We start from the raw sequence: 40,721 nt of genomic DNA on the forward strand, positions 1-40,721 counted from the left end.
GGTGTAGCCGCCCTGCGAGCCGGTACCGGTCGACATCGTGTTGCGAACTTGCTGCAGTTCCTCGGTCGACAGGGCCGACGGGCCGAAGCGCACCAGCTTGGCGAACATCTCGCGGCCCTTAGCTTCGGCCTTGTTTTCCGGCGGGCGGCGGAACTGCTCCACGTCGCTGTGGTCGTTCTCGACTTCCATGGCCATCACGCGCTCGACTGCCGCGATCTCGTTGTCGATCGCTTCGATTTCGTCGGAGCGTTTGTCGAAGATGGCCTGGTCTTCCTTTGTCCAGGTGCGGTCGCCCTTCTGGGCCAGCTGGTTGCGTGCTTCACGGGCGAGGTTCTGCTTCTGCTCGCGCAATGCTTGAATCGATTTCATCCGTTTTNGTCCAGGTGCGGTCGCCCTTCTGGGCCAGCTGGTTGCGTGCTTCACGGGCGAGGTTCTGCTTCTGCTCGCGCAATGCTTGAATCGATTTCATCCGTTTTCCTTGTGTGACAGACGTAAAAAAAGCCGCTCGAGGCGGCGGTGACTGGATTGCGCGAGCGCGCTATCCGAGTTCGTGAATGCGCAGGCGGTTCATGTTCCGCTGGCGCAGTGCTTCCCATGCCGAGTCGTCGTCGGCAGGCGGCGGCGGCTTCGGTGCATTGTTGTAGGCCGACAGATCCCACGAGTTTTTCGCGGCGGCAACCTCGGCCACCGATCCGGCGAAGCCATGCTCGACAGCCTGGTCGGCGTTGAACCAGGTCTCCGCGTCCATCCAGGCGGCGAGCTGCTCGCGCGGCTGGCCGGTGAGGCGCTCGTAGTCGTCGAGAATCGTGCCGTCGATCGTTTCGAGCAGCTCGGCGGTCTGGCGCAAGTCGGACTTGTTCCGGCAAGACAATGCAACGCCGCCATGGGGGCTTTGGCAGGCGGTCGCTAGGAANAGCTGCTCGCGCGGCTGGCCGGTGAGGCGCTCGTAGTCGTCGAGAATCGTGCCGTCGATCGTTTCGAGCAGCTCGGCGGTCTGGCGCAAGTCGGACTTGTTCCCGTAGGCCATCGTCCAGGCGTTGTGGATCATGTACAGCGCACCCTTGGCGATCGTGATCGAGGCGCACGCCGCAGTGACGAACGTGGCTGCGCTGGCGGCGACGCCCTCGATGACCGCGTGCACGTCGCCGTGCTGTGCGATCGCCGCGGCCATGGCCCGACCGTCGAACACGTCGCCACCAGGGCAGTTCACGCGCAGGGTGACCTTCTTGCCGGCCATGCCAGCGAGTGCCTTGTTGAAGTCGCTCGCACCGATGCCCCAGTACGGGTCGATGACGTCGTACAGGAACAGCGTGTCCGGCTCGTTCTCGGCGGCGATGCGCGCCGGCTCCCGCCGAGCGTTATTGCGGATCAGTTGTACCAGTTGTTTCATCTTCTTCCTTCGGTTCGGGTTTCGGTTTGGCGGCCGCTGCCGGGGTGTACAGGACGTCGCCACCTGCGATCGGCGGCAAGTTGAGGCCAGCACGCACTTCGTTGATGGTCATGTAGCCCGGGCCCTGCGATCCGCCGATTGCCTGGCGGTTGCGCTCTCCCTCTGCTTTTGTATCGCCCGCGAGCAACGCGTCCATCTTGTGTTCAACGAAAGGCGAGGCGCGACGGAACAGCTTGCGGTTCAGCTCTTGCCGGATGCGGTTGATGTGCGGCTGCAGCGCCCAGCGGATGAAGCCGATCGAGAGCTGCTCAATGCCGGTGCCCCAGGAGCTGGTGGTCTCTTGCGCGCCGATCATGTGCGGCGGCACTCCGAAGGCGCGGGCGATGTCGATCACCTGGAACTTGCGAGACTCGAGAAGCTGGGCGTCGCCAGCCGTCATGCTCATTTCCCGGATGTTCAAACCTTCGGTCAGCACCAGAGGCAGGCCGCCGTTCCCGACGCCAGCATTCTTGGCCTTGTACTCGTTGCGGAGCATCATGACCTGTTCTTCGTCCATCTCCTTTTCGGTCGTGATGACGTGCTTCGGCGCCGCGCCATTCGCGTAGAAGCTTCCCGACAACGCGTCAGTGGCCAGCGCGATGCCGATCGATTGGAAAGCCGCGTGCGCGATCACGGACATGCTGCGGGTGCCGTTGAAGCCGAAGCCCGGGAAGTGCAGCATGTCGTCCTGGTGAAGCGTGCGCACGCCGCCGGTCTCGTCGGTGACTGTGTAGATCAGCGTGTCTTCGATGCGGCGCACGCTAACTAGGTCGGGGTGGTGTGGCCGCAGGTTCTTCACGTCGGCGCCACGGCGGACGATCTCGACAAAACCGTCGCCACGCAGGCAGATGGACTTCATCACCCATTCCCACATCGCAGCCGCCGTCCAGTTGCCGATCGGCTGTTCATTCAGCAGCCACCACAATTCCGGATTGATGCTCTGGCGCCCTGCTGGATCGTCTCGAAAGATCGACACAGGAATGGAGGCGATGGCGCCGCCCAGCAGCTGCACGGCAGCAAACACCGCCGACACGCGCATAGCGGTGTCCGGCGTGACCGCAAAGCCGCTGGTAGCCGAGACGCCGCCGAGGTGAGCGATGATTTGCGGGTCACTACTGCGGATCAGCTTCGTGGCGTTCTCAACCTGCGCCGGCTCCTTCCGCCAGTGGGCTGTGGCGCCAACCGCGTCGAATAATTCCAGTTCCATATCTTCCTTATCAGAGCGTCACGAAGCCCTTCTTAACTTTCTTCGGCGGCTCCGGTGCCCGTTTCTTGTCGGGCGCGGTGTTCATGTTCGGATCCGTGCGCGCGACCAGGTTGGATGCGCACCAGTTCAGGACCGGGTCGCTGCCGTGCGCGAGGTTGCCCTCAACGTACGCCAGCTCGAGCGCCTGCATTGCGGGGTGGTAGCTCTTGCCGCCCTGGATGAATTCCTGCAGCGGCACGTCCTCGGCCTGGAGCTTTTGCACCAGCTGCTTCGCGTTCCAAGAGTCGAAGCCGATCATCTGGATGTTGAAGCGCTCCTTCGCGGCCAGGATGCAGGCGTGCACGGCGTCGTAGTCGGTGACCTCGGCGCCGGCCTCGATGAGGAAGCCGCCCTGCACCCACGCCTGGTACGGGACCAGGCCGCGCTCGGTGCGCCCGGCCACCGCGGCCGCCGGCACGAACCGCCAGCCGTGCGTGTACAGCACGCCGTTGACGTTCCAGACCAGCCGGAACGACGTCAGGTCGCGCGTGCTGGCCAGGTCGAGTCCGCCCCAGCAGGGGAACTGCCGCAGCCATTCCAGGTCGACGGTGCCCTTGCAGGCCTTCCACTTCACCAGGTTGACCCAGCCGCCAGCCGCAGCGGATGGTCGGTTCAGGCGCTTGATCTTGAATTCGGCGTGGCGCCCGGGCATGGCCTTCGCCTCGACCGCCTCCTTCCGGATCTCCTTCATCAGGAGCGGGTTCACCTCCATCAGGGGGTTCGCCTTGATCCACTTCGTTTCGTCGAAGTCGCCGTCGGCCTCGATGCCGGCGGTCTTGTCCTCGTCGTCCAGCGCGAAGTAGACGGCCAGGAAGTGGTCGGCCTCGACAACGCCCTGCAGCACCTGCTTGGCGAAGTGCCGAATCTCGCCCCACGGGCCCGGGTTGGTGTAGCCCTCGGTCGTGGTGTAGACGAACAGCACGTTCTTGCGCGCGCCGGCCGCTGACTTCAGGACGTTCAGCAGGTCGTGATTCTTGTGGGCGTGGATCTCGTCGATCCCGCAGTGCGACGGGTTCAGGCCGTCCTGCGTGCTGGCCTTGGCGTTGATCGGCTTAAAGGTGCCGCCCACCTCGTAGCGCGCGATCGCGTTGGCGAACGGCTCCAGGGTGAACGCCTCGCGCAGGTCCGACACCAGCTCGACCATCCGCTTCGCGACGTTGAACACGATGCGCGCCTGCGAGCCGGTGGTTGCCGCGCTGATTACCTGCGGGCCATTGCCGGCCTCGCAGCAGAAGCAGTACAGCAGCACCGCCGAGCAAAGGAACGACTTGGCGTTCTTCCTGGCCACGGCGAACAGCGCGGTGCTGAAGCGGCGCGTGCCGTCGTGGTTGCGGAACCCGAACAGGTTCACGACGAAGAAGATGTGCGACTCGTGCATGACGACGGTCGGCGTGTCCCACTCGCCCTCGACGTGCGGCAGCTTCTCGATGAAGTCGCACGGATCCCAGGCGTGCCAGGCGTCGAACATGAAGGGCGCGTTCTTCGGCGTCGCCTTCGATGTGCCCTTGGCGTGGTCGTACCGCGCGCGCTTCAGGTCGTTTAGGAACCGCTCGGCGGCCAGGCGCACCCAGCGCCCGAAGCGCTTGCCCTTCTTGTCGGCTACTGCGTCCTTCGCATAGTCGATGGCGACCTGGATGTAATCACGCTGCTCCGGCGCGCTTGCCGTTGTTGCCGAACTTGTTTCCTTTCTTTTCCTCGCCGCCATTCATCTTCACCTTCCCCTGTGCTACCGGCGTCAGGCCGAAGTCGTTGATCATGCTCTGCAGCGTGCTGGCCATGCTGGCGGTCGGGGCCTCGCCGGCGGCGTACAGTTGGACGATCTTCCCGTGCATCGCGCACAGGTGGGCGAGCGCCGACAGGCCTCCCTCAGTCAGCAGTTTGTTTGCGGTCAGGATCGGTGCCAGGCGGTTCCATTCTTTGACGGCGTGCGCGTTCGGCAGCCAGTCCGGCGCCGACGGCACCTTGTCGAGCACCGGCAGTTCAACTGCTGGCGCCGGCGCCGCACGGCATGGCTGCGTCGTGCCGGAGATCGACTTCAGCGTCGCCGCTTTCTTCGGTGGGCCTGGCATGTGTGTTCCTTCAAAAACCGTGAACTCGGACGGTACTTAGCGATGAGGGCTGTGGACTTTTTACCCGCCCTCCCCCTCCTCGATTGGAAAGCCGTCGATGCCGATGCGCACCGGCTTGTGCTTCGCCTTTCCCTGCTCTTCCTGGGTCTTCACGTCGTGGCATGGCCGGCAGATCGCCTGCAAGTTGCTCGGGTGGTCGACCTGCTCCGACGTCCACCTGAGGCGCGCCGCGTTGGCCTTGCTGACGATGTGGTCGACAGCGTATGCAACGGTCACGCGCCCGTCCTTCTTGCACACCTGGCACAGGCCGCAGTCGCGCTCCATGATCCTGGTGCGCAGCTTGACCCAGGCTGTGCCGTAGCCCCGCTCGTGTCGGCTCTTCGTTCCCCAGACCATCAGCGCACCGCAACAGCACCCTTGCGTGCGTTTGCGTCCGGCAGCAGCCGCGCCAGCTCGACCAAGCTTGTCCAGGGCTGCCCGTAGCCTTTGTTTCGCATGATCCGCTTTGCATCCTCAGCGTCGGCTAAACGCTCGCACACCCGGCCGAGCGCGTCACTGTCGACCTCCTTAAACAGGAGCGCAGGCCGCTGCCCGAATACTGTACGGATAATGTGATCCCTGTAGACCGTCACCTGCATGTGGCGGACTGAGTCAGTCTTTGCCGCTTTTGGCGCCTCGCCCGCTCCGTGCATGCGCACGATGAACGGAATCTCGCCGATACGCTCAACGAGCAGCTCGCCTTCTTCGATGATCGGCGCCATACAGGAGATGGTCGCGCGGCCGGTATGGTCATACTCAAGCACGCGCAGCTCGGCGCGGCGCTGAACCACGATGCCGTCGATCTCGACCCTAACCGTGATAGGGTCACAGCCTTCTGCGTCAGCTTCGGTCATCACGCACCTCGGAATAAAAAAACCGCCTGTGCATAGTTGCAGCAGGCGGCAAACCAGATGACTATCTGGACGGAGACATTCTTGCCGGTTACAGCGTCCGGCGGCGTAGCGCGCCTGGGGTGCGGTCGCCTGTGCCAGCCACCGCTGGCGCACAGATGCTATATTTGTAATTTTCTAGAAAGGAATGGAAATGGTAGACATCGTTACAGCTGCAACTATTCACGGGAGCCAGAATTTCGATACCAACGGGAATACGAAGTGGACTATCACGTTCACTAACAATGAAAGCCGCAAAGGCCAGGTCGTTTCATTGGGCAATGGAACGTTCATGCTCAACGGCGATCAACGCGTCTACTACTTCTCGGCCGAGCAAGTCGTGTATATGACGATCTCGGATGTTCAAGCCTAAGCACCACCTACGGCGTGGCTGACTCCCAAAGCAAAAAGCCCGCTGAGTAGCGGGCTTTCTTTTCTCTGGACGTGCGAAATCGCCCAGTGCCGCTACTCTACAAAAAATACAGCCGTGTTGCAATGTGTTTCCGCAGCTTTTCTTCGAGCTCGGCCCGCGCCTCCTGGAGAGCGGTGGCGTAGTCAGCATTCGGAAACCGCCAGCCGCGCGAAATGCCCTGGCTCTTGCAGATCGCCCAGCGGTGCAGCTGCGAGAGGCCATCGATCATGACGCCTACGGCCTCGCCGGTCTTGAGGTCGGCAGCGCGCTGCGCTGCGTGGACATCGATTTCCTGCCCGGCGTCGGTGGCCAACTTCATGCCGCCGGCGCTGAGGTCGCGGTCGTTGGTACGCATGTGATCGACCCAGCACGCCATCAGCAGCGCATACGGATCAGGCTTATTGAAAGCAGGTTTCGCCACCTCCTCGCGACGGACACGACGCAAGGTAGGTGCGGTAAAGATGCCGAGCGTCGCGGTAAGGGACATTACTTTCTCCTGTTGAGTGAGCCCCCATGTTAACGAATGCCATCCAGAAATTTCCGCGTGTCATTGAACTATTTCTGCATTGTCGGTGTTATTGTCGCGCGCGCGACGCTGGATCGCCACGTATTGCCGGCGCGCCGCTAGGTTTGGCCAGTCGAGCCGGTACGACACGCACGTTCCGCTATCCCAGTCGACGTGAACCAGCGGCTTGCCCTGCTCACCCTTTTGGCACAAGCCTTTGCCCTGCGCCGCATGCTTGGGATCAGCCGCCCTGACCGAATATTCGTCGCAGAGCGCGCAGATGTCGTCTGGACCGCGGCCGCGAATCACAGTGACTCCGTTGTAACGCGGCTGTATTTGTAATCGATCGTGCCTGGGGTCTCGCCGTAGACCCAGTCGATCGTAATTCCGCGCCGGGCCACTTCGCGGTGCAGTCGGTTGCTTTCCTCCGTCAGCTGTCGCGCGTCGGCGACCAGCTCCGCGTCGGTTTTTTCCTTGATGCTCACTCACGCTCTCCTGTGTTGACGGCGCCGGTCGATGCCGGCCGCCTGCTAAATTACCGATGACTGTAGATAATCCGGAGTGCCTTTATCTAAAGGCTTTCTGCGGTCTCGCGCGCCACTTTCGCGCCACCGAACCCGGCTTTTTCGGCGATCACGTTCTGTGCGTGGGCTGCCCGGCCGAGGTTCTTCTCCAGGTAGCCCATGGTGGTGACGTGGTTCTTGTGGCGCATGACCTGCTGGATGGTCTGGATCGGCACGCCGGCCTCGGACAGCAGCGTCGCGAAGGTACCCCTCAGGCGGTGCGGCGTGATGCCCTTGACCGAGCAGGCCGTGTTCGCCCGGCGCATGGCCTGGCGCGCGAACCCGGGTGCGAAGGCCTGGCCGTTCGGCTTGGTGACGATGAGCCCTTCCACCTGGCGCCCGGGCTGCAGGTGCGCGCGCAGCCAGTCCGGCAGCGGTACCGGTTCGGCCTCCCTGCCCTTCGTGATCCCTGGCGTGTACGTCGAGCGCTCCCAGTCGATCCATTCCCAGCGCGCCGACGCCGACTCGCCCTCCCGCAGCCCCAGGCCGAACATCAGGCGCACCGCCGTGCCGACGCCGGGCGACCGCTTCGTCACCTCGTCGACGGCGGCGAACCAGGTGCGCGCCACGTCGATCGGCAGAAACGAGCGCGGCCGCTTTTGCACCTTCAGCATCTGCACGCGCCACGGCGACTTCGCCAGGGTGCCGCGCTTGACCGCCCACATCGTCAGCAGCTTCAGGATGCGCAGCCAGTGGTTCGCGCTGGCCGGCTTGTGCGTTTTCAGGTGCTCGATGCGCGCCAGCTCGACGGCCTCGGTCGTGATGTCGCCGATCGGCGTGTTGCCCAGGGTGTACATGTGCAGGCGGCGGAACGTTTCGACGCTGCGGATGTGCGCTGCGCTGACCACCGGCCTGTGCACCACCACCCAGGCGCCAGCCAGCTCGTCGAGCGTCGGCACCGGCTCGCCGCCGTTGGCTCGGATCACCGCGGCGTCATGTTCGCGCTTGGCCAGCTGCTCGGCCGCCACCTTGTTGGCCATACCGGTGCTGCGCTGCACGCGTGTTCCGGCGACCTGGAAGCGGAAGTGGTAGATCCGGCCTTTCTTGAAAACGGTCGCGCTCATAGGTGGGCCGCCAGTCCGCGGTTACCGCGGCGTTCTGGCGCCTTCGACGGCACCCAGCCGCGCGCCAGGCTTTCGAAGCGGGTCTGCTCGCCGATGTAGGCCAGCGCAGCGCGGCCCGGCGCGCCCTGTCGGCAAAGCGCCACGTCGACCTCGCACACGCCCTTTTCCGGACTGTCCGGGTTGTAGACCTCGTCGCGGTACAGGAAGACCACAGCGTCGGCGTCCTGCTCGATGGCGCCGGAGTCGCGAAGGTCGGCCGGCATCGGCCGCTTGTTCGGGCGCTCTTCCAGCTTTCGGTTCAGCTGGGACAGCAGCACGATCCCGATGTCCAGTTCCTTGGCCAGCGACTTCAGGCCGCGCGTGATGCCCTCGATCTGGGCGTTGCGGTTGTCGCCGTCGCCCTCCATCAGCTGCAGGTAGTCGACGATGAGCAGATCGAGCCCGTGCTTGCGCTTCACCCCCTTCGCCTTCATGCGCACGTCGAGCAGGCGCAGGCCGCCCTGATCGTCCTGATGCAGCCGCATGGCAGAGATCTTCTGCGCCGCATGCGTGAGCCCCGCCCAGTCCGTGTCGGTCATCATCCATGGCTTGAGCAGGTGCTCGAGCGGGATACGGCCCTGGACGGCCAGGTTACGGTCGTGCAGCTGCGATTTGGGCATTTCCATCGACAGCACCAGCACCGAGTGATCCACCGCTGCGTTGCTGGCGATGTTCAGGGCAAATGCGGTCTTGCCCATCTTCGGGCGCGCGGCCAGGACGACCAGTTCGCCGCGGCGGATTCCGCCGTTCAGCTTGTCGTCGACGGCCTCGTAGCCGGTCGAGATCGCTTTGACGGTGCCGGCCATGCGGCGCTCGATCTCCTCGACGTGGGCGGTCAGCTCGTCGGCGGCCAGGGCCGGCTCGACCCGCGTGCGCGCCAGGGCCAGCTTTTCCAGCGCCGACGAGGCCTGGTCGAGCAGCGTGGTTGCGTCCGAGGCCGAGTTGGTCGCGGCCTCCACCACGTCGCGGCCGAACTGGATCAGCCCGCGCTTGATCGCCTTGTCCCGCACGATCCCCGCATACCGGCCGATGTTGGCGGCCGACGGAGTGCTTTGCGCCATCGCGTTCAGGTACTGCATGCCGCTGGCGACCTTGGCGCCGAGCGCGTCACCCAGTGAGATGACGTCGCAGCTACGGCCGGCGGCCAGGTTGCGCATCAGCTCACGGAAGATCGTGGCGTGGTCGCCCAGGAAGAAGTGCTCGGCGCGCAGGTCGCCCATGCGGTCGACCGCGTCGTTGTCGCGCAGCAGGGCGCCGATGACGCTCTGCTCAGCTTCAATGCTGTGGGGTGGTGGTTTGATGTCGGTGCTCATGCCGCTTCTTTCGATTCGTGGATTTTTTGGGCCTGCTTGCCCAGCGTGGTCAGGAAGTAGGCGCCGTTGCCGTCGATCGCCCAGAGCTTCAGGTAGTTGCCCTCGACGTACTTGCGGAAGGCCTGGCGCCAGTCCTTGTAGCGCTTCGCGTCACCGGTGCCTCCAGGGCGGAACCGGCGGCAGAACTCGACCCAGGCCAGGGCGACGAAGTCCTGCGACAGGCCCGCGCCCTCGGCGTAGCGCCACAGCGGCTCGTAGTCCCGTAGCGGCCGTTCGCCAGCTGCCGCGCATGCGTCGAGGAAGGTCTGCAATGCGACCGCTCCCGGTTTCGTCCTGGCCGGCACAAGGCCCCCGTCAGGGGGTTTGGGGGATGTTTTTAATTCTCCCTGTCCCTCTCCCTCTCCCTTAAGAGGCTTTTCCGCCGGAATTCCGCAGGCTAATTTGAATGTTCCAGCGGAAGTGGTGCTGGTTTCCATCGGAATTGCTGCGGTTTCCTGCGGAATGGCGTCGGAAAGGAGGTTAGGTTCCAGTGGAAGCAGGAGCGGCGTACGCCCTTCGGCTTCACGCTGTTTGTTTGCCTTGCGGATGCGGTCGCACTCCTTCTTCCATGCGTGGTGCAGCTTCGCGCGCCAACTTTCCAGCGCTTTCTCCGCGACTACGGGGTGGTAGAGACGGCCGTCGGCGCACTTCACCCAGCCATGCAGCGCGCCTTCGCGCACGTTCATCCACTCCTTGACCACGCGGCCATAGCCTGCAGCCTTGGCGAGGAAGCGGTCGTCGTCTGGAAGCGAGGCGGCCGGCACCTGGTGCCAGGCTGCGCTCCACAGGAGCACTGCGGCCCAGCACGATTCGGGCGATTGATAGGCGGCCATGTCGCTGTCGCGCAGGCGCGCCACGTCGAGTGGCATGAAAGCGAAGTCCTGGAGGTTGCAGTCGGCAGGAGTAAGCGGGGCCGGCAGAATGGTCATATCGATAGGTTTCATACAGCCACCTGACGCGCAGGGGCTGGGCCGAACAGCGCGGCTACGAGTGGGTCTCGGCGGTTAATGGCTGGGAAGGTGCGCACGGTGGACTGGAAAGGGATCATCGCCTGCTCTTCGCGGTTTGGCGCGCCCTGGGCCACCAACGTCTCGCCCAGCTTGAGTTCAGCGGTGTCGGCCGGGCCGGCGTACCAGAGGTAGGCCACCCCACACCAGCCTTTGATCGCGATCTGGCGACGGTGGGCGCGCTGCTCCAGCTCGAGCTGCTCCAGCCTTGCGCGCACTGCGCCAACCGAATAGCCCAGTTCACGTGCGACTTCGATGATGCCGCGCGGACGAGCTGCGATGACGTCCTCTACTGCACAGAGCAGCTGGGCCAGCGGCACTTTCCGGTCGTTGGCCCTCATCATTGCGTTGCTCCGCTGCGGCGCGCGATCTCGCACTGGAGATCACGCTTCGCCGACGCTGCCGAGTCCTGAGCTTCCTGGAGCTCGCGGCACGCATGCTGCAACTGGTCGACGGTCGCGTCCGGCCCGATGCTCAGCAGGGAGGTCGTGGCCTCAGCCGATTCTTTCACCAGGGCACGCAGGTGCGGTGTCACGTCCAGGGTTGGCCGCGGCTCAGCTTCGACCACGCGCAACTCAACGCCTTTGCGTGCCAGACGCATGTTCTCGAACTTCAGATAGATGTCGATCGGCATGGCCTCCTCGATCGATGGTTCGAAGTTCACCGGCAGCAGGTTCTTGTCCTTCGAGACGTCGTCCAGCCAGCGGAAGATCCGCTCGGCATTCACTTTTTGGCGCTCGTAGGTATCGGTGGTCGGCGGCTCGAAGCGGATTCCGGTCGCAGCCGGGCCGCCGATGCGCTGGTGGGCCTCGACGATCATCTGGCAGACGGTCTCGCGACTCCAGCCCTCGCGCTTGCGCCACTCGTCGAGGCACTCGCGGTACATGGCGATGCGGGTTTTGCTTGGATTGTGTGGATTGCTCCGCATGCTATTTCCTTAACACACTGTTACTCTGGCAACACTGAAATCGTGAAGCCGAGAAAATGGAGACTGAAGTCGTCGCCGATCAAGTTCCTACAGGCAACTTTTCCGGCGAAGAAAAAGCTTCGAGATCATTGACCCTGAGGCTCTGCCTGTTTCGATCCGTGTGGCTGCGGTAGAGGGAACACGTCCGGATTGTCGAGTCGGACGCGAGGGGGGATTCCTCGCTCCTTCCAGTTCTGGACGCGTTGCACGCTGCACCCGAGCCGAGCGGCCAATTTCGCTGGGCCACCCAGGCTCTCGATCAGGTCTTTATCTGCTGACATTGAGGTCATCCATTGATTTACGATGCCTCAATTAAACACCATGTTTAATATCAAGTCAACACAGCGTGTAACACATCTTGTTTAGTTACCGGGATAATTGCCAGATGCACATACAAATGGAACGGCTGTACCACGCGGCCAAGGAGCTCAAGGGCATTAAGACCCAAGCTGAGCTCGCGCGAGCGCTCAACCAGTCGTCTCAAACGGTCAAGAACTGGGAGAGCCGCGGCATGTCGAAAGCTGGCCTAGTCAAGGCCCAAGCTGACATCGGCTGCTCGGCAACGTGGTTGGAAACTGGCGAGGGGGAAATGACGATGGTTCGGTCGACGCCTGCTGCGGCAGTTTCAATAGCGTATGAGTCTCCATTCGTCGAAGCATCTGGCAACGTAGCCGGCGCGCAGCAGGTGCGCGCTGGGGACGACGCAGAAGCAGTGTCTATCCCGCGGGTCAAATTACGTCTGCGCGCCGGTGTTGCGAACTTCGACACCGAGCCGGACATGAATGGGGACGGACACGAGCAGATCCCCACTGCTGTCCTGTCCTCCCTACAGCTGAATCCGAAGAACCTGCTCGCCCTGCGCGTTCGCGGGACGAGCATGGAGCCCATGATGTTCGAGGACGACGTGGTGATTATTGACACGTCTGACACGAAGCCGATCAGCCGCGAGTTATATGCAATCAACTTCGATGGCGAGGCCTGCATTAAGCAGCTGCTGCTTCGAGGCGGCCAGTGGTATCTGTATTCGATCAACCCGGATCACGAACCTGTAAACGTGCGAAGCGGGCAATGCAGTATCGTTGGCCGGGTCGTATATCAGCCTGGGCGCGTCGTAACTGGACGTCTGTAATCTGGCGCGCCGGCACGCCCTGATGCCGAATAAGGATGAGAAATGGCATTGATAAAATGCGCGGAATGCAGTCGTGTGATTAGCTCGGAAGCGTCAGCGTGTCCAGGGTGCGGGGCAAAACCTAAGCCGCGGATTGGGCGGCTCGGCGCCATTTCGATCATAATCCTGGGCGGCTTTGTGCTCAGTACCATCGCAAATACGATAAGCCCGCCTCCGCCTGCTCCTCCTTCAGCGCCGCAGCCGACCGAGGCACAGATGGCGGAGAAAGCTGCAATTAAGGCTGCCGCACAAAAGCGATTCACCGCCACCGTTGGCGTCCTCACATCGATCAAGTCAGCAATGCGCGATCCGGATTCGCTTAAATGGCAGGACATTCGTGCGAACGATGACGGAAGTGTAGTTTGCGTGGTCTATCGTGCACGGAATGGGTTTGGTGGGATGAATCTTGAGCACGCATCGTTTGCGGGCAAATCAATCAGTACTTCAGACGCTTCGTGGAACAAGCACTGCGCGAACAAGTCGCTATACGAAATGGGCCACGCCAAATTCGCCAGCAGCTTGACCTAGGCGACGCGCCCTACCCATATTTAGCGCCCCGCGAGTCGGGGCTTTTTTTCGCCCCTGTAGTCGAGCTGTTAAACGCCAGCGCCGCCAAGCTAACTTAAATTAAACAAGGTGTTGACTCACTCTATAAACATGGTGTTTAATATCTCCAACGAAACGAGCTCAGCATTCGCCGAGCGACGACTTGGAGAATTGAATGAAACCCTTCCTCATCACCGCGCGCACCGCCACTGTTTGCGTCACCTTCAGCGCCTTGGCGCGCACGAGCAGTGAAGCCGCCCTTCTGACCGCCGAGCTGCTGGGCGACCAGCCGTGCGGCATCACCGTCGTCGCCGGCGCGCGCTGAAATGGTGCACGCCGAACCTGACCGCATCTCGCTCGAGATCGCCCACCGCATGCTGTGCGTAACGGCCTCGATCGACGAAATGCTCAAGAACCCTACCCTGCGCGTAGTTCTGCGCGCCGTCGCCCGCAAGCACATGCAGCGCCGTGACCAGGTCGACGTGAAGAAGCTCCAGGCCAACGACATCCAGGAGGCGCCATGATCCGCCGTGCCGGCGCCGCGCTCCTCTTCGTGCTGGCCTTCCTCATCCTCGTCGGCGAGATCCAGCGTTACGAAGCCCGCGCCGATACCGATCTGGCCGAGTCCTGGGCGCTCGAATACCGAATCACAAACCACCACCAAGGAAGCGAGAAATGAACGACAACTTGCAGCCAGCCCGTCCGACGATGGTCGACGTGATGATCGACACCGAGACGCTCGGCACCACGCCTGGCTCGGCCATCCTGAGCATCGGCGCCGTGATGTTCGGGCCCTCCGGCCTGGGCGAAACCTTCTATGCACCTGTGCTGCTGTCTTCGTGCATCGACGTCGGGCTCGTCATCGATCCGGGTACGGTCAGCTGGTGGATCAAACAGAGCGAGGAGGCGCGCACTGCCGCGTTCCGCGCTGACGCCGCGCCGCTGCGTGTCGTGCTGCAGAAATTCGCCTACTGGTTCGAGATGCAGGGTGCGAAGAAGCCCTGGTGCCATGGCGCGACCTTCGACGTCCCTCTGCTCGACGCAGCCTACCGTGCCTGTCGCATAGCGCAGCCCTGGGAGTTCTGGAACGTGCGTGACACCCGCACGCTGTACGACCTGGCCGGCCTGCAGGTCGACCGCAGCGCCGGCACGCACCACAACGCGCTCGACGACGCGATCGCGCAGGCGAAGACGGCGGCGCAGGCGCTGCGCGCCCTCACCCGCGAAGAGGTGTGCGCATGAGCGCGATGGAGTGGACTGAGGCCGACACTGTGCTGCCCGACGACGACACCCTGGTATTGCTCGCACTGAACGACGACGACGTGTGGCCAGGCTACCGCGACGGCGACGTGTGGCGGTATGTAGATGCGATGCCTATCACGACGGAGCGCGTCACGCACTGGATGCCCATGCCGGCCGCGCCGACCCACGGTGAACCTGCGTGAGCGCAGCGGAACCAGTTCAGCCGGCCACGACCTTCGAACAGACGCGTGCGCTGTACGGAAGCGACGAGCAGATGGCCCGCGCCCTGTTCGAGCAGCTGACGATCACGCGCCTCGACCTCGAGCTGCAGAGCGCGCTGCGCCGCCGCGCCGAGGACAAGCTGCAGGCCCCGTGGCATTTAAATAGAAGACAGACAGGAGAAAAGAAGCGATGACCCAACGGAACGAAAGTAGCGGCGCCGCCGCGGCCCCAGCCATCCGCACCTGGCGCGAGCGCATCGGCGCAGGCCCAGACTTCCCACTACACGCACCGAACGACGTCGAGCGCGCCATGGAAGCGGAGATCGCCGACCTTCGCGCGCACGCCGCGCGCCATCACCTGCTGCCGCTGAACGAGGACACGCAGTTCATCCTGGGCCGCCCGAACTTCGCTTGTGCAGGTATCGCGAACCGGTTGCGCCAGCTGGGCCACGACATCCAAAGGCGGGCCGAGAGCGAGCAGGCGGCTGTGATCCATTTTCTGCTGAACCTCTATCAACAGCATGGCGCCGCCTGGCGCGAGAGGGCAAGCGACTACCTGAGCCGTTCGGCTGATGGCAAGGGCAACGACGTGACTACCGTTACTGAGGAGCGCTCGAAGCTGCTGTCGGAAGGCGACGCCGTGAACGTAGAGCCGGATCAGAAGTCGCTGCTGGGCGAGGCGGCCTGATCATGAAGCGCGACCTCATGACAATGGCGCTCGACCTCGGCAGCGAGCTTATCATTGACAACTTTGCCGGCGGCGGCGGCACCAGTACAGGCCTTGAGCGCGCGTTCGGCCGTCCGGTCGACATCGCGATTAACCACGACCCTGAAGCGCTGGCCATGCACGCCATCAACCACCCGCACACGAAGCATCTGTGCGAGAGCGTGTGGGACGTAGATCCGATTGAGGTAACCGGCAACCAGCCGGTCGGCCTGGTCTGGCTCTCGCCCGACTGCAAGCACTTCAGCAAGGCCAAGGGCGGCAAGCCGGTCGAGAAGAAGATTCGTGGCCTGGCGTGGATCGCTTTGCGCTGGGTCGCACTGACCAAGACCCGCGTCCTTATGCTGGAGAACGTCGAGGAGTTCAAGACGTGGGGGCCGTTGATCCAAGACGAACACGGCAACTGGAAGCCTGACCCGGCTCGCCGCGGCAAGACCTTCGACAGCTTCGTGCGCCAGCTAAGGGGCCACGGCTACAAAGTCGATTACCGCGAGCTGCGCGCGAGCGACCACGCCACGCCGACCATCCGGAAGCGGTTCTTCCTAGTGGCGCGCCGCGACGGCATCCCGATCGAATGGCCAGAGGCATCCCACGGCGCACCTGATCTGCCTGCTGTCCTTGCTGGAAAGATGCGCCCGTACCGCACCGCGGCCGAATGCATCGACTGGTCGCTGCCGTGCCCGTCGATCTTCAGCCGAAAGCGCCCGCTCGCCGAGAACACCCTGCGCCGCGTGGCGAAGGGCATCATCCGCTATGTAGTCGAGGCCGAGAAGCCGTTCGTTGTGCCGCACGGCCCAATGCTGGTGTCGCCATTCCTAAACGAGCATGCCAACGCCAGCACGCAGCGCGTGATGCCGGCGGACGAGCCGCTGCGCACCATCTGCGCACAAGTGAAGGGTGGACACTTTGGGCTGGTCCAGGCCTTTCTGGCCAAGCACTACACCGGCGTGGTGGGTTCCGATCTGAACGACCCAATCGGTACTGTGACCGCGACCGACCACCACAGCCTGGTGACCGCTCACCTGACGAAGTTTCGCACTGGCTCGACCGGCAGCGACTTGGCCGACCCAATGCCGACCATCACGGCCGGCCCGAAGGAAAACCCCGCTGGCGCGCCACACGCGCTCGGGCTGGTGACCAGCAACCTTGTGAAACTTCGCGGCACCAGCTGCGCCGCCAGCATGGACGAGCCGTTGCACACGATCAGCGCCCAGGGCCAGCACCATGCGGAGGTTCGCGCATTTCTGATCAAGTACTACGGCGCAGATCAGGATCCACGCCTGGAGGAGCCGCTGCACACGATCACGACGAAGCACCGGTTCGGACTGGTGACGATCCACGGCGAGGATTACGAAATCGTCGACATCGGTTTGCGCATGCTGGAGCCTCACGAGCTGTACCGCGCGCAGGGCTTTCCGGAGCACTACGTCATCGACGAGATTCCCGATCCAGCGCTGCTGTTCCGCGACGGCGCCCAGGTCGCGTCCAATCCGCTATCGCTGCCGCGCGTGCGCCTGACGAAGTCGGCCCAGGTGCGCATGTGCGGCAACAGCGTTTGCCCGCCGCTGTCGGAGGCGCTGATTCGCGCCAACTTTGTACACGAACGCGAGATCGCGAGGGTTGCAGCATGAGCCAGATCGGAATCATGGATGCAGGTACGCAAAAGCGACAGTGCCCATCAGCTTTGCTCTGCGGCGTGTGCTTGGTTATACCTTGGCACGGCAAACTCGAAGTTGTGTTTTATCTGGAAATTGGTCAGCTCGGCCATGACACGCTGGATCTCGGCCAAGCTTTCGTTCAATTCGTATGTAATCGTCCGCGACAGCAGCTCCATTACATCCCATTCAATGGGCTCGGTTGCTGCACTGTAGTTTCTATACTCGAGTCGCAAGGATCTTACACGTGTGCCGATCCACGCCAGCCTTGCTGCGAGCTGGTTGGGCAGATATACGAGAGGTACCAGTTCGTCTGCTGTCCACAGGTCATCATCGCTAAAACGCTGAGAGATGTCGCCGAACATTACCCTCGGGTCGTCGGGCTGGTTGAGCGGCGTCGCCAAGGCGTTACGCGCCTGGGCCAGTACACGAACTACATTTCGGAGCCTTACTTTGAAATGAGCTGCTGTTACAAGAGCAAGGTTGAGTTGCTCATTGCGTTTGGTGCGAGATGCATCGGTCGCCAACCAAATAGTCATGGCCAGCGTCGCAACCGTTCCGATAGATCCGACCCAAGTTCCCCAGTCAGATTTGCTCAGTTCGTAGGCTTGACCCAACAGGATGAGGTCTGTGACGCAGCCAAGCGCGAGCAAGGTGACGAGTACAACCGGGTTATTCAGCAATTTGACCGTAATTTTCATTGGGAAATCTTAGCACGGCCACAACGATGCCAGGAGCTGCCGCATGAATGAACGAAAGGGAGACCGCCGCTGGCGAACGCGCACGCCAGAGCAGCTGTTGCCTGAGCGCCGCGACGGCCTCGATCGGCGCGCCATGCGTAGCCAGCCGGTACCGCCGTCGGCAATACGAATTGGGTATGGGGAGACGCCACCGCGCATCGAGCGCCGGCGCTTCCCGGAATCAGGAACGGAATAGGAGGACGAAGAGATGAGCGAAAACGAACTGATTCAGCAGATGGCGGCCGCGGTCGCCCAGCACCTGCAGCCGGCAATCCCGGTGCAGATCGACATGTGGGACGTGGCGACGATTGCGCGCGTGCTCAAACGGAGCGAGACCCAGGTGCGCAATCGGATGATCTGTCTGCCGGACTTCCCGAAAGCGATCCGCTTGCCGGTCGTCGGCGGCGGCCGGGGGCAGCCGTTATTCCGCGCGAGCGAGGTGTTAGAATGGGCCGGCAAGTATCAGGATCGGCATTGAAGGACGGAAGGTGGGGGCGGCGCCAGTACGCTGTTCCCCTCCCTGTTCAGCATTGCGACCTCTGCAAAAATACTTTCCTACTCCGCAGAATTTACGCGCACACCCTCCAACCCTTTGAATTTCCTACAGTTTGGGCTCCGGCTCGGGGCACCAACGATTTTCTTGCGCAGCGCCTCGCCGAGGCCGGCGCACAGCCCCCCGCGCCTGTCCTGCATATCCCACTTTAGTATCCGCCGTAAATGCGTTCGAATTCGGCGATCGGCACCGGGCGTCCGAGCAGGTAGCCCTGAAGCGTCCCGCAGCCGCCATCGACGAGGAAGCTGCGCTGCGCTTCGTGCTCCACGCCCTCGGCAACGATCTCGAGCCTGAGCTTGCGCGCCAGCGCGATGATTGCCTCGACGATCGGCGCGGCATCCGGGTCGAGGTGCACGTCGTGCACGAAGGAGCGGTCGATCTTGAGTGCCGTCAGCGGAAAGCGGCGCAGGTAGGCGAGCGAGGAGTAGCCGGTGCCGAAATCGTCGAGCGAGAACTGGACGCCAAGGCCGCGCAGTGCATGCATCCGCTCGACGGTCTCGGCGACGTTCTCGGCAAACACACTTTCGGTCAGCTCCAGGCACAGGCGGTCGGCGGGAGCGCCTGTGCGCCGCAGGACATCGGCAACCCTGTCGGGGAAATCCGCGCCACGCATCTGGTGCACGCTGACATTCACCGCGAGCTTGAGGCTGCCGAGCGTGCGCTGGCCGCGCCAGCGCGCCAGCGCCTGGCAAGCTTCGTCGAGCACGTACTGGCCCAGCGGCACGATCAGTCCCGAGGTTTCGGCCAGGCCGATAAAGGTGTCCGGCCCGAGCAGGACGCCGTCGCCCCGATCCCAGCGCACCAGCACCTCGGCGCCCACCAGCCGGCCATCGCGGCTGAACTGCGGCTGGCAGAACAGGACGAACTGGTGCATCTCCAGGCCCCGCCGCAGGCCGCTTTCGAGCGCCGCCTGGCGATCCGCCGAGGCCTGCATCCCGGCGTCGAAGAAGCGGGCGGTATTGCGACCATCCGCCTTGGCGCGGTACATGGCGAGATCGGCCTGCTTGAGCAGGGTCTCGATGCCCGCCGACGTGCCGTCGAACAGCACCACGCCGATGCTCGGCGTGCTCGAGAACGCACGTCCGGCGAGATCGTAGGGCTGGCCCAGCGCATCTTGGAGCTTGGCGATGACGTGGTTCGTTTCCTGTACCGCCGTCTCCGCCGAGCAGCCGAGGTCTTCGAGGACGATCACGAATTCGTCGCCGCCCAGGCGGGCCAGCGCGTCGCTGTGGCGCAGGGCGCGGCGCAGGCGCCCGGCGACCTGGCGCAGCAGCATGTCGCCAAGGTCGTGGCCCATCGTGTCGTTGAGCAGCTTGAAGTTGTCCAGGTCGAGGAACAGCAGCGCGCCGAACCGGCCCGAGCGGTGACTGCGGGCCAGGGCCTTGTCCAGTTCTTCGATGAGAAAGCGGCGGTTCGGCAAGCCCGTCAGGTGATCGAAATAGGCCAGTTCGTAGATGCGCCGCTCCGTGCGCTTGCGCTCGGTAAGATCGGTGTTGGTACCGGAGATGCGCAGTGCCTTGCCGTGCGCCCCACGCAGCACGAAACCGCGCGACAGCACCGGAACGTGATGACCGTCCCGATGGCGCAGGCGCAATTCGATGCTGTAGTTCTCGTGCTGGCCGTCCAACAACTGACGCATGAAGTCACCGACGCGGGCCTTGTCGTCCGGATGGGTCAGGCGCAGCCAGAGCCCGGCGTCGCCCGGCAGCGCGCCGGGCTCGTAGCCGAGCATGTTCCACCAGCGGTCGGAATAATAGACTTCCCCGGTGTCCACCTCGTAATCCCAGGGCGCGTCGGTAGAGCCGCGCAAGACCAGGCGCAGCCGCTCTTCCGACTTCTGCAGACGCTGCTTGGCGCGTTTCAGCGCCGTGCAGTCGGTGAAGCAGACGACCACCTGGTTCAGGCGGCCATCGGGATCGTGTTCGGGATAGGCATTGCAGATCAGCCAGCGCACGGGTTCGGTTCCGGTGGCGAGCACGCCCACGATGAGGTGCGCAAGCTTTTCGCCGGTACGCAAGACGACGTTGACGGGATAGTCCTCCGGCGCCATCGCCTGGTAATTCGGGTGGACGAAATCCCAAGCCGCCGCGCTCGATTCCGTGCCTTTGAGCTGTTCCGCGCTCTGCCCCAGCAATTCGCAAGCGAGACAGTTTGCCGCAACGATGCGTCCGTCGGCGCCGTGCACCACGACGCCGGCGGGCAGGTGGTCGAGCAGGTCATCGAGCCGGCGCTGGACAGCCGCTGCCGCGTCGAGATTCATGATCATCGCTGCGATTCTGAGGGTTCGCCATGCAGGAAATAGTAGCACGGGCACCACGCGATGCGGCACGCATTGCCGCATCGACGCGGACATCTTCCTCGGCCACTTCAGCAGGAGCGGACTGATCCGGCCAGGCGCCGCCGGCGCTTCGGTTCACCGGATTACATTATATTGAATGATTAAACGTCGTGCGATATAATATTCGCAGATAGAATGTACCGCAAGGAGAGGCGAACGATGCGCAAGAACCCGAAGTTGAACCTGGAGGCCATGCAGAATGCGGCGGCACAGGCCTGTGCCCTGCTGAAAGTGCTGAGCAATCCCGACCGGCTGATTCTTCTGTGCCAGCTGACCCAGGGCGAGTTCTGCGTCAGCGAGCTCGAGACCATGCTGGGGATCTCACAGCCGACCCTGTCCCAGCAGCTGGGCGTGCTGCGCGAGGAAGGCCTCGTCAGCACCCGGCGCGAGGGCAAGCAGATCTACTACAAGATCGAGAGCGCCGAGGCCACTACGCTCATGGGCGTGTTGTACGAACTGTATTGCCTGCCCGCACAGGAAGCGCGCAAATGACGATCGACTGGCTGCACTTCACGCCCTGGACGGCGCTGGCCGGCGGCCTGCTGATCGGCCTGGCCGCGGCGCTGCTCGTCCTCTTCAACGGCAGGATCGCCGGCATCAGCGGCATTCTTGGCGGCCTGCTGCGTGCCGCGCGCAGCGACGTCGGGTGGCGCCTCGCTTTCCTGGCCGGCCTGCTGACGGCGCCCCTCCTGTACGCAATGATGGCGGCGCTTCCCGAAGTCACGGTGGAGGCTGGATCCGGCACCCTGGTCGCCGCCGGGCTGCTGGTCGGCGTCGGCACGCGCTACGGATCGGGCTGCACCAGCGGCCATGGCGTCTGCGGCATTTCGCGTGGGTCGCCGCGTTCGCTGGCCGCCACCGCGGCCTTCATGTTCGCCGGCTTCGTCACCGTTTTCATCGTGCGGCACGCACTCACCTGAAGGAACCGGCATGCACATCGTAATGGCACTACTGGCCGGACTCGTCTTCGGCATCGGACTGATCGTATCGGGCATGACCGACCCGGCCAAGGTCATCGGCTTCCTCGACCTGGCCGGCGCCTGGAACCCCTCGCTCGGCTTCGTCATGGGCGGGGCGATCCTGGTCGGCGTCGTCGCCTTCGCCCTCGCCCGCAGGCGCGACCGCTCCTGGCTGGGTGCTCCCATGCGCCTGCCGACGGCGACCGCCATCGACCGCCGCCTGGTACTCGGCGCGCTCGCCTTCGGCGCCGGCTGGGGCCTGGCCGGCTACTGCCCGGGGCCGGCACTGGCATCGCTGGCCACTGGCGGCGCCAAGCCGCTGATCTTCGTGCTCGCGATGCTGGCCGGCATGGCCTTGTTCGAGGTGTTCGAGCGCATCGCAGCGGTGCGCGCACTGGCAAAGGCCTGAACATGCTCGCCGGTCTCGGACTCGGGCTGGTGGTTGGACTGATCCTGGCGCTGACCGGCGCCGGCGGCGGCATCCTGGCGGTGCCCTTGCTGGTATTCGGGGTCGGCGCGACCGTCGCCGAAGCAGGCCCGGTCGGGCTAATGGCTGTCGGCATGGCCGCAGCCCTGGGCGCGGTGCTCGGTTTGAAGGAAGACACCGTGCGCTACCGCGCCGCCGTTCTAATCGCCGCCGCCGGCATGCTGCTGTCGCCGGCCGGACTGTGGGCGGCCAGGCAAGTCGACAGCCGCTGGCTGGCCGTCGTGTTTGCGCTGGTGCTGCTGTATGTCGCCGTTCGAACCTTCAGGCAGGCCTCCGGAACGAACGGCGCGCTGGCCAAGGCAGGCGCCGTGTGCGTCCGCGACGGCATGAGCGGCCGATTCGTCTGGACCCGGCCCTGCGCGCTGGCCATGGCCGTGTCGGGCGGCGTCGCCGGCCTGCTTTCCGGCCTGCTCGGCGTCGGCGGCGGCTTCGTGCTGGTGCCGGCTTTGCAGCGCACTACGGATCTGCCGATGAAATCGGCCGTGGCCACCTCGCTGGCGGTCATCGCCCTGATTTCGCTGATGGGGGTGGCAGCGACCGCCGCCAGCGGCGCCATGGACTGGGCACTCGCCCTGCCCTTCTCTGCGGGCGCGCTGGCAGGAATGCTCGGCGGCCGATCCCTCGCCGCCCGCCTGTCCGGCCCGCACCTGCAAAAAGGCTTTGCATTCGTTTCCGCGCTCGTCGCCATCGCGATGATCGTCAAGGCGCTGCCGTAAGGCAGTCCCGCCACCACGTTGAAGGAGAAAGCACCATGCAACTGAATCCGATCCAGCTGTTCGACACCGAATCGTCCACTTTCACGTATATCCTGAACGCGCCGGGCTCGAAGCAGGCCGTCATTATCGATCCCGTCGACCGACACTGGGAACGCGACCTGCGCCACCTCGAACGCCTGGGACTGGAGCTGGCCTATGTGCTGGAGACGCACGCCCATGCCGATCACGTGACTTCGGCCGGCAAGCTGCGCGAGCTCACCGGCGCCCAGGCCGCCGTGCCCAGCGGCTGCGGCATCGCGCCGGCCGAGCTGCAGTTGAACGACGGCGACATCATCCGCTTCGGCACGGGCGAGGAAATCCTGGTGCTGCACACCCCTGGCCACACGGCCGGCAGCATGAGCTATGTCTGGCGCGGCAATGTCTTCACCGGCGACACGCTCTTGATTGATGGCTGCGGGCGCACCGACTTCCAGAGCGGCAGCAGCGACGCGCTCTACGACAGCGTCACGGGCAAGCTGTTCACGCTGCCCGACGACACGCGGATGTGGCCGGGGCACGATTACAAGGGCCAGTCGGTGTCGACGATCGGCTGGGAGAAACAGCACAACGTGCGGCTGGCGAAACGCAGCCGCGAGGATTTCGTCAAGCTGATGGCTGAACTCAATTTGCCGAAACCGAAACTGATCGATGTGGCGGTGCCGGCGAACCAGAACCTGGGCCTGTAGTACTGCGTTGGACATCTGCGCCGCGCGGCCCGGCTGCGCCCCCTCGTGGACGCTTGTCCGGTTCGGCAGAAGGAAGGCCGTGCCGGTTCCGCGCATGCAAGGAAGCACGGTACAAGTCGGGAATTTTTCCCACGCCTGAGCACACGCATTTCCCGTACTCTTCCATTGACAATAACAGGCCGTCAAGGGAGGCAAGGACAATGCCACTTCCACTTTATCCTCGCTTCGTCTCCCTGCTGGGAGCGGCCTGCGGCGCCATCGCGGCGCCAGTGCTCGCGCAAACCGATCCAGCCATGCCCGTGGTCGAAGTCGTCGGCACCACGCCGCTGCCGGGCATCGGCGTCGACCGGGCGCTGCTTCCTTACCCCGTACAGACCGCCGGCAAGGCCGAGCGCGAACGGTCGGGTGCGGCCAACCTGAGCGAATACATGGCCCAGAACCTCACCGGCGTCAACGTCAACGAGGTGCAGGGCAGCCCTTTCCAGAACGACCTGACCTTCCGCGGCTATCGCGCTTCGCCGCTGCTGGGCGCGCCCCAGGGCATCTCCGTCTTTCTCGACGGGATACGCATCAACGAAGCCTTTGGCGACGTCGTCAACTGGGACATGCTGCCCGAAGCGGCGATATCGAGCGTGATGCTGGTGCCGGGCGCTAATCCGACCTATGGCCTGAATGCGCTGGGCGGGGCGCTGGCCTTCAGAACCCGATCCGGCCGTACCGACCCGGGCTTCGAGGCAGGCCTGTCGCTGGGCAGTTTTGGCCGCAAGCGCATCGACCTCGCCTACGGCGGGCAATTCGACGGCGGCTGGCATGCCTTCGTCGCCGGCACCCGCTTCGCCGAAAACGGCTGGCGCGACCACTCGGACGGTCGGCTCGGCAACGTCTTCGCGAAACTCGGCCGCAGCATCGGGGGCGACAGCTGGAGCCTGGCGCTGCTGCAGGGATCGAGCACCCTGGTGGGCAACGGCCTGCTGCCGGACGACCTGTACGAGAACCGGCGCAGGACGGTCTATACCCATCCCGACCGGAGCAGGAACCGGGTGCAGCAGCTTGCCTTCAATGCCGAACACTGGCTCGACAAGGACACCGTGGTCTCCACCCTCGTCTTCGGCCGCAAGAGCCGGCGCGCCACCGTCAACGGCGACATCCATCCCGCCTACGAAGCCTATGCCGACGCCTGCGCGGACGGATTCGACGCCGCCGGCGCGCCTCGCGACGACGATTGCGTCGATAACGCGGGCAACCCGCTCACGCGCGACGCCGCACTCGGTCTCGCTCCGGGCGTGCTGAATCAGACCCGCAGCCGCCAGAGCGCGTACGGATTCGGCTTGAACCTGTCGCGCGACAGCGGCATCCACAAGCTCAGCGTCGGCTTCGCGGCCGAGCGCAACCGGGTGCGCTACGCGCAGACCACCGAAGATGCGGGCTTCGACGCCAGCCGCGGCGCCGTCCCCTTCCCTGGCGCGGCGCCTGCGCTCGACGCGGCCGTGCGCGGCCACGCCTGGAACGCCGGGGTGTACGCCGCCGACACCCTGGCGCTGTCCGGTTCCACCCACCTGACGGCTTCGGCCCGTTACAACGTCGCCAAGGTCACGAACACGCTGACGGACGAGGACGGGGTGCAGCCCACCGAATCCTTCCGCTACACCAAACTGAACCCCGCGCTCGGGATTACCCACCGGCTCGCGGGCGGCTGGACGCTGTTCGCCAACCTGGCCCGGAACACGCGTGTGCCGACCGTGATCGAACTCGGATGCGCCGACCCCGAGCAGCCTTGCGCCCTTCCCACCGGCCTGCAGGCCGATCCTTTTCTGGAGCAGGTGAGCTCGCGCACGATCGAGGCGGGTGCGCGCTTCGGCGACCGCAAGGGCGCGCTCTCGGTCTCGGCCTACCAGAGCAGCAACCGCGACGACATCCTGTTCCTGCGCGCCGGCGCGACCCAACTGGGCTACTTCGACAACTTCGAACGCACCCGCCACCGCGGCATCGACCTGTCGGCGCAGCGCGGATTCGGACGCTTCGCCGCCCGCCTCGGCTACAGCTACCTGGAGGCGACCTATGACGCGCACGGCAGCCTGTTCGCGGGCGAACGCACCGTGCAGGTCGGCCCCGGCACCCGCATCGCCGGCCTGCCGCGCCATACGGTGAAACTGGGGCTGGACTGGCGCCCGTCCGCGCAGTGGACTATCGGCGCCGACCTCGTCGCCGTCTCCAGCCTGGTCACGCAGGGCAATGAAGACGGCCTGCTCGAGGATCCCGAGGACGACGAGCCCCTCGCCCTCGGCGACGCCGGCATTGCCGGCCACGCCCTGCTGGCCCTGCGCGCCAGCTACAAGCCCTCGCGCCAGCTGGAGTTTTATGCGCGCGTCAACAACGTGCTGGATCGGCGGTACGAAACCTATGGCGTGCTGGCCGAGAACCTGTTCCCCGGAGGAGTGCTGGCGCAACCGGCGCTTGCTACCGAGGGCGCGCAGGACGCCCGCTTCGTTGCACCCGGCGCGCCGCGCTCGATCAACGTCGGCATGAACTTTCGGTTCTGACGCGAAGCCGCCTGCAGGAAGCCTCCGGGGAGCAGCTAGCCCGGCGCGATGATCCCACGGCGCAGAGCCAGATGCACGAGCGCCGCCGACGTCGATACGTTCAGTTTCGCCTTGACCCGCGTCTGGATGTTGGCGGCGGTCTTCTGGCTGATGTTCAGCAGCTGCGCGCAGTCGGCTGCGGAGCGGCCTTGCGCCAGAAGGCGGAACACTTCGAACTCGCGCTGGCTGAGGGAGTCGAGACAGCGGCTCTCGTCGTCGGCGCCCGCATGCAGCAGGTGGCGCGACAGGTTCGCGCTCAGGAAGCGCCGGCCGGCATGGGCCGCGCGCACGGCGGCGACCATGTCCTCGGGCGCGGCCTGCTTGCTGACGAAACCGCAGGCCCCGGCGTCGAAGGTGCGCCGCACCAGGTGGGCCGAATCGTACATGCTGAAGACCAGCACCCGGGCCTTGTCGTCGCGCGCCCTGATCCTGTGCAGCAGTTCGAGTCCGCCCGTGCCGGGCAGGGACAAGTCCGTCACGCACACGTCGGCCGGCTGGCGCACGAAGGCGGCATAGGCCTGCTCGGCACTGCCGGCTTCGTCGATGGCCATGTCGCCGCCCTGCTCCAGCAGGCGCCGGTAGCCGGCGCGCACGACCGGATGATCGTCCACCAGCAGCACCCGTATGAGATCCCGGTTCATGTTGCGGCCGCCGCAAGCGGCAGCACCGCTTCGATGCGCACGCCCTGGCCCGGCCCGGCGCCGACCTGCATGCTGCCTTGCAGGCTGGCCACGCGCTCGCGCATGCCGGTCAGGCCGAAGCCTCCCTGGAGTTCGCCCTCTGCGCCGAGGCCACGGCCGTCGTCCTCGATCGCCAGGCGCAGCTTCCGCCCGCAGTCGCTGCGGCGCAGTTCGACCCTGACCTGGCGCGCGTGCGCATGGCGCGCCACATTGGTCAGGCTCTCCTGCACCAGCCGGAACAGGGTGATGCCGAGCAGGTCGTCGAGCTCTTCGGGCACGGCGACCGGGAAGAATGCGCAGCCGATACCGGTCTGCTCTTCCCACTGTTCGCAGAGTTCCTGCAAGGCAGGCACCAGCCCGAGGCTGTCGAGCGTCATCGGGCGCAGCCGGCGCAGCATGGCCTTGACCAGCCCGTACAGCGCCTCCGAGGTAGCGGCGATGCGCTGCGCACTGGCGGCGATGCCGGCGCCGTCTCCTGGCGGCGCGTGCAGGATATAGGTGGCATCAGCCCGGATCGCGGTGCAGTTCTGGCCAAGCTCGTCGTGCAGTTCGCGCGCCAGCGTGCGCCGTTCGTTCTCCTGCACCAGGATCAGCTGGCGCGCCAGGTCGCGGTTACTGAGCAGCAGCGTCACCACCTGCCTTTGCGCCGCCAGCCGTTCCCGCACTTCGCGCTGCGCCTGCCGGGTGCGGCGCCAGGAAAACCACAACAAGCCGGCGAACAGCACCACCAGCGTTCCAGGCAGTTCGTCCACCTGCCAAGCCTCGTGGCGCAGCTCCCAGGCGGTGATCCGCTCGGACAGCTCGAAGCGGATCGAGAAAAGAAACGCCGTCGCAGTCAGGGCGACGACGACGCCCAGGTCGATGGCGACGCTGTGGCGGCCGGCGTCGGTGCTGGCGCGCGGGGACGCGTGGACAGGATCCTGGGCCATCGATAGTCGCGCATTCAAGGATTGGCAAACGGGCCGCGATCGCCCGGTGGAGGCGCGGTGCGGCGTGTGCAGGGCAATTCGAGCATAGTGTTTTCTTGTGTCGTTGTCCATGCAGGTGGAATAGCGGAGGCAGCGCCTCCCTCGGCTACGCGTGTGGAAAAAAACAACGAAACCGCTACCGTCTTTCCTGCCGATCCCCGTTCAGGCGTAGAGTGATCGATGCGTAGTGCAGCATGGCGGGGGACGCATGAACGGTAGCGACAAGGCGGCAACCGGTGCCACCGGCGGGCCGCGCCAGATCATCCTGTGCTGCGACGGCACCAACAACACGCTGACCGGCGGCAGCCACGACACCAATGTCCTGAAGCTGGTCGGCCTGCTGGCGCCCGAGCGCCATAACCAGCTCGTGTATTACGACCCCGGCGTCGGCGCGCCCGACCAGCTGCCGGCGCTCGGCGCCTGGAACGAACTGGTGCGGCGCAAGGAACGCATCGCCGGCCTGGCGCAGGGCAAGGGCGTGTACGAGAACATCGCCGAAGCCTATTCCTTCCTGGTCGAGCACTACGCGCCGGGCGACCAGATCTACATCTTCGGCTTTTCGCGCGGCGCCTTCACGGCGCGCTGCGTGGCCGGCATGGTGAACCTGTTCGGCATCGTCCGCTCCGACAGCAAGACCCTGATCCTGACCCTGATCCGCGTGTATTTTTCCACGCCCAGCGACGCCACCCGGCGCGGCCGGGTGTCCTGGGGCGCCATGCGCGCGCGCCAGGCCGAGGAAGGCCGGCGCGAGAACGCGGCGCTGGCCGAGGAAACCGGCATGGTGTCGGGGAACGCGAGCGAAGACGCGATCGACGCCTATTTCGCGCGCAAGAAGAAGCGCAAGAGCACCCAGCGCGAGGTGGCCGAGCAGGTGCGCGCCGACTTCGCATCAAGCCACGGCAAGACGGCGCAGATCCACTTCATCGGCGTCTGGGACACCGTGGAATCGGTCGGCATTCCCCTGCTCTCGCGGCGCACGATCACGCGCAACGGCGGCACGCGCGACAAGCCCGGATTCCGCCACATCCGCCATGCGCTGTCGCTCGATGAAGTGCGATCGAGCTTCGCGCCGCGCCTGTACTGGGACGAGGACTACGCGCTCGACGAGCACGACCCGGCCAGGGCGCGCACGCTGCGCCAGCGCTGGTTCCGCGGAGTGCACAGCGATGTCGGCGGCGGCTACGACGTCAACGAATCCGGCCTGTCGGATCAGGCCCTGCACTGGATGCTGGCGGAGGCCGAGGCCTGCGGCCTGCGCCGCGAACCCGACACGCGCGCGCCCGGAGCGCAGGCCAAACCCTACATCGCCCACGACACCCCCTACGACACGCCCTGGTGGGGCGTCGCCGGCCTGAGCGTGCGCACGAACGTCACGCACCGCGACGGCGACGAAGCGCACCGGATCCGGGTTCTCGGCGAAGGCGCCGCCCTCGATCCGCAGGCACGCATCTATTCGGTGTGGAAGAGTGCCACGCTCCTGCGCAACCACCGATTCTGGCTGGCGCTGGGATGTTTCTTCATCTTCCTGCTCGCCTGCGGCTGGCTCGGCCACGCGGCCCTGCACGCCGATGCCGGCGTCGGCTTCGTCGATGCGGCCCGCCAGGGCGGCTTCGGCTTCGACGCCTGGCAGCGCGGCTTCCTCGCCGCCTGCCTGGGCGACTGGGCGCACTGCCCCGCGGCTCTGCCCTCGCCCGCGGCCGCGGCCTGGGCGGTCGGCTTCGACTTCGGCCTGATTGCCGCCTATGCCTGGCTGCTCGGACTGTGCGCAACCTGGGCCTTCCGGCAGATGGCCGGCGTCCGGCGTCCCGACGATCCGGTGCCGCCGGTCTTCGTGCTGGGCAAGGCGCCGCTGCTGGCCGTGCTGGCCGACGTGCTGGAAAACCTGATGACGCTGCTGACGCTGTGGGCCGCCGCCTGGCACAGCGACTGGCTGGCCGCCGCCTTCGGCGCCGCGATGCTGCTGGCCAACCTGGCCAAATGGACGGGCCTGGCCGCCAGCCTGGTCTTGCTCGCCTGCGGCATCCTGGCCGTCAGCGCGCGCCCGCTGCCGGCGCCTTCGCGGCCCTGAGCTTGCGCCGGCGCAAACGGACAAGCCCGTCCGCTTCGGCTCGGCGGCGCCGTGCGCGTGCGCCGCACGGTAGGATGGACGTCGTTTCCAGGCCGGCCATTCCGACAACGACAATGAACGATTCCCTCTCCACCGAACGAGCCCTTTCCGCCCTGGCCGCACGCCGCCGCAGCCTCTACCTGCGCGTACACTGCTGGGCCGCCCTGATCGCGACGCCCTTCCTGCTGCTCGCCACGCTCACCGGCCTGCTGTACGTCTTCGTGCCGCAGATCGAAGCGCGGCTCTACGAAGGGCTCGACCGGGTGGCGCCGCGGGGTGTGATGCTGCCGCTCGACCGCTCGGTCGCCGCCGCCCAGGGCGCCGTTCCCCATGGCCTGGCGCTGCGCTCGGTGCTGCCGCCCTTCGCGCCCGGCGACAGCGTCAAGGTCTTGTTCGAGCCGGCGCGCGGGCACGAGGCAGCCGGCCATCATCACGGCGCGCCGCCCGCGTCCGCCCAGGCGGCGCGCCCGCTGACGGTCTTCGTCGATCCGTATTCCGGCCGGGTGCTGGGCGTGCAGAATACGGGCGAGCGTTTCAGCGACTGGTCGAAGTCGCTGCATTCGCGCCTGCTGCAGGGCGATGGCTGGCGCTGGATGATCGAACTGGGCGCCAGCTGGCTGCTGGTGATGCTGCTGACCGGCGTCTATCTGTGGTGGCCGCAGCCCGGCGGGAGCGGCCTGCCGCGCGCCGGCAAGACCGGCCGCGCGGCCTGGCGTCAATGGCATGCCTTCGCCGGCGTGGCGCTGGGTCTGCTCAGCCTCGTGATGGTGGTGACCGGGATTACCTGGAGCCAGTATGCGGGCGAGCAGGTGCGCCGCCTGCGCGACGCCGCCGGCCAGGCCTCGCCGCGCGCGCCAAGCCACCTGCATTCGCGCCCGGCGCCGGGTACGCGCCAGCTCGACTGGGAAGGCGCCTGGGCGCACGCGCGCGGCATCGCGCCGCCGATCGCCATGAGCCTGAGCCCGCCGCGTGGCGCCGACGGCGTCTGGCGCGCGGCCGGGGCCGATCGCACCCAGCCGACCCGGCGCTTCGACCTGGCCTTCGATGCCTACGACGGCCGGGTGCTGTACCGGGCCGGCTGGGAGGATCAGACCGCCTTCGGCAAGGCCACCGCCGTCGGCATTCCCTTCCACCGGGGCGAATTCGGGCTCTGGAACCAGGCGCTCCTGTTCCTGTTCGGCCTCGGCGTGCTGTTCTCGCTGGTCTCGGGCTGGGTGATGTTTTACAAGAGGAAGCGCAGCGGACGGCTCGGCTTGCCGGCCCTGCTGCCGGGCGCGCTGCGGGCAGCATCGCCGCTGGCATGGCTTGGCGCGCTGGCGCTGTGCGCGCTGATGCCGCTGTTGGCGGTGTCGGCGGCGGTGGTGCTGATGCTGGAGTGGCTGGTGCTGCAACGGGCGCGGCCGGCCTGAGGGCTGCCGCGGCCCGGGATCAGACGAGCTCCGGCGCCGCCGCTTCGGCGCCGCAGAGGGGCAGCACCCGCGCACGGTCGTGCGTGGCGCCTGCATCGCCGGCGCGGCGCGCAGTACGTGCCGGTGTCAGGGTAGACAGGCGCAGCGGAGGCCGCGCACGCCGGGCCATCGCGCTGCATGCGCGGGTACAGGTCACAGCGCTCATTGCGGCGCCGCCAGTGCCAGCGGACGCGCGGCCGTTGCCGGCGCACCGGCCTGCTCCAGGCGGAACTCGCCCACCAGCGCTACCAGGGTGGCCGCCTGTTCCTGCAGGCTTTCGGTGGCGGCAGCGGCCTGCTCGACCAGGGCCGCGTTCTGCTGGGTGGCGTCGTCCATCTGCACGATCGCCTGGTTCACCTGGCCGATACCGGTACTCTGCTCAGCGCTGGCGGCGCTGATCTCGCTGACGATGTCGGTGACGCGGCGCACGCTCTCGACCACCTGCTGCATGGTCTGCCCCGCTTCGGCCACCAGCATCGACCCCATGCCGACCTTGTCGACCGAGTCGCCGATCAGGCCCTTGATCTCCTTCGCCGCGGCCGCGCTGCGCTGGGCCAGGTTGCGCACCTCGGAGGCGACGACCGCAAAGCCGCGGCCCTGCTCGCCGGCGCGGGCCGCCTCGACGGCCGCATTCAAGGCCAGGATGTTGGTCTGGAAGGCGATGCCGTCGATGACGGAGATGATGTCGACCACCTTGCGCGACGACGCATCGATCGAGGCCATGGTCTCGACCACCTGCGCCACGACCTCGCCGCCGCGCACGGCCACCTGCGAGGCCGAGGCCGCCATCTGGTTGGCCTGGCGCGCATTGTCGGCGTTCTGGCGCACGGTCGAGGTCAGCTCCTCCATCGAGGCGGCCGTCTCCTCCAGCGCGCTGGCCTGCTGCTCGGTGCGCGCCGAGAGGTTGGCGTTGCCCTGGCGGATTTCCAGGCTGGCGCCGGCGACGCTGTCGGAACTGCTGCGCACGCTGATCAGGACGTTCTGGATCTTCGCAACGAAGCTGTTGAAACCGGCCGCGATGGTGGCCAGCTCGTCGCTGCCGCGCACGTCCAGGCGCGCCGACAGGTCTGCATTGCCGCCGGCCAGGCCGGTCATGGCGGCGGCCAGCGTGCGCACCGGGCGCATCAGACGGCGCAGCACGGTGACCATGGCAAAGGCCGACAGCACGGCGCAGGCCAGCGAGACGAACAGCGAATATTTCACCAGTTCGCGCGCCGAGGCGGTAGCCACGTCATGCGGGAAGCTCAGCTGGACGGCCCAGGGCGCCATGTCCGGGTGCGGGCGCAGCGGCTGCAACAGGCGCACCATGCCCTTGTCGTCGGTGAATTCATAGGCCTTGCCCTGGCGGATGCTGTCCAGCGCCGCGGCCGGCAGGTCGTCCGCCTTCTTGCCGTTGCGCGCGGCGTCCGGATGGCTGGCGTACAGGCCGCCGTTCGACACCAGGGTCAGCACGCCGCCCTCGATCGGCTTCATGGCGGCCAGGATCGCCGACAGTTTGGAGACCAACAGGTCGCCGGTGGTCGCGCCCTGGAACTTGCCGTCGATGATGACGGGCACCACGAGCGAGGCGATCAGCACTTCCTTGCCGTTGACCGGATAGGCATAGGGCTCGGAGAAGTGGCGCTTGCCGCTGGCCTTGGGAATCTCGTACCAGCCGTCGGTGGCGGCATTGCCGCTGAAGACGTTCGGCTCGACGCGGATCGAGCCGTCCTCGGCGCGCGTCCAGTAGGGCATGTAGCGGCCGGTGTCGTCGTATTCCGGCTTCTTGCCCGCGAACTCGGCATCCTTGCCGTCGAAGGCGTTCGGCTCCATCGCCACCACGGTGCCGACCAGGTCGGGCGCGCCCTGCAGCGCGGCCTTGGTGATCGCCCCGAGCTGCGGACGCGCCAGCGGCTCGCCATTCGTCGCGGCGACCGTGCTCGACAGCACGTCGACGGCTTTCAGGTTGGCGCCGATGCGGCCTTCGAGCACGCTGGCGCTCTCGCGCGCGGCGGTGCGCGCCAGGCGCATCGCCGCCTCTTCGGAAGCTTCGCTGCCCTTGATGCCGATGACGGTCGAGGTGATACCGAGACCGAGGACGACCAGGGCGGTGGCGGTGACGCAGATGCGCGCATTGAGCGAGAGCGCAAAGCGCTGGGTGGAATTGGTGGTGTTCATGGGCGTGCTCGCTGGAGATGACGGATCGGAGGCTGCGGATTAAAAGCTACGGTTCAGGCTCAGCACGAAGCCGCCCCTGGCCGGGTTCGAATAGGCGATGCGCCCGGCGGCGTTGGGCACGCCGGTGCTGTAGTGGTCGTAGGCGTGGGTGGCGCCGAAGGCGCGGGTATAGGCCGCGGCCGCGCTCCAGCCGCCGTGCAGGCTGCGCGTCAGGCCGACCTTGAGGTCGCGCCAGTTCCAGTAGTCGTTGCCGGCGCCGGCCACCCGCCCTTCGCCCGCGTGCAGGTTCAGCGTGGTGGCGGCCCCCAGCGCGATGTTGGCGCCGCCGTCGAAATAACCGGTGCCGCGCGCGTTGGCGATGCCGAAGAAGTCGCGGGTGAGCGTGTAGTTGTACTTGGCGTAGACCGACTTGTAGCTGAGGCCGGCGGAGAGTTCGCCGTAGTCGTAGCGCGTTCCGGTGGCGCCGATGACGGCGCCCGGATATTTGTAGTACAGCGCCGTCAGGCTGTAGCCGAGCGGGCCCAGGCTGCCGCTGTAGCCGCCGTACAAATCCCACTCGAGGCGGCCGTTCTCGACGTAGCGCTCGTCCACGTTCGAGACCCAGCTGCCGGCGCTCCAGCCGCTCGCATGCGCGGCGTCAACGCCGAGCTGCAGGGCCGGCTTGCCCCAGGTCTGGCGAAAGCCGCGCGAGACGTACTGGGAGACGATGCCGGCATTGCCGCTCACGCTCCAGGCGCCCGCGGCGCCGATCCCGCTGGTGGATTGATCGGCATGCGCTCGAGGCAGCGCGCACAGGGCAAGGCAGGCGAACGGCAGCAGCCGTCGGGTCAGGGTCGTCATGGGGGGCGGTGGCGCATTGCGCCGGTCAGAGGGCAAAGATTCCGTAAGGCAAATTTCCTACGGGAATTCTATGCGTCTCTTGCGACCATTTCGCCGTTTCATGACAGGATGAACATACGATATTTCTGGTGCTGCATCTTCGGCGCAACACACTAGTCAGGATGGCATTCGATCTTGATAACACCGCGGCGGGTCGAGGCCGCGGTGTCGTACCGCGCTGCTTACTCCGGCAGCCAGACCAGGGCGGTTTGCAGGCTGCCGAACACGTCCGATCCAATCAGCAGCAGGCGGTTCCCCAGCGGCACGGCGTCGAGAACGGTTCCGTCCAGCGCGGGCATGCGCGCCAGCAGCTGCGGCTCGCGTCCGGCGGGCCGGCCGTCCAGGCTGCGCGTGCGCAGCACCGTCGCGAAAAACGCCGTGCCGCTGTCTTCCGGCCACAGCTGGCCGTACTGGTTCGCGAGCACGGTCAGCTCGCCGGCGCCGCCGCCGCCGAACACGCGGCTGCCCTCCCCGACCTTGGTCAGCCAGGGTGCCTGCAACGCTTCGCCGGACAGGCTGGCGCCGGCCAGCACCAGGTCGCCGCCGGCATCCAGGCGCGCCACGCGCAGCGGGGCCGGCATGGACTCGCGGCAGCTAAGGGCCAGGCCTGGCTGCAGCGCGACCAGGCCGACGCCGGCGCAGTCGCCACCCTTCAGGTCGAGCGCGCGCTCGGTCAGCGCGCCGCTGGCGGCATCGACCAGGGCAAGGCGGCGTTCGCCCAGCAGGCCGTCTTCGCGCCAGGACAGGGCCAGCCGGTTGTCGGCAAACACCATGGCGGCGTCGTCGATGAGGCGACCGGTGGCGCTGCGCACCATGCGCTCGGCACCCAGCGGCGCGCCCGCGCTGTCGAAGCTGCGCAGCATCATCGCACGTTGATAGAGGCCGTTGCCCGCGCTGCCCTCGCGGATCCAGTTCAGCCAGAGCCGGTCGCCGCCCTGGGCCAGCCGGTAGCTATTGCCTTCCAGGTCGCGGATCATGCTGCCGTCGCTCTGCAGCAAGACGGGCGTGCGCAGGATGCGCTGCCCGTTTCCGTCGAAGGCGAGCATCGACACCGCGGACCAACCGGTGCGCGCGACCAGGCGCAGCTCCTCGCCCACGCGCAGCAGGCGCAGCTCGTCGAAGGCGGTAGCGCCGGGGAACAGCTCGGACAGCTCGTACTTGCGCAGCGCCAGCACCTTGCCGCGGTTGTCGAGCTGGGCCAGCGTGATGCCGTTCGGCGGGCGCTGATCCGGCAAATGGACGGCGACCACCGCGTGCGTGCCGAAACCGACGGCGGCGACCGGACGATGCAATCCCGGCGCCGTCGCCGCCAGTTCGGGCGGGATCGCCGTTTTCGCCATGGGGAGGTAGCCGAGACCGGTGCTGACACCGTCGAAACTTTCCAGGGTTTCCGTGACCACCCGGCGCGGCAGCTGCGGATTCTCGGCAGTCCGGTCGATCCGGCGCTTGACGATACCGAGACCAGGCGCGTACCAGAAACTTTTCACCCCTTCCTCGATCGGCGCGACGACGTTGCCGCGGCTGAGCACGATCTGCACGCGGATCGTCAGGTCGACCCGCACGGTCTCGACACCGCGCCGGTTCGGCAGGTCGAACATTTCCTTGCCGATCACGCGCGTCCAGGCGGCAATGTTGACCTTGTCCTTCGTGCCGTCGCCGTCGAAGTCGTCCGTGAGCGGGATGCCCTTGCGGTCGATGGCGACGAACTGCTCGTTCTGGCGTACGGGCGAACTCAGTTCGACGAATGTGCCCGAGGCCACGTGGTTCCCGTTGATCGCAATGTTCTCAGTATGGGTGTAGCGCCCGTCTTCGAAGCGCAGCGGGCCGAACCCGTCGAGACCGTCCATGTAGCGGTTGCCGACGGCCTCGCTGAAGACCCCGCCCGACTCCGTCATGGTGACGGTGTTGGTATAGACCTCAGGGCGGGTCGCGGCGGGATCGCCGCGTTGCTCGACGCCGCGGTACGTCCACGCGGCATTGTGGCGCAGCACCCGCAAGGGCCCCGCGTCGGCAAACAGGATCGGGCCGGTTGAACCCGGCGCCGTCACGAGGCCGCTGGGTGGGAGCGCCGGGAGTTCGGGCACCGTGGCAAAACGCGGCGCGGCGTCGCCACCGCCTCCGCCGCATCCGGCCATCGACAGCCCGATGACCAGAGCCAGGCCGCTCATTCCAACACGTAAATGCACATACACCTCATCGAAATCTCGGGACACACGTCATCGCATTTGCAAATGACGAAAGCGCAATATCCTAAACGATTTCGGCGAGGAAATTCTATCGAATGATCACAGCAGCGTGGAAAGTGCCGCGGCCCGATTTGTTCAGCTGCCCTGGTAGATCAGCACGGCGCAGGCCGCCGCTCCGATGGCGAGCAGCCCATATAGAAAGTAACGCATTGCAGTGGCCAGGCCGGTCACCGCCTTGTCGGCATCCTTGCTGAGCATACCGCGCTTGCGGCCGGCATTCATCAGCATGGCGACCGCGATGAAACAGAAGAACAGGGTCAGGACGAATTTCATGGCGTAGATAGCGGATGCATGCCGTCAGGTGCGGGCCAGCACCAGGCTCAGGGCGACCACCGCCAGCACGATCGATCCGGCGGCGGTAAAACCGATCAGGGTGAGGCGCTCGCGCGCCGCCTGCAGCTTCGCCACCAGCTGGGCGTTCTGGTCGGCCAGCTCGGCGATCAGCTTCGAGGCTTCGCGCACCTGGCCTTGCAATTGCGCGAGCGCGATGTCCTGGCGTTCGACCTGGGCCGCGATCAGCGCCATGCCGTCGTCGAGCGGCATGTGCGCCACCGCCTCGTCCAGTTCGGTGTTCGGCGTGGCCACGCCCTTGCCCCCGACCGTGTCCCACAGCCTGCGCGCACTGTTCGCCACCTGCGGCGCCGCCGCGATGACTTCGCCCCATGGAACGGATTTCAATACCCTCAGCCAGGCTCCCGCCATCGTGTTCTCCTTTGCTTGTCGTTTGTACAGCATAGCATCACCGCCGCCGCGCACCGTTCCAGCCCGGCAGGATCAATCGTGCGGGCGTCGCGTTTGCAGTACCATGACTCCCATGTGTGGACGATTTGACCAAAGCCAAACGGCACGATACTACGCGAGCGTCTTCGGCTGGGCCGACGCCGTGTACGACAGCGAATCGACGCCGGCCTATAACGTGCCGCCCGGGACGTATCGCCCCGTCATGCACATCCAGGATGGCGAGCGCCGCATCGACGACGTGTTTTGGAGTTATCGGGCGAAATGGGCGGAAGGAAAGCTGCCGATCTCGATCAATGCCCGGCTCGACAAGCTGACCAACCGCTACTGGAGCCGGCTGATGAAGAACGGCCGCGCCATCGTGCCGGCCGACGGCTGGTACGAGTGGACGGGAGAAAAAGGCAAGAAGCAACCCTGGCACATTCACCGCAAGGATCGCGCGCCGCTGTTCATGCTGGCGCTGGCGAACTTCGGATCGTTCACCGAACACCGCGCCGAGGCAGGCTTCGTGCTCGTCACCGACGATGCGGCCGAAGGCATGCTCGACATCCACGACCGGCGCCCGGTGGTGCTCGAGGCGGCCGACGCCGCGCTCTGGCTCGATCCGGACATCAGCCCGGAACAGGCGCTCGAACTGGCGCGCCAGGCGGCCCTGCCGCCCGATGCGTTCGACTGGTTCAAGGTCACGCCGCAGGTGAACCGCCCCACCGCCGACAGCGCGGAGATGGCGGCGCCGCTGGACGACTAGCGTAGCGGCAGGCGCACCCGGTCGGCGTCTGGTTTTACTCGAGAACCGTCAACAGCGCCACCAGGCCCAGCGACATACCGATCAGCACGCCGGCACGGTTGCGCAGGCGCTGCCCGCGTTCGACCACCTGCTTGGCGATATTGCGGCGTGGACGGCCACTGGTGCTGCCCGATTCTTGTTTCGACTCTTGTTGCATGTTCATCTCTACGATATCCATTGGGTGAATCCGGAAAATTGGCAAATGCAGGGTTGCCGGGCCGCGCCATCGCGGCAGCCGGTCGGGGTGCTCGGGCACGACGCACGCGTCGGCCGAGCTCAGGCAAGCCGGGCGGAATGCCTCGAATGGGAAGCGCGGGGGGCGCCCTGCGAACATCGGCACGGGCAAGCAGCGGAGGCGGAAGCGATAAACGCGCGAGCGGGCGCTGCGCCGTTCCAGGACATACAACTGAACCACTTGTGATGCGCAATGCGTGACATGCCGGTTACCGTGTTCGACCTGCTGTCGGGAACGCCGGCATGCGCCACGCGTCACCGGGACGTCCGCCCCGACCCACAACATGAAAGAATTGATTCTACACGAAGCACTCTGCCGTTCAAGACGCATTTGCGAGTAGAGTTTGCGAAGAATCAATACGTGGGGTTTTTCCCAACTCAGCAGTCATTCCGGGGTTCCGGCGCCCGCGCTGGCCAGCGCATCGAGCGGCTTCCGAAAACAAAAAACCCCGCCTGCCTTGGGGCAGCGCGGGGAACGCGGGCCCGCAGGCCCGGCTGGCAAAACGATCTGCTCGGTGCTTGAGGAATGCCCGATCAGTGCTGATTAGTGTTGATAAGCGCCGATGTCGAAGCCGGTCGTGGTGTTGCGCGGCTTGCCATCGATGTCGGTCGGGTGGGCGTAGGTCGCGATGCCGCGGCCGATGACCGGCGAGCTGGTCGATGGCTTGAAGTTCGGCATCGCGGCGGTACGCGAGTAGCCGACCAGCAGCGGCTCGGATGTGATCGTCGCGGTGTGCTTCAGGCCATTGCGCAGCTGCCAGTTGTAAGTCGTGTTCTTGAACACCAGGTTGTTCTTGTAGGTGTTCGCGGTACCCGTCTTGCCCTGCTCCGAGATGCCGTACTTGTTGTCGTACACGATGTTGTTATACACGTGCACGTTGTTGGCGCCGGCCGAGGTGAAGTAGTAGTCACCGCCACCGACGATGATGCCGAAGACCGACGAGCTCACCGTGTTGTTGGTGATCTTCAGGTTGGTCGCATCGTGCCAGAGGTGAATTGCTGCCGAACCGACGCGGTAGACCACGTTGTTCTTGATCGAGCCGGAAGTGCTGTGATAAATGCCCTGGACATAGGTGCAGCCGGCCGGGCCGATATCGTGCACGACGTTGCCGATGACGTCGCCCATCACGCCCTTGTAGTAGCTGTCGACGCCGATCGCCGAACCGCCTGCGCTCGAGCAGGGAATCGTGTTGGCCGTGTGGTGCACGTGGTTGCCTTCGATGACGTTGTAAGAACCGCCCGTGTAGATGCCCAGCGTCCACTTGGTGCCGCTCTGGATCTTCGAACCGTCGACTTCAAAGCCGATGATGCTGACGTAATGGCCGCGGTTGTCCCAGGCGGTCTTGTTGACCGAGCTGGCTGGCGGCACGATCTTGGCGCCCCACTTCGTGGTCGACACCCAGTAGATGCGGGCCGAGGCGGTGCCGTTACCGGTGGTCTTGAAGCCGCCGGCATAGGTGCCTGGTGCGACGAAGACGGTGGTGCCCGGCTTGATGGCGGCCTTGGCGGCGCGCGCCAGGGTCTTGAACGGTGCGGCCTTGGTGCCGGCGGCAGTGTCCGAACCGGTCGGCGACACGTAATAGTTGTAGGTGGTTGCTGGCAGGGTGGCGCTGCTTTGGGTGCCTGGGGTGGCGCTGAGGCTGTCGTAGCCCGTCAGGGCAACTTGCGCCGAGGTTTGGGCGTTGGCGCCGGCGGCAGCAACGGTTGCGATCAAGAGGATGGCGGCGTTGCGGAGGACTGCGTTGGTGGCTTGCTTCTTCATGCGAAAGTTTCCCTAACAAAAAAAGTGAATACGTACCTTTGAGCTGTGGAAACTTCCTAAGTTCAACGTTTTCGCAAAAAAATTTCTTACAAGTATCAATGTTATACAGTACGTTTGTTTCAAGAAACAATAGTTAATGAACTGTGTTCTCTTCCCTTGCGCCGGAATTCGGTGACTATTTGCATCGCACCGACGAAAAAAGCCCCACGCACCTTGCGGCTGCGCGGGGCGGCTCATCAAGCCAGGATGGCTTGATGATCACTTCTGCCGATCAATGCTGATTTGTACTCATCAGTGCTGATAGGCGCCGATGTCGATACCCGTCGTGGCGTTGCGTGCCTTGCCGTCGATGTCGGTCGAGTGGGCATAGGTCGCGATGCCACGGCCGATGACCGGCGAGCTGGTCGATGGCTTGAAGTTCGGCATCGCGGCGGTGCGCGAGTAGCCGGCCAGCAGCGGCTCGGTGGTGAGCGTGCTGGT

At 65.5% G+C, this 40,721-nt stretch carries 48 protein-coding genes and 1 pseudogene; 21 read left to right on the top strand and 28 right to left on the bottom strand.

Features of this window, described 5'->3' with window-relative positions:
• The 8 genes and pseudogenes from ASF77_RS07870 to ASF77_RS07900 form a co-directional block, all read right to left on the bottom strand.
• A partial coding sequence (locus ASF77_RS07870; protein WP_156648798.1) for a phage major capsid protein occupies positions 1–369 on the bottom strand: 369 nt, incomplete at its 3' end.
• A gap of 169 nt (positions 370–538) precedes the next feature.
• Positions 539–913: ATP-dependent Clp protease proteolytic subunit (locus ASF77_RS24865; protein WP_229445323.1), on the bottom strand; the 375-nt coding region annotated here is incomplete at its 5' end.
• 1 nt (position 914) lies between these two features.
• Positions 915–1,390, bottom strand: a pseudogene (locus ASF77_RS25220) (head maturation protease, ClpP-related); the annotation flags it as partial.
• A complete protein-coding gene (locus ASF77_RS07880) occupies positions 1,359–2,636 on the bottom strand; it encodes a phage portal protein (RefSeq protein ID WP_056337294.1) in 1,278 nt (425 codons plus the stop codon). The gene ASF77_RS07880 and the pseudogene ASF77_RS25220, both read right to left, overlap by 32 nt.
• Before the next feature lie 10 nt (positions 2,637–2,646).
• Complete coding sequence (locus ASF77_RS07885) at positions 2,647–4,380, bottom strand: terminase large subunit (protein WP_082493654.1); 1,734 nt, start codon at positions 4,378–4,380, stop codon at positions 2,647–2,649.
• Positions 4,316–4,744, bottom strand: a complete 429-nt coding sequence (locus ASF77_RS07890) for a hypothetical protein (RefSeq protein WP_056337299.1) — start codon at positions 4,742–4,744, stop codon at positions 4,316–4,318. Before ASF77_RS07890 ends, ASF77_RS07885 begins: the two co-directional genes overlap by 65 nt.
• A 60-nt stretch (positions 4,745–4,804) precedes the next feature.
• Positions 4,805–5,140, bottom strand: coding sequence for an HNH endonuclease (locus ASF77_RS07895; RefSeq protein ID WP_056337301.1), 336 nt, complete (start codon positions 5,138–5,140; stop codon positions 4,805–4,807).
• The gene (locus ASF77_RS07900; RefSeq protein WP_056337304.1) at positions 5,140–5,637 is read right to left on the bottom strand and encodes a hypothetical protein; all 498 of its coding nucleotides are present in this window, start codon (positions 5,635–5,637) and stop codon (positions 5,140–5,142) included. Before ASF77_RS07900 ends, ASF77_RS07895 begins: the two co-directional genes overlap by 1 nt.
• Positions 5,638–5,827: 190 nt before the next feature.
• Here ASF77_RS07900 and ASF77_RS07905 point away from each other — a divergent pair, with 190 nt between their 5' ends.
• Positions 5,828–6,046, top strand: a complete 219-nt coding sequence (locus ASF77_RS07905; RefSeq protein WP_156648799.1) for a hypothetical protein — start codon at positions 5,828–5,830, stop codon at positions 6,044–6,046.
• Between the two features lie 97 nt (positions 6,047–6,143).
• On the opposite strand, the gene ASF77_RS07910 is transcribed toward ASF77_RS07905, so the two are convergent.
• From ASF77_RS07910 to ASF77_RS07945, 8 genes are all read right to left on the bottom strand, one after another.
• Positions 6,144–6,572, bottom strand: coding sequence for a hypothetical protein (locus ASF77_RS07910; protein ID WP_056337310.1), 429 nt, complete (start codon positions 6,570–6,572; stop codon positions 6,144–6,146).
• Positions 6,573–6,632: 60 nt separating this feature from the next.
• Positions 6,633–6,899, bottom strand: coding sequence for a hypothetical protein (locus ASF77_RS07915; RefSeq protein ID WP_056337312.1), 267 nt, complete (start codon positions 6,897–6,899; stop codon positions 6,633–6,635).
• Complete coding sequence (locus ASF77_RS07920; RefSeq protein WP_056337317.1) at positions 6,896–7,075, bottom strand: hypothetical protein; 180 nt, start codon at positions 7,073–7,075, stop codon at positions 6,896–6,898. The genes ASF77_RS07915 and ASF77_RS07920 overlap by 4 nt, the downstream gene beginning before the upstream one ends.
• A gap of 86 nt (positions 7,076–7,161) precedes the next feature.
• A complete protein-coding gene (locus ASF77_RS07925) occupies positions 7,162–8,217 on the bottom strand; it encodes a site-specific integrase (protein ID WP_056337320.1) in 1,056 nt (351 codons plus the stop codon).
• Positions 8,214–9,569, bottom strand: a complete 1,356-nt coding sequence (gene dnaB, locus ASF77_RS07930) for a replicative DNA helicase (protein ID WP_082493655.1) — start codon at positions 9,567–9,569, stop codon at positions 8,214–8,216. The genes ASF77_RS07925 and dnaB overlap by 4 nt, the downstream gene beginning before the upstream one ends.
• Positions 9,566–10,552: a DUF1376 domain-containing protein gene (locus tag ASF77_RS07935; RefSeq protein ID WP_229445329.1), complete on the bottom strand. Its 987-nt coding sequence runs from the start codon at positions 10,550–10,552 to the stop codon at positions 9,566–9,568. The genes dnaB and ASF77_RS07935 overlap by 4 nt, the downstream gene beginning before the upstream one ends.
• Complete coding sequence (locus ASF77_RS07940; protein WP_056337326.1) at positions 10,549–10,959, bottom strand: hypothetical protein; 411 nt, start codon at positions 10,957–10,959, stop codon at positions 10,549–10,551. The genes ASF77_RS07935 and ASF77_RS07940 overlap by 4 nt, the downstream gene beginning before the upstream one ends.
• Positions 10,956–11,543, bottom strand: a complete 588-nt coding sequence (locus ASF77_RS07945; protein WP_056337329.1) for a hypothetical protein — start codon at positions 11,541–11,543, stop codon at positions 10,956–10,958. Before ASF77_RS07945 ends, ASF77_RS07940 begins: the two co-directional genes overlap by 4 nt.
• Before the next feature lie 436 nt (positions 11,544–11,979).
• Between ASF77_RS07945 and ASF77_RS24515 the strand changes: the two genes are divergently transcribed.
• The 10 genes from ASF77_RS24515 to ASF77_RS07980 all read left to right on the top strand — a co-directional run bounded on the left by ASF77_RS24515 (position 11,980) and on the right by ASF77_RS07980 (position 17,114).
• On the top strand, positions 11,980–12,711 hold the full coding sequence (locus ASF77_RS24515; protein ID WP_229445333.1) for a S24 family peptidase: 732 nt from the start codon (positions 11,980–11,982) through the stop codon (positions 12,709–12,711).
• 255 nt (positions 12,712–12,966) lie between these two features.
• Positions 12,967–13,278: a hypothetical protein gene (locus ASF77_RS24160; RefSeq protein WP_156648800.1), complete on the top strand. Its 312-nt coding sequence runs from the start codon at positions 12,967–12,969 to the stop codon at positions 13,276–13,278.
• A gap of 193 nt (positions 13,279–13,471) precedes the next feature.
• The gene (locus ASF77_RS24165; protein WP_156648801.1) at positions 13,472–13,621 is read left to right on the top strand and encodes a hypothetical protein; all 150 of its coding nucleotides are present in this window, start codon (positions 13,472–13,474) and stop codon (positions 13,619–13,621) included.
• 1 nt (position 13,622) lies between these two features.
• A complete protein-coding gene (locus tag ASF77_RS07955) occupies positions 13,623–13,820 on the top strand; it encodes a hypothetical protein (RefSeq protein ID WP_056337335.1) in 198 nt (65 codons plus the stop codon).
• Complete coding sequence (locus tag ASF77_RS24170) at positions 13,817–13,975, top strand: hypothetical protein (protein ID WP_156648802.1); 159 nt, start codon at positions 13,817–13,819, stop codon at positions 13,973–13,975. Before ASF77_RS07955 ends, ASF77_RS24170 begins: the two co-directional genes overlap by 4 nt.
• Positions 13,972–14,538 carry a 3'-5' exonuclease gene (locus ASF77_RS07960; RefSeq protein WP_056337339.1) on the top strand — a complete coding sequence of 189 codons (567 nt, stop codon included), beginning with the start codon at positions 13,972–13,974 and terminating at the stop codon, positions 14,536–14,538. The genes ASF77_RS24170 and ASF77_RS07960 overlap by 4 nt, the downstream gene beginning before the upstream one ends.
• The gene (locus ASF77_RS07965; RefSeq protein ID WP_056337342.1) at positions 14,535–14,741 is read left to right on the top strand and encodes a DUF551 domain-containing protein; all 207 of its coding nucleotides are present in this window, start codon (positions 14,535–14,537) and stop codon (positions 14,739–14,741) included. The genes ASF77_RS07960 and ASF77_RS07965 overlap by 4 nt, the downstream gene beginning before the upstream one ends.
• On the top strand, positions 14,738–14,953 hold the full coding sequence (locus ASF77_RS07970) for a hypothetical protein (RefSeq protein ID WP_056337345.1): 216 nt from the start codon (positions 14,738–14,740) through the stop codon (positions 14,951–14,953). The genes ASF77_RS07965 and ASF77_RS07970 overlap by 4 nt, the downstream gene beginning before the upstream one ends.
• Positions 14,950–15,447, top strand: a complete 498-nt coding sequence (locus ASF77_RS07975) for a hypothetical protein (protein ID WP_056337348.1) — start codon at positions 14,950–14,952, stop codon at positions 15,445–15,447. The genes ASF77_RS07970 and ASF77_RS07975 overlap by 4 nt, the downstream gene beginning before the upstream one ends.
• A 2-nt stretch (positions 15,448–15,449) precedes the next feature.
• On the top strand, positions 15,450–17,114 hold the full coding sequence (locus tag ASF77_RS07980) for a DNA cytosine methyltransferase (RefSeq protein ID WP_200934148.1): 1,665 nt from the start codon (positions 15,450–15,452) through the stop codon (positions 17,112–17,114).
• A 47-nt stretch (positions 17,115–17,161) separates the two neighbouring features.
• On the opposite strand, the gene ASF77_RS07985 is transcribed toward ASF77_RS07980, so the two are convergent.
• Complete coding sequence (locus ASF77_RS07985; RefSeq protein ID WP_056337350.1) at positions 17,162–17,839, bottom strand: hypothetical protein; 678 nt, start codon at positions 17,837–17,839, stop codon at positions 17,162–17,164.
• A 247-nt stretch (positions 17,840–18,086) separates the two neighbouring features.
• On the opposite strand from ASF77_RS07985, the gene ASF77_RS07990 reads away from it, so the two are divergent.
• The gene (locus ASF77_RS07990; protein WP_056337353.1) at positions 18,087–18,356 is read left to right on the top strand and encodes an AlpA family transcriptional regulator; all 270 of its coding nucleotides are present in this window, start codon (positions 18,087–18,089) and stop codon (positions 18,354–18,356) included.
• 223 nt (positions 18,357–18,579) lie between these two features.
• Here ASF77_RS07990 and ASF77_RS07995 read toward each other — a convergent pair whose 3' ends face one another.
• Positions 18,580–20,697, bottom strand: coding sequence for a GGDEF and EAL domain-containing protein (locus tag ASF77_RS07995; protein ID WP_056337355.1), 2,118 nt, complete (start codon positions 20,695–20,697; stop codon positions 18,580–18,582).
• A gap of 231 nt (positions 20,698–20,928) precedes the next feature.
• On the opposite strand from ASF77_RS07995, the gene ASF77_RS08000 reads away from it, so the two are divergent.
• The 6 genes from ASF77_RS08000 (at position 20,929) to ASF77_RS08025 (ending at position 26,196) form a co-directional block, all read left to right on the top strand.
• Entirely contained in the window at positions 20,929–21,261 is a 333-nt protein-coding gene (locus ASF77_RS08000) for a helix-turn-helix transcriptional regulator (protein WP_056337359.1), read from the top strand.
• Positions 21,258–21,689, top strand: coding sequence for a YeeE/YedE family protein (locus tag ASF77_RS08005; RefSeq protein ID WP_056337362.1), 432 nt, complete (start codon positions 21,258–21,260; stop codon positions 21,687–21,689). The genes ASF77_RS08000 and ASF77_RS08005 overlap by 4 nt, the downstream gene beginning before the upstream one ends.
• A gap of 10 nt (positions 21,690–21,699) precedes the next feature.
• Positions 21,700–22,137 (top strand): DUF6691 family protein, encoded by a 438-nt coding sequence (locus tag ASF77_RS08010; RefSeq protein ID WP_056337365.1) that lies wholly within the window; start codon positions 21,700–21,702, stop codon positions 22,135–22,137.
• A gap of 2 nt (positions 22,138–22,139) precedes the next feature.
• Positions 22,140–22,931: a sulfite exporter TauE/SafE family protein gene (locus ASF77_RS08015; protein ID WP_056337367.1), complete on the top strand. Its 792-nt coding sequence runs from the start codon at positions 22,140–22,142 to the stop codon at positions 22,929–22,931.
• Between the two features lie 35 nt (positions 22,932–22,966).
• Complete coding sequence (locus ASF77_RS08020) at positions 22,967–23,656, top strand: MBL fold metallo-hydrolase (protein ID WP_056337370.1); 690 nt, start codon at positions 22,967–22,969, stop codon at positions 23,654–23,656.
• A gap of 200 nt (positions 23,657–23,856) precedes the next feature.
• Complete coding sequence (locus tag ASF77_RS08025) at positions 23,857–26,196, top strand: TonB-dependent receptor (RefSeq protein WP_056337373.1); 2,340 nt, start codon at positions 23,857–23,859, stop codon at positions 26,194–26,196.
• Positions 26,197–26,231: 35 nt separating this feature from the next.
• On the opposite strand, the gene ASF77_RS08030 is transcribed toward ASF77_RS08025, so the two are convergent.
• A complete protein-coding gene (locus ASF77_RS08030; RefSeq protein WP_056337376.1) occupies positions 26,232–26,876 on the bottom strand; it encodes a response regulator transcription factor in 645 nt (214 codons plus the stop codon).
• Entirely contained in the window at positions 26,873–27,844 is a 972-nt protein-coding gene (locus tag ASF77_RS08035) for an ATP-binding protein (RefSeq protein WP_056337380.1), read from the bottom strand. Before ASF77_RS08035 ends, ASF77_RS08030 begins: the two co-directional genes overlap by 4 nt.
• A 247-nt stretch (positions 27,845–28,091) precedes the next feature.
• Between ASF77_RS08035 and ASF77_RS08040 the strand changes: the two genes are divergently transcribed.
• Complete coding sequence (locus ASF77_RS08040; protein ID WP_056337383.1) at positions 28,092–29,951, top strand: DUF2235 domain-containing protein; 1,860 nt, start codon at positions 28,092–28,094, stop codon at positions 29,949–29,951.
• Positions 29,952–30,064: 113 nt separating this feature from the next.
• On the top strand, positions 30,065–31,399 hold the full coding sequence (locus ASF77_RS08045; RefSeq protein WP_056337385.1) for a PepSY domain-containing protein: 1,335 nt from the start codon (positions 30,065–30,067) through the stop codon (positions 31,397–31,399).
• Between the two features lie 201 nt (positions 31,400–31,600).
• Here the strand turns inward: ASF77_RS08045 and ASF77_RS08050 are convergent, their stop codons facing one another.
• From ASF77_RS08050 to ASF77_RS08070, 5 genes are all read right to left on the bottom strand, one after another.
• Positions 31,601–33,595, bottom strand: coding sequence for a methyl-accepting chemotaxis protein (locus ASF77_RS08050; protein ID WP_056337388.1), 1,995 nt, complete (start codon positions 33,593–33,595; stop codon positions 31,601–31,603).
• 39 nt (positions 33,596–33,634) lie between these two features.
• On the bottom strand, positions 33,635–34,435 hold the full coding sequence (locus ASF77_RS08055) for a TorF family putative porin (protein ID WP_082493658.1): 801 nt from the start codon (positions 34,433–34,435) through the stop codon (positions 33,635–33,637).
• A 221-nt stretch (positions 34,436–34,656) separates the two neighbouring features.
• Positions 34,657–36,642: a hypothetical protein gene (locus ASF77_RS08060; protein WP_056337391.1), complete on the bottom strand. Its 1,986-nt coding sequence runs from the start codon at positions 36,640–36,642 to the stop codon at positions 34,657–34,659.
• Positions 36,643–36,795: 153 nt separating this feature from the next.
• On the bottom strand, positions 36,796–36,993 hold the full coding sequence (locus tag ASF77_RS08065) for a hypothetical protein (protein ID WP_056337393.1): 198 nt from the start codon (positions 36,991–36,993) through the stop codon (positions 36,796–36,798).
• Positions 36,994–37,017: 24 nt separating this feature from the next.
• Positions 37,018–37,422, bottom strand: coding sequence for a hypothetical protein (locus ASF77_RS08070; protein WP_056337396.1), 405 nt, complete (start codon positions 37,420–37,422; stop codon positions 37,018–37,020).
• A 112-nt stretch (positions 37,423–37,534) separates the two neighbouring features.
• Here ASF77_RS08070 and ASF77_RS08075 point away from each other — a divergent pair, with 112 nt between their 5' ends.
• On the top strand, positions 37,535–38,206 hold the full coding sequence (locus tag ASF77_RS08075; protein WP_056337399.1) for an SOS response-associated peptidase: 672 nt from the start codon (positions 37,535–37,537) through the stop codon (positions 38,204–38,206).
• A 34-nt stretch (positions 38,207–38,240) separates the two neighbouring features.
• Here the strand turns inward: ASF77_RS08075 and ASF77_RS08080 are convergent, their stop codons facing one another.
• From ASF77_RS08080 to ASF77_RS24520, 3 genes are all read right to left on the bottom strand, one after another.
• Complete coding sequence (locus tag ASF77_RS08080) at positions 38,241–38,408, bottom strand: hypothetical protein (RefSeq protein WP_156648803.1); 168 nt, start codon at positions 38,406–38,408, stop codon at positions 38,241–38,243.
• 615 nt (positions 38,409–39,023) lie between these two features.
• Entirely contained in the window at positions 39,024–40,241 is a 1,218-nt protein-coding gene (locus tag ASF77_RS08085) for a right-handed parallel beta-helix repeat-containing protein (RefSeq protein WP_082493659.1), read from the bottom strand.
• Positions 40,242–40,532: 291 nt separating this feature from the next.
• The coding region (locus ASF77_RS24520) for a choice-of-anchor Q domain-containing protein (RefSeq protein ID WP_056337407.1) at positions 40,533–40,721 on the bottom strand (189 nt) is incomplete at its 5' end.

It is taken from the genome of Massilia sp. Leaf139 (assembly GCF_001424165.1).
Taxonomy (GTDB): domain Bacteria; phylum Pseudomonadota; class Gammaproteobacteria; order Burkholderiales; family Burkholderiaceae_D; genus Telluria.

Bases quoted from the DNA above. Each gene is read 5' to 3' on its own strand.
- ASF77_RS08080 (WP_156648803.1), bottom strand. From the start codon at position 38,408: ATGAACATGCAACAAGAGTCGAAACAAGAATCGGGCAGCACCAGTGGC.
- ASF77_RS07990 (WP_056337353.1), top strand. From the start codon at position 18,087: ATGAGCGAAAACGAACTGATTCAGCAGATGGCGGCCGCGGTCGCCCAG.
- ASF77_RS24515 (WP_229445333.1), top strand. From the start codon at position 11,980: ATGGAACGGCTGTACCACGCGGCCAAGGAGCTCAAGGGCATTAAGACC.
- ASF77_RS08030 (WP_056337376.1), bottom strand. From the start codon at position 26,876: ATGAACCGGGATCTCATACGGGTGCTGCTGGTGGACGATCATCCGGTC.
- ASF77_RS07965 (WP_056337342.1), top strand. From the start codon at position 14,535: ATGAGCGCGATGGAGTGGACTGAGGCCGACACTGTGCTGCCCGACGAC.
- ASF77_RS08045 (WP_056337385.1), top strand. From the start codon at position 30,065: ATGAACGATTCCCTCTCCACCGAACGAGCCCTTTCCGCCCTGGCCGCA.
- ASF77_RS07960 (WP_056337339.1), top strand. From the start codon at position 13,972: ATGAACGACAACTTGCAGCCAGCCCGTCCGACGATGGTCGACGTGATG.
- ASF77_RS08010 (WP_056337365.1), top strand. From the start codon at position 21,700: ATGCACATCGTAATGGCACTACTGGCCGGACTCGTCTTCGGCATCGGA.
- ASF77_RS24165 (WP_156648801.1), top strand. From the start codon at position 13,472: ATGAAACCCTTCCTCATCACCGCGCGCACCGCCACTGTTTGCGTCACC.
- ASF77_RS08065 (WP_056337393.1), bottom strand. From the start codon at position 36,993: ATGAAATTCGTCCTGACCCTGTTCTTCTGTTTCATCGCGGTCGCCATG.
- ASF77_RS07885 (WP_082493654.1), bottom strand. From the start codon at position 4,380: ATGGCGGCGAGGAAAAGAAAGGAAACAAGTTCGGCAACAACGGCAAGC.
- ASF77_RS08005 (WP_056337362.1), top strand. From the start codon at position 21,258: ATGACGATCGACTGGCTGCACTTCACGCCCTGGACGGCGCTGGCCGGC.
- ASF77_RS24170 (WP_156648802.1), top strand. From the start codon at position 13,817: ATGATCCGCCGTGCCGGCGCCGCGCTCCTCTTCGTGCTGGCCTTCCTC.
- ASF77_RS07955 (WP_056337335.1), top strand. From the start codon at position 13,623: ATGGTGCACGCCGAACCTGACCGCATCTCGCTCGAGATCGCCCACCGC.
- ASF77_RS08050 (WP_056337388.1), bottom strand. From the start codon at position 33,595: ATGAACACCACCAATTCCACCCAGCGCTTTGCGCTCTCGCTCAATGCG.
- ASF77_RS08055 (WP_082493658.1), bottom strand. From the start codon at position 34,435: ATGACGACCCTGACCCGACGGCTGCTGCCGTTCGCCTGCCTTGCCCTG.
- ASF77_RS08015 (WP_056337367.1), top strand. From the start codon at position 22,140: ATGCTCGCCGGTCTCGGACTCGGGCTGGTGGTTGGACTGATCCTGGCG.
- ASF77_RS07890 (WP_056337299.1), bottom strand. From the start codon at position 4,744: ATGCCAGGCCCACCGAAGAAAGCGGCGACGCTGAAGTCGATCTCCGGC.
- ASF77_RS08035 (WP_056337380.1), bottom strand. From the start codon at position 27,844: ATGGCCCAGGATCCTGTCCACGCGTCCCCGCGCGCCAGCACCGACGCC.
- ASF77_RS07975 (WP_056337348.1), top strand. From the start codon at position 14,950: ATGACCCAACGGAACGAAAGTAGCGGCGCCGCCGCGGCCCCAGCCATC.
- ASF77_RS07925 (WP_056337320.1), bottom strand. From the start codon at position 8,217: ATGAGCGCGACCGTTTTCAAGAAAGGCCGGATCTACCACTTCCGCTTC.
- ASF77_RS07985 (WP_056337350.1), bottom strand. From the start codon at position 17,839: ATGAAAATTACGGTCAAATTGCTGAATAACCCGGTTGTACTCGTCACC.
- ASF77_RS07935 (WP_229445329.1), bottom strand. From the start codon at position 10,552: ATGAAACCTATCGATATGACCATTCTGCCGGCCCCGCTTACTCCTGCC.
- ASF77_RS07995 (WP_056337355.1), bottom strand. From the start codon at position 20,697: ATGATCATGAATCTCGACGCGGCAGCGGCTGTCCAGCGCCGGCTCGAT.
- ASF77_RS07880 (WP_056337294.1), bottom strand. From the start codon at position 2,636: ATGGAACTGGAATTATTCGACGCGGTTGGCGCCACAGCCCACTGGCGG.
- ASF77_RS24160 (WP_156648800.1), top strand. From the start codon at position 12,967: ATGGCGGAGAAAGCTGCAATTAAGGCTGCCGCACAAAAGCGATTCACC.
- ASF77_RS07910 (WP_056337310.1), bottom strand. From the start codon at position 6,572: ATGTCCCTTACCGCGACGCTCGGCATCTTTACCGCACCTACCTTGCGT.
- ASF77_RS07980 (WP_200934148.1), top strand. From the start codon at position 15,450: ATGAAGCGCGACCTCATGACAATGGCGCTCGACCTCGGCAGCGAGCTT.
- ASF77_RS07905 (WP_156648799.1), top strand. From the start codon at position 5,828: ATGGTAGACATCGTTACAGCTGCAACTATTCACGGGAGCCAGAATTTC.
- ASF77_RS08060 (WP_056337391.1), bottom strand. From the start codon at position 36,642: ATGAGCGGCCTGGCTCTGGTCATCGGGCTGTCGATGGCCGGATGCGGC.
- ASF77_RS08020 (WP_056337370.1), top strand. From the start codon at position 22,967: ATGCAACTGAATCCGATCCAGCTGTTCGACACCGAATCGTCCACTTTC.
- ASF77_RS08040 (WP_056337383.1), top strand. From the start codon at position 28,092: ATGAACGGTAGCGACAAGGCGGCAACCGGTGCCACCGGCGGGCCGCGC.
- ASF77_RS07940 (WP_056337326.1), bottom strand. From the start codon at position 10,959: ATGATGAGGGCCAACGACCGGAAAGTGCCGCTGGCCCAGCTGCTCTGT.
- ASF77_RS08025 (WP_056337373.1), top strand. From the start codon at position 23,857: ATGCCACTTCCACTTTATCCTCGCTTCGTCTCCCTGCTGGGAGCGGCC.
- ASF77_RS07945 (WP_056337329.1), bottom strand. From the start codon at position 11,543: ATGCGGAGCAATCCACACAATCCAAGCAAAACCCGCATCGCCATGTAC.
- ASF77_RS07895 (WP_056337301.1), bottom strand. From the start codon at position 5,140: ATGGTCTGGGGAACGAAGAGCCGACACGAGCGGGGCTACGGCACAGCC.
- ASF77_RS08085 (WP_082493659.1), bottom strand. From the start codon at position 40,241: ATGAAGAAGCAAGCCACCAACGCAGTCCTCCGCAACGCCGCCATCCTC.
- ASF77_RS08000 (WP_056337359.1), top strand. From the start codon at position 20,929: ATGCGCAAGAACCCGAAGTTGAACCTGGAGGCCATGCAGAATGCGGCG.
- ASF77_RS08075 (WP_056337399.1), top strand. From the start codon at position 37,535: ATGTGTGGACGATTTGACCAAAGCCAAACGGCACGATACTACGCGAGC.
- dnaB (WP_082493655.1), bottom strand. From the start codon at position 9,569: ATGAGCACCGACATCAAACCACCACCCCACAGCATTGAAGCTGAGCAG.
- ASF77_RS08070 (WP_056337396.1), bottom strand. From the start codon at position 37,422: ATGGCGGGAGCCTGGCTGAGGGTATTGAAATCCGTTCCATGGGGCGAA.
- ASF77_RS07900 (WP_056337304.1), bottom strand. From the start codon at position 5,637: ATGACCGAAGCTGACGCAGAAGGCTGTGACCCTATCACGGTTAGGGTC.